We start from the raw sequence: 57,671 nt of genomic DNA on the forward strand, positions 1-57,671 counted from the left end.
GCCCCACAGCTTTTGTCCGGTCAGCAACGCGTCCGGCTCAAAGCAGCGTTTCGGCGCAACAATCAACCGGCACTGCCACTGCCGTTCGTCCTGGGTCAGCGTCAGTTGGTGATAACCCGCCGGCAACTCGCCCGGCAGGGTAAGGGTTTTACGCGCGCTGGCGCGCCCCTGTTGCCGGCCACCGTCTTCACGCAGCAGAGTCCAGAGATACTCGCCGCTGCCCGCAAGCGGCAACGCCACCGGCGCGCCCTGAAAGAACACCTTGACCTCCGGCAGCGGCGTCACCGCAGCCTCCAGCGGTGCGGCACTCCGCCCCATAGCCTCCAGCAGCTTGCGCTTGGTCTCCTCCGCGATCGCCTGCTGTTTCCCATGAGCGTTAATATAATCAGCGGCAATACCCGCCTGAGCGGCCGCCTGATCGATGCGCTTGCGATCCATTCGCTCTCCTTAACGCTTGGCTTGCCAGATACGCTGTTGGTAGTCGCGGATCGAACGATCCGAACTGAACATACCGACCCGCGCGGTGTTAAGAATAGTGCGGCGTGTCCATTCGTCCTGGTCACGATACAGCTCATCTACCTGCCGTTGAGCTTGGCAGTACGAAGCGAAGTCGGCCAGCACCAGATAAGGGTCACCGCCTTCCAGCAAGCTGTGCAGCATCATGTCGAAGGCATGCTTGTCGCCATGGCTGAATGCGCCGCTCGCCAACTCGTCGAGGATCGCCTTCAGGTGTTTGTCCTTCTTGCGGTAGCTGAGCGGGTCGTAGCCTTTGGCCAGCAGCGCCTTCACCTGATCGACGGTATTGCCGAAGATAAAGATGTTGTCTTCGCCCACCTGCTCGGCGATCTCCACATTGGCCCCGTCCAGCGTACCGACGGTCAGCGCGCCGTTCAGCGCCAGCTTCATGTTGCCGGTGCCGGACGCTTCTTTGCCGGCGGTAGAGATCTGCTCGGAGATATCCGCCGCCGGGATCATCAATTCAGCGACGGAAACGCGGTAATCAGGAATAAACGCCACTTTCAGCCGATCCTTCACCCGCGGATCGTTGTTGATCATCGCAGCTGCCTGATTGATCGCATAAATGATGTTCTTCGCCAGATAGTAGCCCGGTGCCGCCTTGGCACCGAACAGGAACACCCGCGGCACGATGTCCAGATTCGGGTTATCGCGCAGTTGGCGATACAGCGACAGGATGTGCAACAGGTTCAAATGCTGGCGTTTGTATTCGTGCAGGCGCTTGATCTGCACGTCGAAAATGGCGTCCGGGTTCAGCGTCAGCCCCATTACCCCGTGCACGTAGTTTGCCAAGGCGACTTTGTTATCGCGTTTGATTTGCTGGTAACGTTGGCGGAACGCCGCGTCATCGGCGTATTTTTCCAGCCCTTTCAGCGCGTCGAGATCGTTGGCCCACTCGACCTTCAGCGTCTCATCAATCAGCCCCGACAGCGCCGGGTTACACTGTTTCAGCCAGCGGCGCGGCGTGATGCCGTTGGTGACGTTGTGGAATTTGTTCGGCCACAGCTGGTGATATTCCGGGAACAGGTCTTTCACCACCAGGTCGGAGTGCAGCTGCGCTACGCCGTTGACCGCAAAGCCGCTGACCACGCACAGGTTGGCCATGCGCACCTGTTTGTCATGGTGTACCGCCAGCTTGGCCCACACCGCCTTGTCGCCCGGCCAGTGTTTATCCACCAGCTTTTTGAAGTTGGCGTTGATCTGCTTGATGATGGAGAAATGACGCGGCAGCAGGCTGCGTACCAGCTTCTCATCCCAACACTCCAGCGCCTCAGGCATCAGGGTGTGATTGGTATAGGCAAAGGTGTTGCTGGTGATCGCCCAGGCGGCATCCCATTCCAACTGATGCTCATCCAGCAGAATGCGCAGCATTTCCGGGATGGCGATGGTGGGGTGAGTGTCGTTGAGTTGAATCACTTCATACTTAGGCAGGTCTTCGATCTTGCGGCCGGCCTGATGGTGTTTGCGCAGGATATCCGCCACCGAACAGGCGCACTGGAAATATTGCTGCATCAGGCGCAGACGCTTGCCCGCCTGATGGTTGTCGTTCGGGTACAGTACCTTGGTCAGCTTGGCGGCTTCTACTCCCTGCTTCTCCGCCTGCAGGAATTTGCCGTCGTTGAAATCCCCCAGATCGAACGGGTGCTGATGGGTCGCCTGCCACAGACGCAGCGGTTGGGTCACGCCATTACGGAAGCCCAGCACCGGCAGATCCCAGGCTTCGCCACGCAGGGTAAACGCCGGGCGCCACAGTTCGCGGCCACCGGGCAGCTTTTCCAGTTTCCCGCCGATACCCACATCCACCGACAGCGCGGCATTGTGCTGGAACCACGGGTAGCTTTCGCGCTGCCAGTTATCCGGCGCTTCTTGCTGCTGACCTTCGCTGAACGACTGGCGGAACAGCCCGTATTGGTAGTTGAGGCCATAACCGGTGGCCGGTTGTTCCACCGTCGCCATCGAATCCAGGAAACAGGCCGCCAGACGCCCCAGCCCGCCGTTGCCCAGTGCCGGATCGGTTTCCTGCTCCAGCAGATCCGCCAGCTTGATATCCTGCTCCGCCAGCGCCTGTTCGACGGTGTCGTACCAGCCCAGGTTAATCAGGTTATTCGCCGTCAAGCGGCCAATCAGAAACTCCATCGAAATATAGTTCACATGGCGCAGCGGCTTGGTGCTTTTGCGCGGCGCAGGCTGCGCAGCAAGCTGCTCGGCCAGCGCGCGGCTTACCGCCTCCCACCATTGGTGCTGGGTCATCTGTTGTGCAGAACTGAGGCCAAATCGTTGCCACTGACGGGTCAGTGCCGCCAGAAAAGCATCCTTTTTAAGCATAGGCTGTGACATAAGGGAAACTCTCTATCCAGTAAGTGGGTCAAATTACCGTTATCGTGCCGGGGAGAAAGATTGAAGGCATCATCCCGCCCGGGGATTAGCTGGGGAGGAGGATTGGGGCGTAGCTAAAATTGTGATCTCAGGCACTTTTTGACTCCCTTGCATGATGCAAAAAAGCCCGCCGACGAACGCGACGAGCACTGAGAATAAGCAGAAAATCCCCGCCATGAAATTAGCATAGTTAATGCAGCTGATGAAGTTTTGTACATGCATCGACATGCTTTCCCTCAACGGCCTTACCCGACCGCCTCACAACACCGCAATTGCGCAATGATTTGCCTGCAAACGTAAAAAAGTGTGATCAATAGCAATTTAACTCCAAGCCGAAGATGAACCTTGTTGCAATACGTTTAACGTTGTCAGAAGTTAGGAGGGTGATTAATTACGAGCCATAAAATAATTAGTTTTACTCCGATCCCGGCAGGAGTCGCGATGAAATGAACCCCTTCGGGCAGGCCAACGGCTACGGGAGCCGCGATTTTCACTCTGGAATACTATGCTGATCCCATCAAAACTGAGCCGTCCGGTACGGCTGCAAAATACCGTGATCCGCGATCGCCTGCTGGCCAAATTAGCCGGCACGGCAAACTATCGCCTGACATTGGTTAATTGCCCTGCGGGATACGGAAAAACGACGCTGGTCGCACAATGGGCAGCCGGCAAATCAGATTTGGGCTGGTACTCGCTGGATGAAAGCGATAACCAACCCGAGCGCTTTGCCAGCTACCTGATCGCCGCCTTGCAACATGCCAGCGGCGGCCACTGCGTGAAGAGCGAAGCGTTGAGCCAAAAACATCAGTACGCCAGCCTGTCGGCGCTGTTCGCCCAGCTGTTCATTGAGCTGTCCGACTGGCATCAGCCGCTGTACCTGGTGATTGACGATTACCACCTGATCACCAATGACGTCATCCATGAGGCCATGCGCTTCTTCTTGCGCCACCAGCCGGAAAACCTGACGCTGATCCTGCTGTCCCGCACCCTGCCGCCGCTGGGCATCGCCAACCTGCGCGTGCGCGATCAACTGCTGGAGATGGGCACGCAGCAACTGGCGTTTACCCATCAGGAAGCCAAACAATTCTTCGACTGCCGCCTGGCCGCACCGATGGAACAGCATGACAGCAGCCGCCTGTGCGATGAAGTCGAAGGTTGGGCCACCGCGTTGCAGCTGATTGCGCTGTCTGCCCGGCAGTCCACCTCGTCTGCACAGCAATCCGCCAAACGTCTGGCCGGTCTGAACGCCAGCCACCTGTCCGATTATCTGGTGGATGAAGTGCTGGATCACGTCGATGCCGGGGCGCGCGCCTTCCTGTTGCGATGCTCGGTGCTGCGCTCAATGAACGATGCGCTGATCGTGCGCCTGACCGGCGAAGATAACGGCCAGCAACGGCTGGAAGAGCTGGAGCGCCAGGGGCTGTTTATCCATCGCATGGACGACACCGGCGAGTGGTTCTGCTTCCATCCGCTGTTCGCCACTTTCCTGCGCCAACGCTGCCAATGGGAGCTGGCTCTGGAGCTGCCGGGGCTGCACCGCGCCGCCGCCGAAGGCTGGCTGGCATTGGGCTACCCGGCGGAGGCGATTCACCACGCGCTGGCGGCCAGCGACGTCAGCATGCTGCGCGATATCCTGCTGCAACACGCCTGGTCGCTGTTCCATCACAGCGAGCTGGCCCTGCTGGAAGAGTGCCTGAATGCACTGCCGTATGAACGGTTGATCCAAAATCCCAAGCTGGCGCTGTTGCAGGCCTGGCTGGCGCAGAGCCAACACCGCTACATCGAAGTGAACACCCTGTTGGAACGCGCCGAACAGGCGATGCGCGATCAAAAAATCGACGTCGATCGGACCCTGCATGCCGAATTCGACGCCCTGCGCGCACAGGTGGCGATCAACGCCGGCAAGCCGGAAGAGGCCGAACGACTGGCCACCGAGGCGCTGAAGTTTCTGCCGCTTTCCAGTTATTACAGCCGCATCGTCGCCACCTCGGTAACCGGCGAAGTGCATCACTGCAAGGGCGAGCTGGCCCGTGCGTTGCCGATGATGCAGCAAACCGAGCAGATGGCGCGACGCCATCAGGCCTATCACTACGCGTTGTGGGCGCTGTTGCAACAGAGCGAAATTCTGATTGCCCAGGGTTTCCTGCAGGCCGCCTATGAGACGCAGGACAAGGCTTTTGAACTGGTGCGTGAACAGCATCTGGAACAGTTGCCGATGCATGAGTTCCTGCTGCGTATCCGTTCGCAGATCCTGTGGTCCTGGTCACGGCTGGACGAAGCGGAAGACGCGGCGCGTCAGGGTCTGAAAATTCTGGCCAACTTCCAGCCTCAGCAGCAGCTGCAATGCATCGCCATGCTGGCCAAATGCTCGCTGGCGCGTGGCGATCTGGATAACGCCCATGCGCACCTGCAGCGTTGCGAAGCGCTGTTGCACGGCTCTCAATACCATCGCGACTGGCTGACCAACGCCGACAAACCGCGGGTGATCCACTGGCAGATGACCGGCGACACCGCCGCTGCGACCCAATGGCTGCGCCAAACCGAAAAACCCGGCATGGCGGATAACCACTTTATGCAGGGCCAGTGGCGTAATATCGCCCGGGTGCAAATCATGCTCGGCCAGTACGAAGAAGCCGAGGTGGTGCTGGATGAACTGAACGAAAACGCCCGCCGCCTGCGGCTGGTGAGCGATCTGAACCGCAACCTGCTGCTCAGTAACCAGCTTTACTGGCAGATGGAACGTAAAGGCGATGCGCAAAGGGTGCTGATGGAGGCGCTGTCACTGGCCAGCCGCACCGGATTTATCAGCCACTTTGTCATCGAGGGCGAAGTGATGGCGCAGCAGCTGCGTCAGCTGATTCAGCTCAATACGCTGCCGGAGCTGGAGCACCATCGGGCTCAGCGCATTCTGCGCGACATCAACCAGCATCATCGGCATAAATTCGCGCATTTTGACGAGAACTTCGTCGATAAGCTGCTAACGCACCCGCAGGTGCCGGAACTGATCCGTACCAGCCCGCTGACGCAGCGCGAATGGCAGGTACTGGGGCTGATTTATTCCGGTTACAGCAACGACCAGATCGCCGGCGAGCTGGACGTGGCGGCCACCACCATCAAAACCCATATCCGCAACCTGTATCAGAAGCTGGGCGTGGCCCACCGTCAGGAAGCGGTGCAACAGGCGCAGCAACTGCTGAAGATGATGGGTTACGGCGCCTAAAAACCACAGCGTTGCTCTGGTCTTAATTGGCGCAGAGTTGGTTACAATGGCGGCATATTCTCATTACAAGGCAGTCAGAAGTCATGGAACAGTTTGAAGCGATCAACGTTGAACAGGCCTACGCGCGTTGGAAAGAAGACAGCGCCGCTCTGGTCGACATCCGCGATCCGCAGAGTTTTGAAGCCGGGCACACGCCGGGCGCGTTTCACCTCACCAACGCCAGCCTGCAAACATTCATGCAGCACAACGACTTTGACCGGCCGGTGATGGTGATGTGCTACCACGGCAACAGCAGCCGCAGCGCGGCGCAATACCTGCTGAATCAGGGGTTTGATGCGGTATACAGCATTGATGGCGGCTTTGAAGCCTGGGCACGTCAGTACCCGCAGGACGTTGAAACTTCAGCGTAAAAAATCAGGGCGCATCCTGCGCCCTCTTCCTTTGCTACTCCGCCGCCACCATCGGCCGTTTGACAAACAGGCCGTAGCTGAACGCCCCCAGCATCAGCAAACCCGCCCCCAGCAAGAACACGTTGGTGAACTGCCCGGTCAGGTCGAGGATCACCCCGGTGACAATCGGTGCCATCGCCGCACCGAGAAAACCGCCAAAGTTCTGAATCGCCCCCAACGAAGCCACCTGCTGTTTCGGTGCGATATCCGTCGCCAGCGTCCAGATCACACCGGAAGGCAGTTGCGAGAAGAAATACCCCAGCGACAGCAATAAAATGCACAGCGGCGTACTGTCGACAAAGGCGATCGGCGCCACGCAGCAGGCTGCCAGCACAGCACCGCAGACGATCGGGATCTTGCGTGCGGTGATCGCTTTCACCCCACGGCGGATCAAACGATCGGAAATCGCCCCGCCGCACAATACCCCCAGAATGCCGGCAAAGAACGGGATCGACGCGATCCAACCGGTCTGTTTCAGGCTAAAGCCCAGCGAATTCTCCAGATAGCTCGGCAGCCAGGTCAGGTAAACCCAGATGGTGAACATGATGGAAAAGTTGCCCAAAATCATGAACCAGGTCGTTTTATGGCGGAACAGCGAACCCCAGCTCCCACCCTGCTCCTGGCTGACGGCTTTTGCCGTCGTACGTTTTTCGGCGTGGATCATCGCCTCTTCCCGCGCCGTCGGATCGCGGTAAAACTTCAGCCAGGCCAGCATCAGCGGAATGCCCGCCAGACCAATGGCGATAAACATGCCGCGCCAGCCGAGCGTCAGCAACAGCACGGTGAGGATCGGCGGAGCGATGGCGTTGGCAATCTGCGAACCGGTGTTGATGATCGAAGTCGGCAGACCACGCTCTTTCTCCGAGAACCAGCGATGGGTGATCTTGATCCCCGACGTGAAAAACGGGGATTCCGATACGCCCAGCAGCATCCGCAGGCCATAGAACATCGAGTAGCTGTTGACGAACGCCGCCATCACGGTAAATGCCGACCACAATCCCAGCGCCCAGGAGAACATTTTCTTCGGCCCCAGTTTGTCCACCAGCCAGCCGGCGGGCAGGTTGGCGAGCGCGTAAGGCCACAAAAACGCCGACAGCAGCAGGCCCATTTCGGTCGAGGAAAAACCAAACTCCCGGGCAATAGTGGTATTGGCGATGCTCAGGTTGGCCCGATCGAGATAGTTCACCACCGCGGCAATCAACAGGATAAGGATAATGCCCCAACGCAAACGGGAGATCGGCGCCGCCGGTACGGCGGCCGATGAATGCAGCGCAGAAGTCGCCTCTTTCATGATTGCGGCTCCGTAAACAGGCAGAGGTGAATTTTAATCACGGCTTTGCGGATAAAAGACTCACCGTGGGTTTGGCAGCAAGGACGATGCAGATCGTGCGGGAAAAATACCGCAAAGGTGCCGGGCAGCAGCGAAACCGCCATTTCATTTTGCACCTGTTGGTAAAACACGATGTCGTGGTGGCGCCGCTCTTCCGCCACAGGTTCATCGCCCCGGCGGCGCGCCACGCCGATGGTTTCTTCCCCCTGCAACAGGTACTGCACGTCAACGTAGTCAAAGTGCGACTCAGGGCGCATTTGCTGCGCCGGCATGGTGCTCATCTCCTGCAGCAGACAAAACATCTTGCCGGGAATAATGTCGATTTTACCGGGTTGCAGCGTGGCAAAGTCGGTGCGTTCGATAAACGCGATAGCCTGGTGGATAATCGGATGAAACGCGTGTTTTTCCCGCGCCCAGTCCTGCAGATCGCAAATCATCATGATGGTGTTCCCCGTGTAGTGATAGTTTTAGCGGGTGTAGTAGGTACAGTGGTGTTGTTGAACGGCGGGAGGATGTCGCCATCTTCCCGCACGGCCTTAACCGGCAATTTTTTGCTGGTAGAACCCGGTGCCGCTGCGGATTTGATCCAGCAGCACGCTCAGCCCCCAGAATTTCTCCAGCACGTCGTCCTGGTTTACCCGGCACAGCTCGCTGTCGAAAGTGCCCAATCGCTGGTGATAGATCTTGGCGTTTTTCGGATAACCCAGCGTCTCCGTGACCGCCGCCAACGACAGGAAGGTCGCCAGTTCCTGCGCCAACTCAGGCCGCTGCGCGCCGTGGTGATACAGCCAGTGGTACAGCTCCGGGTGGAAATTGGTGAACACCCCGCTGAACCCTTTGGATCCGGCCTGCATCGCCGGCCAGGCGATAGCGGCGTTGGCATTGATGATATTCAGCGGCGTCCCTGCGGTTAATGCCACCCGACGCGTCACGGTCGGCAGACAGCAACTGACGTCCTTCAGCACGACAAAACGACCGCTGTCGGCGCAATAGCTCAGCTCTTCATCGCTCAGCAAACGGCGGTAAGGCGCCGGGCATTCGTACAGGCCAAGCGGCATGCTAACCGGCAACGCTGCCAGCAGGCTGTCCAGCGTGGCGAAAAATGCCGCGCTGCCCTGGCGTTGCGGGTCAAGATGGTTGGTCACCAGCACCAGCGCATCGATGCCGGTTTGCGCCATCGCCTGCAGCTCTTCAATTTGCTGCTCCAGCGCGTCGCTGATATGGCCGGAAGCGATAACCGGCACCCGGCCGTCCACCCGCTGCACTACAAAACGCGCCAGCTCAACCCGTTCCGCCAGGCTGAGGAACTGCATTTCGCTGGACTGACAGACGGCGAACAACGCATCGACGCCGCGCTGCAAATACCAGTCGATCAGGCGTGCCAGGCCAGGATAGTCAATGTCGTTGCGAGCGGTAAACGGCGTTAGCATTACCGGCACAATGCCCTCGATCTTTTTCATTTTTGCTCCTCACACCGCGCTGACGCGGCAGACAATGGTGTTGTTTGATTAGGGATCAGCGCTGGCTCAGACGAGCCACCACCTGTTGATGTTGCGGCATGTTGGACGCCCCTTCTCTTTCCACCGCCAATGACGCAAAGGCGGCGGCATAGGTTGCCGCCTGGGCAATCGTTTGCCCGGTGGCGATAGCCGCGGCGAAGGCGCCGTTGAACGCATCTCCCGCGCCGGTGGTATCGACGCTCAACGCCGGGAAAGCGGGAATGTGCTGGAACTGCGAACCTTCGAGGATCATCGCTCCACGCGCCCCCATGGTGATGATGACCCGTCGGGCACCCAGCCCGGCGATACGCTGCGCCGCCTCTTTGGCGCTGTTCAAATCCGTGACCTCCACGCCGGACAGCAGCGAGGCCTCGGTTTCATTCGGGGTAATCACATCGACATATTCCAGGCATTGCAGCGCGTCGGCGGAGTAAGGCGCAGGATTGAGGATCACCCGGATCCCCAACGCATTAGCCAGCTTCATCGCGTTCAACGTGGCGTTAAAGTTATTCTCCAGCTGCACCAGCAGAACCTCTGCGCCGGCCAGTTCCGGGGCAATTGCAGCCACTTCTTCGTCGGTGATGGTTTTATTGGCGCCGGAATAAATGGCGATCATGTTCTCGCCGTCCTGCTGCGAAACATAAATGATGGCATTGCCGGTCGGCTCGGTTTCCGACTGGTATAAAGTGAACGAGTGGATTTCCGACGCAGAGAGGTGGTCGAAAGCGAACTGACTGAACTGATCTTTGCCGACTTTGGACACGAAATGCACCAGAGCGCCGGCCCGGCTGGCGGCCATCGCCTGATTGGCCCCCTTGCCGCCAGGGCCGAGCGTACTGCCGAGCGCCAGCAGCGATTCGCCGCCTTTGGGAAAGCGCGCCACCCTGGCGACGATATCGACATTGAATGACCCCAGAATACAGACCTTGCCTCGCATGTTTTTTCCTCTCTCCGGCTCCTGCGCCTTCCTTTTCTGGCTTTCCAGGCGCCTTAACAGCACTTCGAACATGCCGTCGGTTTCGGTAATTAATTTGGCCTGCAGGCTGCGACGGATGACGATCGCGCCGCCGTGGCAGCGCTGCACTAACCCCAGTTGCGCCAGCACGTTTAAATCGCTGCGGATGGTTTCTTTGGTCACCGCAAAAGACGTGGCCAGGTACGCCACGCTAACGCGTTCATATTTATCCAGATAATCCAGGATGTTATTGCGTCGTTCTTCAAGAAACATAGTCACCTCAGCACCTGTTTTTGAGAGTAAGGGACCCCCAGTGGTTAAAAAGTGACTGTGATCATATGTTGCAGGGCTAAACGGAAGTAAACAAAAATCGCTGCAATATTCGCCGGCCCATGGCGGGAAAACAGCGGGATTGATGGGTCGCCACAGGGCCGTTAGTGGGTGTTTTTACTGGTTTTTCGCAGATCCCTTGCCTGCGTTCAAGATTTCAACGGTATAATCAGCCGTCAACGCCGTCGGCGGCAAACCGACGGTCCAACTTATCTTTACCCTATGAATTTCAAGCTGCGGCCAGGCGGCAAGGGTGTAAATCCCCTGGAGCTTACTCAGGTAAGTGACTGGGGTATGCACATGCAGCCAACAACGCCGTGGCTTGAAAGGTGACGGGTATATGAAACGGAATATCTATGGTTCGAGTCATCGCCGTATCCAACCCCCGTCTGGCTCAGGCCTTTGTCGACTACATGGCGACACAGGGCATTGAACTTAGCGTGCACAATACCGGCGAGGCTGCGGAAATATGGCTGGCTGACGACGGCCATCTGGAGCAGGTACAGCATGAGTTGCAGCAGTTCCTGGTCGATCCGCTCAACCGCCGCTATCAGGCCGCCAGTTGGGAAACCGGCAACACCGGCGCCGATCTGCACTACCCAGGCTACTCCTATCTGCAAACCCTGCGCAGCAAGGCCGGGCCGCTGACGCTGGGCGTGATGGTGCTGTGCATTGCGGTGTATATCCTGATGCAGGCGATGGGCGATGACACCGTGATGTACTGGCTCTCCTGGCCGCAGGACAGCAGCCAATACCCGCAGCTGTGGCGCTGGGTCAGCCACGCGTTTTTGCATTTTTCGCTGCTGCACATCACCTTTAACCTGCTGTGGTGGTGGTATCTCGGCGGCCCGCTGGAAAAACGCCTCGGCACCGGCAAGCTGTTCGTGCTGGCGGTGGTATCGGCCTTCTTCAGTGGTTGGGCGCAGTCACTGTTCAGCGGCGCGTTGTTCGGCGGCCTGTCCGGCGTGGTCTATGCGCTGATGGGCTACAGCTGGCTCAGCGGCGAACGGGCACCGGAACGCGGCCTGATGCTGCCGCGCGGCCTGATGGTATTTTCAGTACTCTGGCTGGTGGCGGGGTATTTCGATATTTTAGGAATGTCGATCGCTAACGCGGCACACGTGGCCGGTTTAGTGTTAGGGTTATTGATGGCATTTTGGGACACGCGTCATCGCGCGCACAACGAACAATAACAGCCAGGTACAAGCCAGGCGTTTTAGGGGATTATCGTGAAGCAAACACAGCGTCATGACGCAATTATCGAGCTGGTGCGCCTGCAGGGCTATGTCAGTACGGAAGAACTGGTCGAACATTTTGACGTCAGCCCGCAAACGATTCGCCGTGACTTGAATGACCTTGCCGATCAGAACAAAATTCAGCGCCACCACGGCGGCGCTGCATTGCCTTCCAGCTCGGTCAACGCCGCCTATAACGATCGCAAAGTGATGTGGTCGGAAGAGAAAGCGCGTATCGCCCAACGCGTCGCCAGCCAGATCCCCGACGGCGCCACGTTGTTTATCGATATCGGTACCACGCCGGAAGCGGTCGCTCACGCGCTGATGAACCACAAAAACCTGCGCGTGGTGACCAATAACCTGAACGTCGCCACCCTGCTGACCGCCAAGGAAGATTTCCGCCTGATCCTGGCCGGCGGTGAAGTGCGCACCCGCGATGGCGGCATCATGGGCGAGGCCACGCTGGACTTTATCTCCCAGTTCCGGCTCGATTACGGCATTCTCGGCATCAGCGGCATCGACATGGATGGTTCGCTGCTCGAATTCGACTACCATGAAGTGCGCACCAAACGCGCAATTATCGAAAACTCGCGCTGCGTGATGCTGGTGACCGACCATTCCAAATTCGGCCGTAATGCGATGGTCAACCTCGGCAATATGAACCTGATCGACTACCTGTTTACCGACCAGTTACCGCCGCCAAGCGTGATGAAAATCATCGAACAGTACGACGTGCAGCTCGAGCTGTGCTGATCTCCGCCCTTATCGTCTAACCCAAGGGGCGCAGCCTCTGCCGCGCCGTCACCCCCGCCGTTTTTACCCGGGTTCAGCCTGCTGAGCCCGGCGTTGCCTGCCGGAAATATCCCTTCTCTTTGTATAACTACTATCACCAAACTGTTACCTCTATCACGCCTAAATGTTTTTGTTTGGTTAAGTCTTGGCTTGTTTGTTGGTTTTTGATTACAATCATGAGCGAAAACGAACATGAAAGAGCTATTTCGAACATCTGGAGGAAGTTGACGTGGAAACCAAAGACTTGATCGTTATCGGTGGCGGCATCAACGGCGCCGGCATCGCGGCGGATGCTGCCGGGCGCGGGCTGTCCGTACTGCTACTGGAAGCGCAAGACTTGGCCTGCGCTACGTCTTCCGCCAGTTCCAAACTGATCCACGGCGGCCTGCGCTACCTGGAACACTACGAATTCCGCCTGGTGAGCGAAGCGCTGGCCGAGCGTGAAGTGTTGCTGAAGCTGGCGCCGCACATCGCGTTCCCCATGCGTTTCCGCCTGCCCCACCAGCCGCATCTGCGCCCGGCCTGGATGATCCGCATCGGCCTGTTCCTGTACGATCACCTGGGCAAACGCACCAGCCTGCCGGGCAGCAAGAGTTTGCGCTTTGGACCAGAATCGGTACTTAAGCCTGAGCTGAAGCGCGGTTTCGAATATTCCGACTGCTGGGTGGACGATGCCCGCCTGGTGGTGCTGAACGCACAGGAAGTGGAAAAACGCGGCGGTGAAGTACGCACCCGCACCAAAGTGACCCGTGCATGGCGTGAAAACGGCCTGTGGATGGTGGAAGCAGTTGACGTCGACAGCGGTAAAACCTTTACCTGGCGCGCCAAAGGCCTGGTCAACGCCACCGGCCCTTGGGTGAAACACTTCTTTGACGACGGCCTGAAGCTGAAATCCCCGTACGGCATCCGCCTGATCAAAGGCAGCCACATTGTGGTACCGCGCGCTCACAACCAGCCGCAGTCCTATATTCTGCAAAACGAAGACCACCGCATCGTATTCGTGATCCCGTGGAATGACGAATTCTCGATCATCGGCACCACCGACGTGGAATACCACGGCGATCCGAAAGACGTGAAGATCGACGATAACGAGATCGACTACCTGCTGAAAGTGTACAACGACCACTTCAAGAAGCAGTTGGGCCGTGACGACATCGTCTGGACCTACTCCGGTGTGCGTCCGCTGTGCGATGACGAATCCGATTCGCCGCAGGCGGTGACCCGCGACTACACGCTGGACGTGCATGACGAGCAGGGCAAAGCGCCGCTGCTGTCGGTGTTCGGCGGTAAACTGACCACCTATCGCAAGCTGGCTGAACATGCGATGGAAAAACTGGCGCATTACTACCCTGGCTGCGGCCCGGCGTGGACCAAAAACGGTTCGCTGCCTGGCGGCGACATCGGTGGCGATCGCGACAGCTATGCCGCCAAACTGCGCCGCGAACACGGCTGGTTGCCGGAATCCCTGGCGCGCCGCTACGCCCGCACCTACGGCAGCCACAGCGAGCTGATCCTGGCGAATGCCAACGGCCTCAGCAGCCTGGGCGAAGAGTTTGGCCACGGCCTGTATGAAGCCGAACTGCGCTATCTGGTAGAAAAAGAGTGGGTGGTCGAGCTGGAAGACGCCATCTGGCGCCGCACCAAGCTGGGTATGTGGCTGGATGATACGCAGCAGGCGCGGGTGAAAGCCTGGCTGGCGCAACACACGAAAACGAAAACGCTCTCTCTGGCTTCCTGAGCCATTGAAGGTGAAAAGGGCCGGATATCCGGCCCTTCAGATGAATGACAAACGTCCGAAAAACGTGGTTTTCGAACGTTTGGGGTAAAGCAGAAGATCTCATCCTTTGTTTCATTAGCAGTCAAAGTAAACCCTTTAGCTGCAAAGAACCTTATCAACATTCTCAAAGGGCCGGATATCCGGCCCTTTGGCATTACAGCTTGATCGGTTTGATGTGCCAGATTTCGTCCGCATACTCCTGAATGGTGCGGTCGGAAGAAAAATACCCCATGTTGGCGATATTCAATATCGCACGCCGCGTCCAGTCATCCTGATTGCGGTACACCTCATCCACCTTGTCCTGCGTATCCACATAGCTGCGGTAATCGGCCAGCAGTTGGTAGTGATCACCCAAATTCACCAGCGAATCAAACAGATTGCTGTAGCGCTTTGGCTCTTCCGGGCTGAATACGCCGGTAGCGATCTGGGTCAACGCCTGATGCAGTTCGGGATCTTGCTCATAGTACAGATGCGGGTTGTAGCCGTTGCGGCGCAGCTCTTCCACCTGCTCGGCGGTATTGCCGAAGATAAAGATGTTCTCTTCACCCACATGCTCCAACATCTCTACGTTGGCGCCGTCCAGCGTGCCGATGGTCAGCGCGCCGTTCAGAGCGAACTTCATGTTGCTGGTGCCCGACGCCTCGGTGCCCGCCAGCGAGATCTGCTCGGAAAGATCCGCCGCCGGAATGATCAACTGCGCCAGACTGACGCTGTAGTTCGGAATAAATACGACTTTCAACTGGGTGTGCACGCGCGGATCGTTATTGATCACCTTCGCCACATCGTTGATCAGGCGAATGATCTGCTTCGCCGCATAATAGGCCGAGGCCGCTTTGCCGGCGAAGATCACGACCCTCGGCACGCGCTCGGTCTCCGGATCCTGCAACAGGCGGTTATACAGCGTGATCACGTGCAGTACATTGAGCAATTGCCGTTTGTACTCATGAATGCGTTTGATCTGCACATCGAACAACGCGTCCGGGTTGACCACCACATTCAGGGTTTTGGCGATGTACTTCGCCAGCCGCTCCTTGTTCTGCCGTTTGGCAGCCTGCACCGCCTGCAGGAAGCTGGGGAAATCGATATTGGTTTTGATTTCGCTCAGTTGGCTGAGATCGGTGCGCCAGGTCTGGCCAATGCTGTCGTCAAGCACGGCGGAAAGCGGCCGGTTGGCCAGCCCCAGCCAGCGACGCGGCGTGACGCCGTTGGTTTTGTTGCAGAAACGATCGGGGAAAATGCGCGCAAAGTCGGCAAACAGCGACTGCACCATCAGCTCGGAATGCAGTGCGGAAACTCCGTTGACCTTATGGCTGGCCACCACCGCCAGCCACGCCATGCGCACCCGGCGGCCATTGGTCTCGTCAATGATCGACACCCGCGCCAACAGCTCGTTGTCGCCCGGCACCACTTCCTGCACGTGCTTGAGGAAGTGATCATTGATCTCGAAGATCAACTGCAAGTGACGCGGCAGGATCCGGCCGATCATGTCCAGCGGCCAGGTCTCCAGCGCTTCGCTCATCAGCGTGTGGTTGGTGTAGGAGAATACCTGCTCCACTACGGCCCAGGCGTCGAGCCAACTGAACTTGTGATCGTCGATCAGCCGATGCATCAGTTCGGGGATAGACAACACCGGGTGAGTGTCATTCAGGTGAATGGCAATCTTGTCCGCCAGATTGTCGAAGGTTTTATGCATCATCCAGTGGCGGTTGAGGATATCCTGCACCGTGGCCGACACCAGGAAATACTCCTGCCGTAACCGAAGCTCGCGCCCGGAATAGGTGGAGTCGTCCGGGTACAATACGCGCGATACGTTCTCCGAGTGGTTTTTATCCTCAACCGCCGCGAAATAATCACCCTGATTGAATTTACCGAGGTTGATTTCGTTACTGGCCTGGGCGCTCCACAGCCGCAGCGTGTTGGTGGCGTCGGTATCAAAACCGGGGATCACCTGATCGTAAGCGATGGCCAACACCTCTTCGGTTTCCAGCCAGCGCGTCTTGGCGCCTTCCTGCTGAATTCGCCCGCCGAAGCGCACCTTATATCGGGTGTTGTGGCGCGGGAACTCCCACGGATTGCCGTATTCCAGCCAGTAGTCCGGTGACTCCATTTGCTGGCCGTTAACGATGTTCTGCTTGAACATGCCGTATTCGTAGCGGATGCCGTAGCCGCGCCCCGGCAGCGCCAGCGTCGCCAGCGAATCGAGGAAACAGGCCGCCAGCCGCCCCAGACCACCGTTGCCCAGCCCCGGATCGTTCTCTTCCTCCAGCAATTCACCGAGGCTCAGCCCCATTTCATTCAACGCGTCATCGATATCCTGGTATATCCCCATCGACAACAGCGCGTTGGAGAGCGTGCGTCCGAGCAGAAACTCCATCGACAGGTAATAGACCTGCCGCACGTCCTGGGAAAGCTGGGCGCGGTTGGAGCGCAGCCAGCGTTCCACCATGCGGTCGCGCACCGCAAACAGCACGGCGTTCAGCCAGTCATGCTGGTTGGCGATAGCCGGATCCTTGCCGACAATAAACATCAACTTATAGGCGATGGAATGTTTCAGCGCTTCAACACTGACCGTGGGTGAGGTGTAACTAATCGGTGAAGTCATAGTGATCCCAAGTGAGTTGTTACAACAAGCGTTGATATACCCAAAATAATTGGCGCTGCATCAAGGCGGCAAGGGAACTTATCCCGATGAGCTTACTTCAGTAAGTGATTCGGGTAAGTGAGTGCAGCCAACACAGAGGCAGCGTCAAGTATGACGGGAATAAAGTGACAGATAAGCCTCTGCCGCTATCTGCCAGCCAAAATCCACGCTCATGGCGTGGCGCTGTACGTGACGCCAATGCTTCGGCCTGCTCCACAGCACCATGGCACGCCGGATGGCGTTGCCCAGTGCGCCAGCATCACAATCATCGAACACAAATCCGCTGGCGGTGCCGTCGGCCAGATTCTCCAGCGCGCAGTCCACCACCGTATCCGCCAGCCCGCCGGTGCGGCGCACCAGGGGCAGCGTGCCGTATTTCAAGCCGTAGAGTTGGGTCAGTCCGCAGGGTTCGAAGCGGCTCGGCACCATGATCACATCGGCGCCGCCGATAATCCGGTGGGAGAACGCCTCGTGATAACCAATCTGTACGCCGACCTGTTCCGGATAGTCGGCGGCGGCGGCCAGAAACGCCTGCTGCAACACCGCATCGCCGGCCCCTAACAGCGCCAGTTGGCCGCCCTGCTCCAGCAGCGCCGGCAACGCTTCCAACACCAGATCCAGACCTTTCTGGTTGGTCAGGCGGCTCACCACCGCAAACACCGGCAGCGACTCGTCCACCTTCAGGCCCATCGCTTTTTGCAGGTGCAGCTTGTTCTTGGTCTTGTTCTTCAGATCGTCAGCATCGTAGCGGGCGGTCAAGCGCGGATCGTGGGACGGATCCCAAATATTGTCGTCCACGCCGTTAAGAATACCGCTCAGCCGCCCCTGCCGCTGGCGTTCCTGCAACAACCCTTCCATGCCGCAACCGAACTCCGGCCGGGTGATTTCCCGCGCGTAGGTCGGGCTGACGGCGGTGATATGGTCGGCGTAATACAACCCGGCTTTCAGGAACGACATCTGGCCGTAAAACTCCAGGCCGTAAACGTTGTAAAACGAAGGCGGAAGCCACAGTTCAGCCACGTGATGGGCGGAGAACAGTCCCTGATAGGCCAGATTGTGCACGGTGAAAATCGAACGCGCCGGGTGGCCGTTGGCCGCCAGATAGGCACAGGCCAGGCCGGCGTGCCAGTCATGGGCGTGCACCACCTGCGGCCGCCAGTAGCGGTCCAATCCCTTGGCCAACTCACAGGCGATCCAGCCCAACAGGGCAAAACGCCGATGGTTGTCGGAATAGGCATTCATCGACTGGTCGTGATAGGGGCTGCCCGGCCGGTCATACAGCCAGGGGGCGTCAATCAGGTAGATGCCCACGCCATGATAGGTACCGTAGCGCAGGCCGACCCGGCCGGCGAACGAATCGATTTCCGCCACCAGAACGGAGTCCGGTATACCATTACGCACGTCAGGAAAAGCGGGCAAGAGCACCCGAACGTCGCCGCCCTCGGCAATTTGAGCCGCCGGTAATGCGCCAACCACGTCTGCGAGCCCCCCGGTTTTCAACAGAGGGAACATTTCAGAACATACGTGTAAAACCTGCATTATCACTCCTGAAGTCGGCAAAGAAGCAGGCTTGCCGCTGTTGTAAATTCCGCGTTTTGCAAGCCATCAGTCCATTCACAAGGCGGCGGTATCATCGTTCCGCCGACAACCTTAACTCACAACTTTGACAGCATTTCGCGCGTCACCAGCACAATGCCGCCTTCCGAGCGATAAAAGCGTTTGCTGTCCTCATCGGCGTTTTCGCCAATCACCATGCCCTCGGGAATGTGGCAGGCGCGGTCAATGATGCAGCGCCGCAGACGGCAAGAGCGACCGACGTTTACGTCCGGCAGCAATACGGTAGAGTCGATGGTACAAAACGAGTTCACCCGCACCCGCGGGAACAGCACCGAATGCACCACCACCGAACCTGAGACGATACAGCCGCCGGACACCAGCGAATTCATGGTCATGCCGTGGCTGCCGGATCGGTCCTGCACGAACTTGGCCGGCGGCAGCGGCTCCATATGGGTGCGGATCGGCCAGGCGCGGTCATACATGTCCAGTTCCGGCGTCACCGAGGCCAGATCGAGGTTGGCGCGCCAGTAGGCTTCCAGCGTGCCCACATCGCGCCAGTACGGCGGCAGATCAGGGTTGGAGGTGACGCAAGACAACGTGAACGGGTGCGCCCACGCCGCTTTCTGAGCGGTGATTTTCGGGATCAGATCCTTGCCGAAATCGTGGGTGGAGCCGGGGGTCGACATATCTTCTTCCAGCAGTTGGAACAGGTAGTCGGCGTTAAAGATGTAGATCCCCATGCTGGCCAGCGACATCTCCGGGTTACCCGGCATTGGCGGCGGATTGCTCGGTTTTTCCAGGAACTCGAGGATCAGATCGTTCTCATCGACTTCCATCACGCCGAATTCGCTGGCCTCATCGCGCGGTACCGGCAGGCAGGCCACCGTGCATTGCGCGCCCTTTTCGACGTGATCGATCAGCATGCGCGAGTAATCCATCTTGTAGATGTGATCGCCCGCCAGGATCACCACATACTCGGCATCGTAGCGGCGAATGATGTCCAGGTTCTGGTACACCGCATCCGCCGTGCCCTTGTACCAGTGCTCGGTACTGAGGCGTTGCTGGGCCGGCAGCAGATCGACAAATTCGTTCATCTCTTCATTGAGAAACGACCAGCCGCGCTGAATATGCTGCACCAGGGTATGGGACTGATACTGGGTGATCACGCCGATACGGCGGATGCCCGAATTCAGGCAGTTCGACAGGGCAAAATCAATGATGCGGAACTTACCGCCAAAGTGGACGGCAGGCTTGGCACGGGTTGAGGTTAAATCTTTCAAGCGCGAACCGCGGCCGCCGGCCAGAATCAGAGCAACGGACTTAATCGGCAGTTGGCGCGCCAACATCAGGGGGTCTTTATTTTCAAACCTAACCATAGCTGACTCCTTTTATTATTTCTGTACCAGCACGCAAATCGAGTGCGCAGCCTGGTTCCAGGCGGGTAAAACCGCCTGCGGTCCTTCCTGAGTAAAGGGGGCGACAACCTGCCAATCGCCCGCAGGCAACCTCATCTCCACCGTCTGCGGCGTGGCGTTAACCACCACCAGCCAGCGCTGCGACAGGCGGATCTGCAATTGCAAATCTCCCTGCTCCCATTCCTGCGCCGCAGGCGGGTGCCCTTGCGCGTTCAACCACTGCACGCTGCCGTCACCCTCCTGCCACCAGCGGTCTTGCTGCAGGGCGGGGATCTGCCGGCGCAGGTGAATCAGCGCTGCGGTATAAGCGGTGAGCGAGTCATCCGCCTTGGCCCAGTCGAGCCAGGTGATGGCGTTGTCCTGACAATAGGCATTGTTGTTCCCCTGCTGGCTGTGTCCATGCTCATCGCCGGCCAGCAGCATCGGCGTCCCCTGGGACAGCAACAACGTGGCAAGCAGTGCCTGCCGGCTGGCCCTGCGGCGTTGCACAATAGCGTCGTCGGCAATCGGGCCTTCAACACCGTGGTTATAGCTGAAATTATGGTCGCTGCCGTCACGGTTGCCTTCACCGTTAAGCTGGTTGTGCTTACGGTTAAAACTGACCAGATCCTGCAGGGTAAACCCGTCATGAGCGGTCAGCATGTTGATGCTGGCGTACGGCGCACGTCCGCGTTGGTTGAACACATCGCTGGAGCCGGCAAAGCGTTGGGCAAACTGGCCAAGCGGCAAATCGCCCTGCAGCCAAAAGCGGCGCATATCATCCCGGTAATGGTCATTCCACTCGGCGAAGCGCCCCGGAAAAGCGCCCACCTGATAACCGCCGGGGCCAATGTCCCACGGCTCGGCGATCAGCTTGCAGCGCGACAGCAGATCGTCCGCCAGCATCGCCTGGAACAGCGGCGCATCGCGATCGAACGCCGGGGTACGGCCCAGCACGCTGCCCAGATCGAAGCGAAAACCGTCGACATGACATTCGCTCACCCAGAAACGCAGGCACTCCATCACCCAGGCCACGCCCTGCGGTTTATCCAACCGCAGCGTGTTGCCACAGCCGGTGTCATTAACGTATCCCCCGTCGGGAGCAAGCCAGTAATACTCCGGGTTATCGATACCGCGCAGCGACAGTGTCGGCCCGTCCATGTCCAACTCGGCGCTGTGGTTGAACACCACGTCGAGGATCACCTCAATCCCGGCCTTGTGCAGCGCCTTCACCGCATCGCGAAATTCGCGCAGCGGCGTCATGTCGGTGCGCAGGCTGCAATAACGGTTATCCGGCGCATAGGGCGCCAGCACGTTATATCCCCAGTAGTTAATCAGCCCGAGACGCTGCAGACGCGGCTCGGAGCTATGCTGCTGTACCGGCAGCAGTTCCAGCGCCGTGATGCCGAGGCGCTTGAAATGGGCGATCATCACCGGATGCCCGAGCGCTGCGAAACTGCCGCGCAGCACCGGCGGGATATCCGGGTGCAGCAGAGTGAGGCCGCGCACGTGCGCTTCGTAAATCACCGTTTTACCCCACGGCGTGGCCGGCGGGCGGTCATCCTGCCAATCGTAGGCTTCGTCGATGACCACGCACTTCGGCATCACCTCTGCGCTGTCCTGCGGGTCCGGCCGGTCATAGCCACCATGCAGTTCCAGATCGTCCGCCACTGGCCCCTCGACCGCGCGGGCGGCGGGATCCAACAGCAGTTTGTTAGGGTTAAACCGCAGCCCCTGCGCGGGATCAAACGGACCGTGCACCCGGTAACCGTAGCGCTGGCCCGGTTTGCCGCCCGGCAGATAGCCGTGCCAGATATCGCCACTGCGCGCCGGCAGCGGCAGACGCACCTCGCGTTGTTGCCCGTCAAACAGGCACAGCTCCACGCCGGTGGCGTGGGCGGAAAACAGGGTAAAGTTGATGCCGTTACCGTCATAATGCGCCCCGAGAGGCGCGGCGATGCCGGGCGTCAGCTCAGTCATTGCGCCTCCCGCAGCAGGTAGATCGTCGCCAGTGGCGGTACGGTCACGCTAATCGAATGCTCGCGGCCGTGATTGCCGATCGGTTCCGACACCACGCGGCCCTGATTGCCGGTATTGCTGCCGTGATAATGGTGCGAGTCGGTATTAAGGATTTCCCGATACTCGCCGGGGCGGGAGATACCGATGCGGTAGTGGTGACGCGGCACCGGAGTAAAGTTGCTGACGGCGATCAGCTCGTTGCCCTGCGAGTCGTAACGGGCAAAGGCAAACACCGAGTTGTCGTGATCGTCCACCACCAGCCATTCGAAGCCGTCCGGGCGGTAGTCACGCTCATACAACGGTGCCTGCTGCTGATAGCAGTGGTTGAGATCGCGCACCAGCCGCTGCACGCCGTGATGCCAGCCGTCCAGACCCTCCAGCAGATGCCAGTCGAGGCTGGTATCGAAATTCCATTCGCGCCCCTGGGCAAACTCGCAGCCCATGAACAGCAGTTTTTTGCCGGGGTGCGCCCACATAAAACCGTAATAGGCGCGCAGGTTGGCGAACTTCTGCCAGGCATCGCCGGGCATGCGGTCGAGAATCGATTTTTTGCCGTGCACCACTTCATCATGAGAAATCGGCAGCACGAAGTTCTCGGTGTAGGCATACAACATGCCGAAGGTCATCTGATTGTGATGATATTTGCGGTGTACCGGATCGCACTGCATGTAGTCGAGCGTATCGTGCATCCAGCCCAGGTTCCATTTGTAGTGGAACCCCAACCCATTGGCATCCGGCGGTAGCGTGACCCCCGGGTAATCGGTGGATTCCTCCGCCAGCGTCACCGCGCCGGGCCGCTCCTTGCCGACGGTATGGTTGGTGTAGCGCAGGAAGGCGATGGCCTCCAGGTTTTCGTTGCCGCCGTAATAATTCGGCACCCACTCGCCTTCGGCGCGGCTGTAATCACGGTAGATCATCGAGGCCACAGCATCGACGCGCAGAGCGTCGATACCGTAACGTTCCATCCAGTAAAGGGCATTGCCCGCCAGATAGTTGCGTACCTCATTGCGGCCATAGTTGTAGATCAGCGTGTTCCAATCTTGATGGAAGCCCTCGCGGGGGTCGGCGTATTCATACAGCGCGGTGCCATCGAAATTCGCCAAACCATAGGCGTCGCTGGGGAAATGCCCCGGCACCCAGTCCAGGATCACATTGATGCCGGCCCGGTGCGCCGCCGCCACAAAGGCTTTGAAATCGGCGGGCGTGCCGAAACGTCGGGTCGGGGCGTAGAGCCCCAGCGGCTGATAACCCCAACTGCCGTCGAAGGGGTGCTCGTTAATCGGCAACAGCTCGATATGGGTAAATCCCATGTCTTTGACGTAATTGATCAACTGCACCGCCAGCTCGCCGTAGCTGAGCCAGAAATTATCGTCGGTGTGGCGCCGCCACGAACCCAGATGCACCTCGTAGATGGAGATTGGCCGATCCAAATCGTTGGCGCGTTGGCGCTCCGGGGTATTTTCCACCACCTCCGGCAGCGGCGTCACCAGGGATGCCGTATCCGGTCGCATCTGCGCTTCAAAGGCATAAGGGTCGGCTTTCAGTTGGGTGTTGCCATAGCAGTCGATGATTTCGTATTTGTACAGCTGCCCGGCTTTCACCCCAGGCAGGAACAGCTCCCAGATACCGTTTTCACGGCGCAGGCGCATTGGATGGCGGCGGCCGTCCCAGAAGTTGAACTCTCCCACCACCGAAACGCGCTGGGCATTGGGCGCCCAGACGGCAAAGCTGACGCCTTCTACCCCGTCGAGCGTCGCGAGATGCGCCCCCAGCCGCTCATACGGCCGCAGATGGGTGCCCTCCGCCAGCAGCCAGCCGTCGATATCCTGCAACAAGGTGCCAAAACGGTAGGGATCGTCGACGATCTGCTGGTGATTTTGCCAGCGGACCTCCAGTTGATAACGAAAGGGGGTTTTCCGACGCGGGACGGTAGCGCTGAAAAAACCACGGGCATCGTCGCAGGCCAGCTGCACCACCCGCTTGCCGGTTTGCTGCTCCAGCAACCAGACTTCGCTGGCGTCAGGCAACAGCGCACGCACTTGCAGGCCATTATCGACCGCATGCATACCCAGCAGAGAAAAGGGATCGGCAAAATTGCCGGAGAAAAGCTGATCAATCACGTCACGATCGGGAAGTACAGGCATAGACTTCTTCCTTAGATTAAGAGCATGATTTATAAGAGGCTGCGTCTACCCATCACCGTCCAGGTCGCCGCCTTGCAGGCCGCGATTTGACATCCATTGGGTAAATGATTAATCCATAGCCGTTTTGGTTATCATGCAATTCATTCGGTATCTAAAGCGTGATTGCGGTCGGTTATTGATCAATTTTCAGCTTGCCGACCTGAATTTCCGCTCTTTATGCTTATTTTTAGTCATCTTTTCAGCGTTGGTGAAAATGTATTCGCCAACACTTTAAGCATAGCCAATGTCTGTCAAAAACAGTGCCGTATTAGCATGGAAAATCATTCATTAAGAAAACTGCCAGCCCGCAGCGCCGTTGCGCTACTGCTTGCCGGGAGGAAGGCCGGTTATCGGTACGAGCATCTCCCCTGGCAGCAACTTCGTCCATAACGCGCCAAGACAAGGTGAAAAGCGGAAAATAAGGCTTTGGGGGGCTGAAAGAGGCCAGCCCCCGGGAAGTTCAGTTCAGGTTTACAGCAGGATGCGCAGCATACGGCGCAGCGGCTCTGCCGCGCCCCACAGCAGTTGGTCACCCACGGTGAACGCGGACAGATATTCCGGCCCCATATTCAGCTTGCGCAAGCGACCGACCGGCGTGTTCAGCGTCCCGGTAACCGCAGCCGGCGTCAACTCACGCATGGTCAGCTCACGGTCGTTCGGGATCACCCGCACCCAGTCATTGTGGGTCGCCAGCATCTGTTCGATTTCCGGCAGCGAAACGTCTTTTTTCAGCTTCAGGGTGAACGCCTGGCTATGGCAACGCAGCGCGCCAACGCGCACGCACAAACCGTCAACCGGGATCACGCTGGAGGTGTTCAGAATCTTGTTGGTTTCCGCCTGGCCTTTCCACTCTTCGCGGCTTTGGCCGTTATCGAGCTGTTTGTCGATCCACGGGATCAGGCTGCCGGCCAGCGGCACACCGAAGTTATCGGTCGGCAGTTTGCCGCTGCGGGTAGCCGCAGTGACTTTGCGTTCGATATCCAAAATGGCCGAAGCCGGGTCCTGCAGCTCTTTCGCCACATCGGCATGCAACATGCCCATTTGGGTCAGAAGTTCGCGCATGTGGCGCGCGCCGCCACCGGAGGCCGCCTGATAGGTGGATACGGAAGCCCACTCCACCAGATCGTTGGCGAACAGGCCGCCGAGCGACATCAGCATCAGGCTGACGGTGCAGTTACCGCCAACAAAGGTCTTGATACCTTTGTCCAGACCCTGCTGAATCACCGCATGGTTGACCGGATCCAGTATGATAATCGCGTCATCCCCCATCCGCAGAGAAGATGCCGCGTCAATCCAGTACCCTTGCCAGCCGCTTTCACGCAGCTTAGGGTAGATTTCATTGGTATAATCGCCGCCCTGGCAGGTAATAATAATGTCGAGCGCGCTCAGCGCGTCAACATCGTAAGCATCTTGCAGCGTGCCCTGCTGGCCGCCGAATGCCGGCGCCGCAGAACCGTGCTGCGAAGTGGAGAAAAAGACCGGGCGAATGGCGTCGAAGTCGCGCTCTTCCGTCATGCGCTGCATGAGTACGGAGCCGACCATTCCGCGCCAACCGATGAAACCAACGTTTTTCATAATAACTGTCCTGCTTTGGAGGATAACTGCTTAGAGTTGTGTGCAATATCTCTCCACCTTACAAAATGTCAGCGCAGGCGCAAAGTGAATTTATTCGATGGGTGAGCGATTCTCAGCAATCCTTCTTATATGCCCGCAGTCTTTCAAGCTGCAGCGTTGTTACCAGCACTTGAAAGCCCTCGGCTATGGCCTGTGCACCGTCGGGATGGGCGGCGTGTTTTTTTAATTCTGAGGTAATAATGACAGAGATGATTTCAGTCACGGTATTGCTGTTTTTAATCATGGATCCGCTGGGCAACCTGCCGATTTTCATGTCGGTGCTCAAGCACCTGGAACCGCGCCGCCGGCGGATGGTGTTGATTCGCGAGCTGTTGATCGCCTTGCTGTTGATGCTGATTTTCCTGTTTGCCGGCGAGAAAATCCTGGCGTTCCTCAACCTGCGTACCGAGACCGTGTCCATTTCCGGCGGGATTATCCTGTTCCTGATCGCCATCAAGATGATTTTCCCCTCTCAGGAAGGCAGCAGCAGCGGGCTTTCCGCCGGTGAAGAGCCTTTCCTGGTGCCGCTGGCGATCCCGTTGGTGGCAGGGCCTTCGATTTTGGCGGCACTGATGCTGCTCTCGCACCAGTATCCGAACCAGATTTCGCATCTGGTGGTGGCCCTGCTGATTGCCTGGGGTATTTCCGCCGCGATATTGCTGATGTCGAACCTGTTCCTGCGCCTGCTGGGCAGCAAAGGGGTCAGCGCGCTGGAAAGGCTGATGGGGTTGATTCTGGTGATGCTGTCGACCCAAATGTTCCTGGACGGCGTGCGGGCTTACATGAAGTTGTAGTGAACATACTGGCGCCTGGCGGCGCCGGTATCATGACGTAGCCGGTTATTGCGGGGCTGCGACGCTGCGAATGTAAGCCAAAGTATCGGCGATCACGCCGTCCAGCGGCTGGTTGATATCAATCGCCCGCACGTCCTGCTCCTGCGCACCCGGTTCTTCAAGCGTCGCGAACTGAGACACCAGCATCTGCGGCTTGAAGAAATGCCCCTTGCGCTGTTTCAAGCGCTCTTCAATCACCGCCTTATCCCCTTTCAGATAGATAAAATGCAGGTTGCTGTTACCCTCGCGCAGCCGGTCGCGGTAGCTTTTTTTCAGCGCCGAACACACCAGCAGCGACACGTCATTGGTGCGCTGCATAGCGAAAATGGCGTCGTTCAGTGCCGTCAGCCACGGGGCGCGATCGTTGTCGTCCAGCGCGTGCCCGGACGCCATTTTGTTGATATTGGCGCGCGGGTGCAGGTAGTCGCCGTCCAGCATCGCGCCGTGGGCCTGGTGGGCAACGTCGCTGGCGACGGCGGATTTACCGCTGCCTGAAACGCCCATCAAAATAAATACGTGGTGTTGCGGATTGCTCATAATTTCATGCCCTTATGGGGACTCACGCAGGTTTGTGCGGTGGATTGCGCCGCCCAATGCGCCCCAAACTCAAAATGATGCCCGGTGCCGCGCAGGGCACCCGATAGCCTCAAGGATATCCTATTAATTTCAAGCTGCCGCCAGGCGGCCGCAGCTTGAAAGGTAACCGCTAAATTATACGACCGTCGCCAACAGCAAGCAGCCTACCAGGCCGCAAACCGAGATAATGGTTTCCAGCACCGACCAGGATTTGAGGGTTTCCATAATGCTCAGGTTGAAATATTCCTTGAACAGCCAGAACCCCGGATCGTTGACGTGAGAGAAAATCACGCTGCCCGAACCGACCGCGATCACCATCAGCTCCGGGCTGACGCCGGTGGTGGCAATCAGCGGGGCGACGATGCCGCCGGCGGTGATCGCCGCCACGGTGGCGGAACCCAGTGCCAGACGTAGCGCCGCGGCGATGGACCACGCCATCAGAATTGGCGATACGTTACTGCCTTCCATCAAACCGGCGATGTATTTTTCTACGCCGCTGTCGACCAGCACCTGCTTGAACGCACCGCCGCCGCCGATGATCAACAGCATCATGGCGATAATTTTGATTGAATCGGTGATGGTGCCCATCACTTCATCCATGGTACGGCCACGATTAAGGCCAAAGGTGAAGATAGCGATCAACACCGCAATCAGCGTCGCCATCACCGGATCGCCGAAGAACTCGGCAAAACGCAGCAATGTATGGCCTTTCGGCAGCACCATTTCGGCCACGGCGCGCAGTGCCATCAGGATCACCGGCACCAGAGAAGTGGCAACGCTGATGCCAAAACTTGGCATTTCTTCTTCGCTGAAGATTTTCGGGTTATACAGGCCTTCAGGCACCGGCTTGTCGATGCCTTTCAGGAAGCGGGCGTAGACCGGGCCGGCCAGGATCACCGTAGGGATGGCCAGCAGCGTGCCATACAGCAGGGTTTTCCCCATGTCGGCATGGAAGATGGTGGCGATCGCCGTTGGGCCAGGGTGCGGCGGCAGGAAACCGTGGGTCACCGACAGCGCAGCCGCCATCGGCACGCCAACGTACAGCAGCGGAACGCGGGCGGAGGCGGCGATGCTGAATACCAGCGGCAGCAGCAGCACGAAGCCGACCTCATAGAACAGCGCGAAACCGACGGTAAAACCGGTCAGCACCACCGCCCATTGAATGTGTTTTTTGCCGAACTTGTCGATCAGCGTAGTGGCGATGCGCTGAGCGCCGCCGCAGTCCGCCAGCAACTTGCCGAGCATGGCGCCAAAGCCCATGATCAACGCCAGGCTGCCCAGCGTGCCGCCAACGCCGGCCTTGATGGAGCCGATCACTTTATCTACCGGCATGCCCTGTGCGATACCCACCGCCAGTGCGACTAAAACCAGAGAGATAAAGCCGTTCAGCTTAAAGCGAATCATCAGCAGCAGCAGCAACGCTACGCCGCCTGCAACAATCACTAATGGCATAATTTTTCTCCAACCCTTTTATCGCGACTCTCTTTACCCTAGACCGTAAAGCGTGCGCTTGTTGTATTTTCAGGCTCTTCCCCGGTGTCAGAAGGCGAGCTGTAGGTGGTACTGAGTCAAAGGTTCTGTCCCTGCTTGCAGGAGGCGATTTACTCGCCCCGCTCCGTGCGGCCGCAGCGTGCTGCGCCCCTAGGCTGTCACTGACCTCATTGTTACCGGTATCATGATACCGGTAACAACACGAATGACGGAATCGGGTAAACGACTAAAATTCGCGTTCTGGGATAGAGATCAAACTTACGGCAGTAACGAGCGGCAAGCGCACCGGTGGGAGGTGAAACGCGCCGAACGGCGCGGGTTCAAAATGCGGTGAGTTAAAAACGATCAAATACTGCCGCCGGGGATCACGGTAAAACCCACGTCTACCATACGCGGGGAAACGGTTTCACCCCGCAACCGCGCCAGCAGACGCTCGGCGCCGATTTGCCCCATCCTTTCACGCGGCGTCAGCACGCTCGCCAGTTTCGGCACCATCACCTGACCGATATCGTGGCCGTGGAAACCGGCAATCGCCATCTGATCGGGGATCGACAGCCCCTGACGCTGGCACTCAAAGGTGGCGCCAATCGCCAGGTCATCGTTGGTGCAGAAGATACTGTCAATCTGCGGATAGTCGCGCTGCGCCTGGCGTAGCAGTTCGCCGCCGGCGGAATAGGACGACGAACGCGCGGTCATGACGCTGTACGGTTCCAGACCGGACTCGCGCATTGCCTGCTCATAGCCCTGCTGTTTGATAATGGTGCGCTCATCCTGACGTGCGCCGAAATACACCACGTGACGGTGGCCGTGAGCGATGATTTGCTGAGTCATCTGGCGCGCGGCTTCGAAGTTATTGAAGCCCACCGCCAGATCAATGCACGGCGACACGCAGTCCATCAGCTCCACCACCGGGATGCCCGCCACCTCGATCATCTTAAGGGTACGCGGGGTATGGTGGCGTTCGGACAGGATCAAGCCGTCGATATTGTACGACAGCAGCGAGGTCAGGCGCTGCTCTTCACGCTCCGGCAAATAGCCGTAGTGCGCCAGCATGGTCTGGTAATTGTGCGCATCGGTCACGCTCTCGATACCGCGCAAGACTTCGGCAAACACCTGGTTGGTTAACGACGGCAGCAGTACGCCAATGGCGCGGCTGGTCGAGTTGGAAAGGATATCCGGCGCACGGTTGGGAATGTAACCCAGCTCATCAAGCGCGACGGCAATTTTTTGCTGCAAGGCGACAGAAACCTGATCGGGATTACGCAGATAACGGCTCACCGTCATCTTGGTCACGCCAACCTTGTCTGCAACATCCTGAAGTACCGGCCGTTTTTTCTTCATTATCAATGAACTGGCTAACCGTGAAAGGGCGTTCATTTTAGCAAAAAAAAACCGGGGCCGATATTGTTGGTTGCCGGATGGCCGAATGCAAAAAGGGCTCACCGCGTGAGCCCTTGATATTTACCGCTTAATCACACGGGCGGCAGATCGAACAGCAGGATTTCACTGTCTTCATCCGCCTGAATCGACAGCTCGGCTTCATCCCACACCGCGAAAGCATCGCTGGTGCCGGCCTGTTGACCGTTGATCACCACGTTGCCGCGGACTACCTGGATCCAAACGCGGCGCTGGGCCTCGATCTGATACGCCGACTGCTCGTCTTTGTTCAGCGCCCAGCGTGACAAAGTCATATCCTGGAACACCTTCAGCGAACCCTCGCGCGCATCCGGCGACAGCACTAACTGGCGGCCCTGCGGCGCATCGAACATACGTTGCTCATAACGCGGCTCCAGCCCGACCTGATCAGGAATAATCCAAATCTGGTACAGGTGCAGCGGGCGATCCTTATTGCCGTTGTATTCAGAGTGGCGCACCCCGGTGCCCGCACTCATGATCTGGAACTCACCGGCTTGAATCTGCTCTTTGTTGCCCATGCTGTCCTGATGCTCTACCGTGCCGCTCAGCACGTAGGTCAGGATCTCCATGTCTTTATGCGGATGAGTGCCAAAACCCTGCCCCGCGTCGATCACGTCTTCGTTGATCACCCGCAGCGCCGAGAACCCCATAAAATCGGCATCGTAGTAGTTGGCAAATGAGAAGGTATGCCAGCTATCCAGCCAACCATGATTGGCATGACCGCGATCTTCTGCTTTACGTAAATAAATCATATTCAACTCTCCTCAATGTTTTTTTACAGTCTAGTCCCGGCAGCAGAATAAGAAAGCGTAAAAAACTCACCCCTCTGTTCAAAAAATTAGATGGAGTGGCGAAGCTATTTTCAGCGGAGTTGTTGAAGGCGTGAAGGGGGTAAAAACAGGCAAAAAAAAAGCCAGCACCCGAGCTGGCTAAGTAACACTGGAAGCAATGTGAGCAATGTCGTGCCTTCGCAGGAAGAGTATCAAAAAGGCGATGCTCTCCCCGGAACGCATCGCAATAATAATCATTATCATTCGCACCTGTAAAGCGTTATTTTGCCCCATCCGAAATAATGTTGACTCGTTGGGATAAACGGATAAATTCAAAGGTTATTCAACCGGTAAGCAACAGGAGCAGCGTCATGAGTGAAATAGTGGTTCGTCACGTAGAAGCGGCAGATGCACAGGCCTTACATCAGCTTTACTCTCAACCACAACTTTACCGTGACACGCTACAACTCCCGCTAGCCTCAAAAGAACTGTGGCACAAGCGCCTCGCCAACCTCGAACCGGGCACCCACAACCTAGTGGCCTGTATCGACGGGCAGATCGTCGGCCAGCTTGCCGTGATGTTGAACCAGCGCCTTCGCCGTCGCCATGTGGCGACCTTCGGCATTGGCGTCGATGCGCGTTATCACGGCAAAGGCGTCGGCAGCAGCCTGATGAAGGCGATGATCGACCTTTGCGACAACTGGGCGGCCATCGAACGCATCGAACTGACGGTGTTTACCGACAATCAAGCCGCCATTGCGCTCTACCGCAAGTTCGGCTTTGAAATTGAAGGTACCAGCCGCGCTTATGCCATGCGCGATGGCGAGTTGGTGGATTCTCATCATATGGCTCGCTTTCGCAGCGAGCAGCGGGCAAAAGCACATCATGAGTGATAGCGAAAATGAATCAGGGCCGGTTAACCGGCCCTTAACCGTCAGCCGCCGCACTTTTGTGCAGACGCTGGCCTGCGTAACGGGTGCTATCGGCATCCTTTCTCCCACCACCTTCCTGGGGGCCGCCATGCCAACCTCTCCTGCCGTGCGGAGCGGCGCCCGCAACCTGATTACCGACGTTCCCGGCCTGAAGGTCGGCGTCGCCCAGAGCAGCCAGGTACGCACCGGCACCACGGTGATCCTGCCGGATAGCCCGGCGATCGCCGCCGTCGACGTGCGCGGTGGTGGCCCGGCAACCCGTGAAACCGACGCGCTGGGGGAAGATAACCTGGTGCAAACCGTCGATGCGCTGGTGCTGAGCGGTGGCTCGGTATACGGGCTGGCGGCGGCGGACGGCGTCGCGGCCTGGCTGGGGCAACAAGGCCGCGGCTACGCCCTGCGGCCTGCTCCCGGCGTGCCGGTTTCCCCCATAGTACCTACCGCCTGCCTGTATGATCTGAACAACGCGGGCGATAAAAACTGGCAGCTTGATCCGCCCTACCGCCAACTGGGGATAGAAGCGGCCGGCAAAGCGGGCCATGACTTCCCGCTCGGCACCGTAGGGGCAGGCTATGGCGCCATGACCGGCATGGGCAAGCTGAAAGGCGGCCTCGGCTCGGCTTCCATCGTGGCGGCTAACGGCGCAACCGTCGGCGCGCTGGTGGCGGTCAACAGCCTGGGTTCGGTGGTCGCACCCGGCACCCGTGCCTTCTGGGCCACGCCTTATGAAATCAACGGTGAATTCGGCAACGGCGGCGCGGCCGCGCTGGCGCAGTTGCATGGCCAGGGCGAAGACTGGATGCCCACAGAGCCGACAGGCGGCAGGAAAAACACCACCCTGGCCTGCATCGCCACCGATCTGGCGCTGACCCGGGTGGAGTTGAAACGCGTGGCGATCATGGCGCAGGACGGTATGGCGCGCGCCATCCGCCCATTGCACAGCCCGTTCGACGGCGACGTGGTGTTTGCCTTGTCCACCGGCAAGCGCGAGGTTCAGGGCAGCCGCGAGCTGGCGGTGCTGCAAATTGGCGCCTTGGCGGCAGACACGCTGGCGCGGGCGATCGCCCGTGGCGTCTACGCCGCCACCCCATGGCCCGGCAGCCAGGTCACCACCTGGAAAACCCTCGCCTGACCCGGCAAATAAAAAAGGTGCCTTGATAATTCAGGCACCTTTTTTATACCCAAAATAATTGGAGTTGCATCCAGGCGGCAAGGGGGCTTATCCCGATGAGCTTACTCAAGTAAGTGATTCGGGTAAGTGCGCGCAGCCAACACAGAGGCAGCTTCAAGTATGACGGGTATCTTTCCCGGCCCGATTAAATGCCGGCGGTCTCCTTGATATAACGGCGCGCCTTCACCGCATATTCAAACGGGTTGGCCAGCGCCGGATCCTGTTCGGCCTCCACCACCATCCAGCCCTTGTAGCCCCGCTCATCCAGCAGTTTAAACACTGGCAGGAAGTCGATCACACCATCACCCGGCACGGTGAAGGTGCCCTTCTTCACGCCGTCGAGGAAGCTCAGCTTATTGGCCTTCACTTCCGCCACCACCTCGTCACGCACGTCTTTCAAATGCACATGGTTAATCCGCGGCAGATACTTTTCCAGTATCGCCATCATCGCCTGCTGGCTGCCTTCCGAGTAGTAAGCGTGGCCGGTATCAAACAGCAGATAGACGTCGTCGTTCACCATGCTCATGTAGCGGTCAATCTCTGCGGTAGTCTGGATGCCGGTGCCCATATGGTGGTGCAGGCAAACCTGCATCCCCTTGTCGGCGGCAATTTTCGCCAGCTCATTGTAGCCATCGGCCACCCGCTGCCACTCTTCGTCGCTGAAATACGGCTTCTCTTCGAACACCCCTTTGGTGGTGCCCTGAATGCTCTTGCTCTGCTCGGAACAGCCGATCACCCTGGCACCCATCGCATGCAGGAAATTCATATGGTTGATAAATTCATCGATGGTTTTTTCTTTCTGGCCGTCGGCAAAAAAGGTGCTGAACCAGGCGTTGCAGATCTCGATGCCACGAATATCCAGCATCGGCTTCAACACCGCCGGATCGCGCGGGTACTTGCTCCCGACTTCGCTGCCGGTGAAGCCGGCCAGCGCCATTTCACTGACGCACTGCTGGAAAGTATTCTCTTTGCCCAATTCTGGCATATCGTCATTGGTCCAGCCGATCGGCGCAATGGCCAGTTTCACGTTGTCTTTGTTCATGTTCAGCCTCAATAATCGGATGACGCGCCGTCGGCGTTAACGCCGACGCGCCGAAAAGGTTATTTGCCCAGCAGCTCTTTCTCGATGCGCTCTCTGGTCGCCACTGCCTGGTTTTTCATTTTTTCCGGGTAGCCAAACAGCGAAGTGCAGATGATCGATTCGCCACCGACCTTAAAGTTGCGGTTGGCGAACTCCATATCGCGCAGGGTCTGGAACAGCGCGTCGAAATCCACCTCGCCTTCGCCAATACCCACGTGCTGGTGCACGGCAGCGTCCACCCCCGGCGGGTTGACGATATAGCGGCAGTGTTTGGTGTGGTTCATGGTGTCGGCGATCAGCACGTGGGAAAGATCGTCTCCGGCATATTTCAGCATGCTGGCCACGTCGCCCTGGCCTTTGTCGTAATAGAAGCTGTGTGGCACGCTGTAGAGGTACTTGACGTGGTCGCTACGCAGCGATTTCACCATGTCGGCGGTTTCGTTGCTCAGTTCGCAGAAATCCCACGGATGAGACTGGATTTCCATGCGGATGCCTTCGCGCTCAATGATCGGCAGCAGCTCCTCCATTGAGCGATACCAAAGCTCTTCGCAAATTTCCGGCTCATTAGGGTTGCCGGCCAGCTCGGTGTTGATCACCTGCACGCCCATTTCCACCGCAATCTCTATCATCCGGCGCCAGTTTTTGACTGCCGCTTGGCGACGATCCTCACCCGGGCCGGACCAGCGGTACACCACAATCAACGAGGAAATCTCCACACCGGTCGCTTTCAGCGCGTTCTTGTATTCCGCCATCACCTCACGGCCGGCTTTAGGATGCTTATAGAACGGATTGATCTGCGGGTGCGGCGACTGTTCGATATACCGATAGCCCCAGTCCGCTACCTGCTGAACCATTTTGGTGATGCCCAGGTCCCTGATGACATCAACATCAAAAGCGATCTTCATGGTCATTCCTCTTAAACGTGGGTACGGCGGTCAGCCCATTAGTGGTTGTAGAACGCCGGGCGCGGCGGCAGGGTCACCGGCACAATCTCGCCGCTGAGCTGCGCGGCCACGCAGGCGTCGGCAGTCACAGAGGCCGCATAACCGTCCCAGGCGGAAGGCCCGGTCAGTTTCCCGGCCAGCACGTCGTTGATAAAGCCTTGCAGCTCAACGTCATAGGCGTCAATAAAGCGGTCTTTCCAGTCGGTCAGGATCTCGGTAGACAGTTTGGCACCGCTGCGCATCTGCACCGACGAAGGCTCCGGCAGTTTGGCGATGCCGGTTTCACCCACCACTTCACACTGGATGTCATAGCCGTACTGGCAGTTAACGAAAATTTCGACGTCAATACGCGTGCCCTTGGCGGTTTCAAACAGCACAATCTGCGGATCTTTCAGGTGCGGGAACGCCTTGGGGCTTTTACGCGGGAACACCACCTGCACCGAGACGTAGTCGTCATCCAGCAGCCAGCGCAGCACGTCGATCTCGTGAATCAAGGTGTCGGTAATCGCCATATCGGTGGTATAAGCCTCACCGACGGTCGGGTTGCGGTGCGCACAATGCAGCATCAGCGGCTCGCCGATCTGGCCGCTGCTCAGCACCTGTTTTAAAGCGCGGTAGCCGCGATCGTAAGGGCGCATAAAACCCACCTGCACCAGGCGTTTGCCGTGCTTCGCTTCGGCTTCGACGATGTTTTTACAGCCCTGTGCGGTGACCGCCAGCGGCTTCTCGCAGAACACCGGCTTGCCGGCGGCGATGGCCGCCAGCACAAATTCTTCGTGGCTCGGGCCCCAGGAAGTGACCAGCACCGCCTGCACGTCCGCCGCCTTGATCAGATCGTGGCCGTTGTCATACACCTTGGCGTCCAGCTTCAGATCGCTCACAACCTTGGCGGCGTTGTCGCGGTTGATGTCGTTGACCGCCACGATGCGGCTGCCCTGCAACACTTTGCTGCAGCGGCGAATATGATCCCGACCGATTGCGCCGGTGCCAATAACCCCAATGTTCAATGTCATCTTCGTTATCCTCTTCAAATAGTTGCGGCAGACGCAAGGTCTGGGTAATCAGTAATCGCGGGCCTTATCGATGTTTTCCTGCAGCTTGCGGGCCACGGCGACAATTTTTTCGCTGTCGGCCACCTGAGCACCGCCCACGCGCCACCAACTGAGATATTTGTGCACCATGGTTTTTGGCAGCACTTTGATGTCCAGCAGGGTAGAGACCTTCTGCAGGCGCGCATCGGCCAGCGCGTCGATCAGTTGTTGTTCGGTAGTGACGCTGTAGGTTTTGCAGCCGTAGGCCGCCGCCAGCATGGCGAAATTGACCGGCACAAAATTGCCGTCGAGCTTGCCGCCCTGCGGGTTGCGGAAGCGGAATTCGGTGGTGTAGCTGTCCATACCGTGTTCCATCTGCAGGTTGTTGATGCAGCCGTTGGTCATGTTGTCGAACAGCACCACGTTGATTTTGCAGCCTTCCTGAATCGAGGTGACCAGTTCGGAATGCAGCATCATAAAGGCGCCGTCGCCGACCATCGCATACACCTCGCGCTGCGGTTCGGCCAGCTTGACCCCCAACGCCGCGTTAACCTCGTAGCCCATGCACGAATAGCCGTATTCCACGTGATAACCGTGCTCGCCGTGGTTGTGCCACACGCGCTGCAAATCGCCCGGCAGACTGCCGGCGGCGGCGACGATCACGCTGTCCTGCGGCAGGTGCTGATTCAACACGCCCAGCACTCGGCTTTGGGTCAGCAGCGAGTCGGTCTGTTCAATAAATTCGGCGAAGACACGGTCGCGATCGAGATGATCGTCAATTTCCGGCACAAAGCCTTCGCCCGTGTATTCCACCGCATAAACGCGGGCGGTTTCCTGCTGCTGCGCGCTGCACGCCTCGGCAATGGCATCGCCCCAACCGGCGCGGTAATCGGATTGCTCCAGCAGGGCGCTCAAGGCGACCAGCGCCGCACGAGCATCGGCCAGTACCTGCACGCCGTCGAGTTTACCGGCGTCAAAACCGCTGACGTTAATATTGAGGAAATCGACATCCGAATGTTGGAACAGCCATTTTGACGATGTGGTGAAGTCGGTGTAACGGGTACCTACGCCAATCACCAGATCGGCCTGTTTAGCCAGCGTATTGGCCGCCAGACAGCCGGTTTCGCCGATGCCGCCCAGGTTAAACGGATGGCTGGAAGGTACGGTGCCCTTGCCGGCCTGAGTTTCCACAAACGGAATGTGAAAACGTTCGGCAAATTCGCGCAGCGCCTGCCCGGCCTGCGAATACTTCACCCCGCCGCCGCACACCAGCAGCGGTTTACGTTTGGCGGTCAACAGCGCCAGCGCATCCGCCAGCATGCCTTCGGTCGCCGGGCGGCGATCGAGCCGATGTACGCGCTTTTGGAAAAAGTAGTCCGGGTAGTCATAGGCTTCGCCCTGCACGTCCTGTGGCAGGCACAGCGTGACCGCGCCGGTTTCCGCCGGATCGGTCAGCACGCGCATCGCGTTGATGCAGGCGCTCATCAGCTGTTCCGGCCGCACGATGCGATCCCAGTATTTGCTGACCGCGCGGAAAGCGTCATTGGTGCTGATGCTGAGATCGTAGGACTGTTCGATCTGCTGCAACACCGGGTCCGGCTGGCGCGACGCATAGACGTCGCCCGGCAACAGCAATAAAGGAATGCGGTTGGCGGTGGCGGTCGCGGCGGCGGTGATCATATTGGCGGCACCGGGGCCGACGGAAGAGCTGCAGGCGTAGATCTGCTGACGCAGCTTCTGCTTGGCGAAGCCGGTCGCCGCATGGGCCATGCCCTGCTCATTGCGCCCCTGGTGCACCACCAGTTCGCCGCTGTCTTGTTCCAGCGCCTGCCCCAGGCCGAGGACGTTGCCGTGACCGAAAATCGCAAAGATGCCCTTTACGAATTTGGTTTCCACGCCGTCGACCAGCAAATACTGGTTATCGAGGAACCGGACGAGTGCCTGTGCCATGGTTAATCTGATCTTGCCCATTTCTCCACCCTCTACATTATGCCCTATGGCTTTCCAGCGGTGCCGCTCACTAAACCGACAACGTGAAACGTGAAGCGATTATAAACAAATATATTTTCCATAAAATCACATTACAGAAGAAACATTTCATTTTGCGATAAAGATCGCATAATGATGAAAACCCCATTTCATCCATGCCTTTAGAATTCACCGACTTAGCCGCCCTTTCCGGCCGATGCGGCCCCATCCCAACCGCACCAAACCCGCCTGCGTACCCGATGCCACCGGCCTGTAACGCGTAAGCATCAACCCCCGTTGCAGCACGTTCTCCTCTCAGGCGGGGCGCGGTTTTCGCCCTCTGCATCCCCGCTTTCATCATGGTTTTAAATGCATCACATTTTTGGGGTGTAAATTTCATTCAATCTTGAAATTGAAATTTTTATTCCTCATACTCCAAAATATGCTTTGCAGTCGGGGTTTTGCTTAATACAGAAGGAAACGGGTATGGCTACACAAAAAAAACAACTTGATGTCATTTGTCTCGGGCGTATCGCCGTCGATTTCTATGCACAACAGATCGGCGCACGCCTGGAAGATGCCAGCACATTCTCCAAGTATCTCGGCGGCTCTTCCGGCAACGTAGCCTACGGCACCGCCATTCAGGGGTTGAAGTCCGGCATGCTGGCCCGCGTCGGCGATGAGCATATGGGCCGTTTCCTGCGCGAAGAGCTGCAACGCGTCGGCGCCGACACCCGGAGCCTGATCGTCGACCCAGAGCGCCTGACCGGCCTGGTGATCCTCGGCATCAAGGATCAGGAAACCTTCCCGCTGATTTTCTACCGTGAAAACTGTGCCGACATGGCGCTGACGCCGGACGATATCGACGAATCCTATATTGCGTCGTCACGCGCGCTGGCCATTACCGGCACCCACTTGTCGCACCAGAACACCCGCGCTGCGGTGCTGAAGGCGCTGGAGTACGCCCGCCGCCACGGCTTGCGCACCGCGCTGGATATCGACTACCGCCCGGTATTGTGGGGCCTGACCTCGTTGGGTGACGGTGAAACCCGCTTTGTGGAATCCGAGAAGGTGACCCGCGAACTGCAAGAGGTGCTGCACCACTTTGATTTAATCGTCGGTACCGAAGAAGAGTTTCATATTGCCGGCGGCAGCACCGACACACTGACCGCACTGAGCAACGTACGCAAAGCGACCCAGGCCACACTGGTCTGCAAACGCGGAGCTCAGGGCTGCTCGGTCTTCGAAGGCGAGATCGCCGCCGACTGGCAGCAGGTAAAACTGCATTCCGGCGTACGGGTTGAGGTACTGAACGTGCTGGGCGCCGGCGATGCCTTTATGTCCGGCCTGTTGCGCGGTTACCTGAACGATGAAGGCTGGGATCAGGCCTGCCGCTACGCCAACGCCTGCGGTGCGCTGGTGGTTTCGCGCCACGGCTGCGCGCCGGCGATGCCCACCAAACTGGAGCTGGATGACTATTTGCAACGCGAACGGGAAGTGAAACGCCCGGACCGCGACCCGCGGCTCAACCACCTGCACCGGGTGACGACCCGCAAAAAACAGTGGCCGGAACTGTGCGTGTTCGCCTTCGATCACCGCAAGCAGCTGGCGGATATGGCGCGCGAAGCCAACGTCAGTGAAGAGCGCATCCCCCAATTGAAAACCCTGCTGCTGGCGGCGGCGCAACGGGCCGCAGAAGATGCCGGGCTGCAGGGCAACAGCGGCATTCTGGCCGACACCACTTACGGCCAGGCGGCGCTGAACGAAATCACCGGCCAGGGCTGGTGGATTGGCCGGCCGGTCGAACTGCCCAGCTCGCGCCCGCTGCGGCTGGAGCACGGCAATATCGGCTCGCAACTGATCGACTGGCCGCAGGAACACGTAGTGAAATGCCTGGTGTTTTACCATCCGCATGACGCCGCCGAACTGCGCCGCGAACAGGATGAACTGATCGGCGACGTCTATCGCGGCTGCTGCAAATCCGGCCACGAGCTGCTGCTCGAGGTGATTTTGCCGGAAAGCAACGCCGACAAAGACGAGCGTTACTATCTGGACATGCTGCAACATTTCTACCGGCTGGGCGTGAAGCCGGACTGGTGGAAACTGCCGCCGCTGAGTGCCGAGAACTGGCGGCAGGTCGGCGCGTTGATCGAGGCTAACGATCCCTTCTGTCGCGGCGTCCTGATCCTGGGGCTGGATTCCCCGGAGGAAACGCTGAAGGCCGGCTTCGCCGCCGCTGCAGATGCGCCTTGGGTGAAAGGTTTTGCCGTTGGCCGCACCATTTTCGGCCAGCCTTCACGCCGCTGGTTGCAGGGCGAACTGGATGATGCCGGCTTAATCGAACAGGTGAAACAAAAATACCTGACGCTGATCGGTTTCTGGCGCAAATATCGCCCCGGCCACGACGCAAGCTAATCGACAAAGACTCCCCTTACAGCGATTTTCGCCGCTTTAAGGGGATTTTTTTGCCGCTTTTCTGTGAAGTAACGCAACGTGCAATCGAATAAATCGCTTTTAGATGAAATGAAATTTCCGCTCCATCTGTTAGAATGGGCTGTCAACAACTCAGGCGTCAGGCCGATACGCCTTAGCCCCCACTGCGAGCCGAATGGATGAACAACCCAACTCAACTTTCGCTGTTACAGGACGAGATTCGCCACCGTTATGAAACGCTAAGCAAGCGCTTGAAACAGGTGGCGCGTTACATTTTGGATAACAGTAACAGCATTGCTTTCGATACCGTTGCCTCCATCGCCGCCCAGGCCAGCGTTCCGCCTTCCACGCTGATCCGCTTCGCCAACGCGTTTGGCTTTAGCGGTTTCAACGAAATGAAACAGGTTTTTCGCCAGCACCTGATGGAAGAAACGGTCAACTACACCGAACGCGCCCGCCTGTTTCGCCAGACTTCGACCGACGGCAACGTCGCCCCGGAAAAACCGGCGGAAATTCTCAACGTGTTCACCATGGTCAACGCTCAGGCGCTGCAACAGCTGGCCATGCAAACCAGCTCAGAGCAGCTGGACCGTGCCGTTGAACTGCTGAACAACGCCGAGAACATCTACGTGATTGGCCTGCGCCGTTCTTTCAGCGTCGCCTCGTACCTTACCTATGCGTTGCGCCACCTTGAACGTCGGGCGTTTCTGATCGACGGGTTGGGCGGCATGTTCACCGAGCAATTGAGCATGGTGAAACCCAAGGACGTGGTGATTGCCATCAGCTACTCGCCGTATGCGCAAGAAGCGCTGGAGTTGGTGGAACTGGGTGCCAAACGCGGCGCGCAACAGATCGCCATCACCGACAGCCAGGTCAGCCCGCTGGCCGCCTTCAGCGACGTGTGCTTTGTGGTGCGCGAAGCGCAGGTGGACGGTTTCCGCTCGCAGGTCGCCTCAATGTGTCTGGCGCAAACCCTGGCGGTATCCTTAGCGCTGAATAATGCCAAAGACGAGTAGTTATGGTAATAAGGGAAGCGGCACGCAGGAAATCGGGCCGTTTTACCGATGAGAATGTACCCGGCGCAGCCGGGTACTGAAAGCTATTGCAATACCAGATAGCGGTACAATGCGCTTTCCAGATCCTGTTTCATGCTAACAAAAACCAGGATTTCGATGGTTTTGTCGTCACGGTCATAGATAACACGATACTCGCTGTCGGGATCCAGCCGCTCACGGAGCTGTACGCCGCAGCCTGATAACATCGCATTGAAACGATAGCGAGTGGGGTCTTCAGCTATCGCCGATAGAGATGATAACAGCAGATTATCCACAAATTCACCGGCATTAGCCTGGCCAATAGTCCCGCTTTTAAACGACTCGATATCTTTAAGACTCCATTCTGCCGCCGGTGAAACAATAATATCCCTATATTTCGGCACTCAGCACCTCTTTGTTATTTGCGTGCTTCACGCAATCTTCTCAGCGTTTCCTCAGGTGACATTCCACGCTGATTTTTAATGTCTTGTTTAGCCAGCATCACCAGTTTTAGCAGGGCATTAGCCTGTCGTTCGAGATTGCGTTCCCTAATCTCTGCTTCTCTCTCAGCTGCAGTTTGGACAAACAGCTCAGCGACGCCATTTTTGGTGACGAAAACACCGCCTTCAAATAGGTCGGGTGAACCCAACCCTTCTCGAGCAGCCTTTTGGGACATCGTAGTCGTCATAACGGATTCCTCTTTTACTTCTATTGCACAGGCGAAAGCTTCCGCTCAAAGGACGCCTCACCAGGCTTGCGAACAAATCACGGCAATTGCACTTCGCGGCTACTCGCTACTTTCGCTTCCGCGCACATAGCCTGTCATCACACCCAGCGACTCATGTTTAAAAAGGTTATCATTTGAACAGGCGGGGAGCAAATTGATACTAAATTTATACACACGCCAATTGACAGCTATGTGGCCGATAATGAGGAAAGCCCGTTTCACGGGCTTAATGTCATAACACAGACTTGACCTAGCGTGCCGGATAACCGTCGCTGTTAATCCAGGCGTGGTCTTTTTCCCAGGTGAATTTCCACAGCCGCACCGGCCCGGCCATCACGTTGAGATAGTAGCTGTCGTAACCGGCCAGCGTCGCCACCGGATGGTAACCGCGCGGTACCTTGACCACGTCACGGTTATACACCGGCATGCACTCATCCAGTTCGCGATCGTCGGTATAGACTCGCTGCAGGCAAAAACCCTGTTCAGGTTGAATGCGGTGATAGTAGGTTTCTTCCAGATAGGTTTCATCCGGCGAATCCTCCTGGTCGTGCTTGTGGCTGGGGTATGAACTGGTATTGCCTTCATCGGTGTACACTTCCACCACCAGCAGGCTGTCGGCGGGTTCGCTGTCCGGCAGAATGTTATGCACCAGACGCTGATTGCGCCCCTTGCCGCGCCGCTCGACGCCCACATCCGCCGGCGTAATCAGGCGCGACGGCAGATGCCCTTTGCCCGGTGCGCTGCACACCGCCAGCTCCAAATCGCTTTCCGCCCGCACGTTAATCTTGTCGTGATGCGGCACGTAGACCGCGTAAGGCGGCGTGCGCTCAAACGGGCTCATGCGTTTGCCGATATGCGGATATTCCGCCCGCAGGGTGGCGACGGAGGCAATGCCGGCGACCAGCACCAGGCACAGCTCTTTATCGCCGCTTTCCAATTGCAGCGTCTGGCCGGCTTCGAGGCGATAGACATCGAACCCGACAAAGCGCCAGTCGGCATTCTCTGGGGTGACGTGCTGGATGCGCCCCTCGGCGTTCGGCTGCTGACATTTGGCGAGCAATAAGGACATGATTATTCTCCCATTTCAGTATCAAAATACCCAAAATAATTGGAGTTGCATCACGACGGCAAGAGCCGCCTTCCCCAGGAGCTTACCTAATTAAGTGACTGGGGAGCCGATGCAGATGCGGCTTCAAGTATAAAGGGTATATACCCTATGGATTTCAAGTTGCAGCTAGGCGCCCAGCTCATTCATCCTCCGGAGCTTACTTAAGTAAGTGACTGAGGTGAATGAGTGCAGGTAACAACGCTGCGGCTTGAAAGACGACAGGTATAGGGGCCTTAGCCCAGCGTCGGCATGCTGTATTCCGACACCGTCTGCTGCCCGGTTGGCCAGCGCGCTGTGGCGGTTTTCATGCGGGTGTAGAAACGCACGCCGTCGGTGCCGTGCACGTTCAGGGCGCCGAATACCGAGCGCTTCCAGCCGCCGAAGCTGTGAAACGCCATCGGGACCGGTACCGGCACGTTAACCCCCACCATGCCGGCCTGCACTTCCTGCACGAACTGGCGTGCATAGTGGCCGTTACTGGTGAAGATGGCGCTGCCATTGCCAAACTCATGGCTGTTCACCGTATCGATGGCGGTCTGGTAATCCGGTACGCGGACAATACCCAGCACCGGTCCGAAGATCTCTTCACGGTAGATGCGCATGTCAGAAGTCACGTGGTCAAACAGAGTACCGCCAACGTAGTAACCCTCCGGATAGCCCGCTACCTGATAGTTGCGGCCATCGGCCACCAGCGTCGCGCCCTCTTCCACACCCAGATCGATATAACCCAACACTTTCTTCTGGTGCGCCGAAGACACCAGCGGCCCCATTTCGTTTTCTTCGCCGCCCTGCTGAATGCCAGGGCCAACGCGCAGTTGGGCAATCAGCGGTTTCAGCTTGGCGATCAGCTTGTCGGCCGTGTCGTCACCCACCACCACCGCCACCGGCAGTGCCATGCAACGCTCACCGGCAGAACCGAACGCGCCGCCCATCAGGGCATTTACGGTCGCGTCCAGATCGGCGTCCGGCATGATGATGGCCTGATTTTTCGCTGCGCCAAAGGCTTGTACCCGCTTGCCGTGGGCGCTGGCGGTCGTGTAGATGTGTTCCGCTACCGCAGACGAGCCGACAAAGCTCACCGCCTGAATGTGCGGATCGGTGCACAGCTGGGCGGCGTTTTCATTAGAACAGTGAACCACGTTGAATACGCCGTCCGGCAGGCCGGCTTCTTTCAGCAGCTCCGCCAGCCGCACCGAGGCCGAAGGCACCAGCGCCGGCGGCTTGAGGACGAAGGTATTGCCGCAGGCGAGCGCGATAGGGAACATCCACATCGGCACCATCGCCGGGAAGTTGAACGGGGTGATGCCCGCTACCACGCCCAGCGGCTGCATCAGCGAGAAGCTGTCGACACCGCTGCCGACGTCCGGCGAATATTCGCCTTTAATCAAATGCGGAATGCCGCAGGCAAACTCGACCACTTCCAGACCGCGGGTCAGTTCGCCCAGCGCATCGGAATAGACTTTGCCGTGTTCACTGACGATAAGCTGCGCCAGTTCTTCGCGATGCTGTTCAAGCAGCGCCTTAAAATTGAACATGATGCGCGCACGGCGCAGCGGTGTGGTGCGCGACCAGTCGGTAAACGCCTGATGGGCGACATCGATGGCCTGTTTCACCTCGGCGGCGGTGCTCTGCGTGACGCGACGTTCAACCTGGCCGGTAGCCGGGTTATGCACGTCGACGGTTTGATTGCTGCTGCTCAGGCACACCTGCCCGCCAATAAAGTTACCCACGGTTTTCATGTCTCACCCTCTTTTAAGTCCGCTGTCGCCTGGCCGCATGCGGGGCTGCCGCACGCCGTGGCGTTTGAATCACACTGCCAGCTCATGCCCGCAAGCAGGCTAAATCCTGACCGGATACAGCAAACTCTATTTCATTGAAAAAAAAGTTTCAAATAAATTATTTTAGAAATTTTGTTTTTAGTGCGGAAGGTCGCAGTTTTACCCTGTCGTCATACAGGGGCATTGCATTGCGGTAAAAAACGCGCCGCTGGCTTGCCGGGCGGCGGGCGGCAGTTACCACTGACTTTTATACAGAAAAATAGCGACGCCCGGCCAACGCAACGGCGCCGGGCGCGCGTAAATCTTTCGGTAACGTTGGCTGTCCGTTTGCGGTTTTTTTTGAACTGGATCTAAAAATCAATATTTCATTATTCACTAATTATGAAATAAATGTTCTTGTTTAAGGAAGAACTGCACAAATATCACCGCCTTGATGACAGGCACGGTTCACCCTTCTGCTCCCTTTTCCCTACAACGCAACATGCGGGCAGAAGCCAGGATAAAAATCGGAGCAATAAATGTCATATCAGCGTAAACGCAATACCGGCTACATCATGAAGATTTGCGGGGTCGCCGCTCTGGGCGGCCTGCTGTTCGGCTACGATACCGCCGTGATCTCCGGCGCGATCGAATCCCTGAAAACCTATTTCAACCTCAGCCCGGCCGAAACCGGCTGGGCGGTCTCCAACGTGGTGATCGGCTGCGTGGTTGGCGCCTTTGCCGCCGGGCCGCTGGCGGGGCGTTATGGCCGCAAGAAGGCGCTGATGCTGGCGGCGCTGCTGTTCACCGTCTCGGCCATAGGTTCCTCGTTGGCGCCGACCTTCACCTGGTTTGTCATTTACCGCATTATCGGCGGGCTGGCCGTGGGCATCGCTGCCACCGTCTCACCGATGTACATGTCTGAAGTGTCACCGAAAGACATGCGCGGCCGCGCACTCAGCATGCAACAGTTCGCCATCGTGTTCGGCCAGATCGTGATCTTTTACGTCAACTTCAAGATTGCCAGCATCGCCAGCGAAGCCTGGCTGGTGGAGATGGGCTGGCGCTGGATGTTCGCCTCCGGCGTGCTTCCCTGCATCCTGTTTTGCATTCTGGTGTTCATCATTCCGGAATCCCCGCGCTGGAGCGTGATGGTCGGCCGTGACGATCAGGCGCTGGCGATGCTGACCCGCGTCTCCAACGCCGAGCATGCCAAAAACGTACTGCGGGAAATCAAGGATTCGATACGGCAGGATCAACAATCCAACAAGCAAAAACTCAGCTACACCGATAAGCGCGTGCGTTTCATTCTGTTTGTCGGCTGCATGATCGCCATGCTGCAACAGGTCACCGGCGTTAACGTCATGATGTATTACGCGCCGGTGGTGCTGAAAACCGTCACCGAGAATGCGCAGGAAGCGCTGTTCCAGACCATCTGGATTGGCGTGATGCAGTTGGTCGGCTCGGTGATTGGCGCCATGCTGATGGATCGCATGGGCCGTATCCCGTTAATGCGCTGGGGCACGCTGGGGGTCATCGTCGGGCTGCTTATCACCTCTTATGCACTGTATACCGAGGCGACCGGCTATTTCGCGCTGTTCGGCATGCTGTTCTTCATGGTGTTTTTCGCGTTGTCCTGGGGCGTCGGCGCCTGGGTGCTGGTGTCGGAGATTTTCCCCAACCGCATGCGTTCGCAGGGCATGAGCATCGCCGTCGGCTGCATGTGGCTGGCCAACTTTGTGGTTTCGCAAAGCTTCCCGATGATCAACGACAATCCGTATCTGTTCTCCCAGTTCCACGGCGCCTTCCCGATGTGGATTTTTGCGGCGTGCTGCCTGTTCAGCTACTGGTTTGTCAGCCGTTATATCCCGGAAACCCGGGGCGTCTCCCTCGAGAAAATGGAAGACGTGGTGATGGCGAAACGCTATCGCCTGCCCTTGTCCGAAACACGGCCGGTGCCGTTGCAAGACGGCAAGCCCTAAGCTTTCTCAACCCCTTCAGGAGTCATGCATCATGACCATTGCGCCAGAGCGTTTTTGCATCAACCGCAAGATCGCGCCGAATCTCGATTTGGAATCCTTTTTCCGCCTGGTGAAAAAGTGCGGGCTCAGCAAAGTTGAGCTGCGCAACGATATGCCGAACGGCAAGGTGACCGACAGCCTGAGCAATGAGCAACTCACTGCGCTGGCGGCAAAATACGGCATTGAGATCATCACTATCAATGCCCTTGGCAGGTTTAACCTGCTGGACGACGAGGCCGCGCTGCTGAAAAATGCCAAGGCGCTGCTGTCGCAAGCCCAGGCCATCCATAGCAAGGCGCTGGTGCTGTGCCCGCATTGCAGCGCGGACGATCGCCGCAGCGAAGAGCAGAAAAAGACGGATACGTTGGCAGCCCTGAAGCTGCTGGCCCCGCTGTTTAAACAATATGGCGTGCAGGGCTATGTCGAACCGCTGGGCTTCGGCATCAGTTCACTGCGCTCGTCGCTGCTGACGCAGTCGCTGATCGGGGATTCCGGCGCGCCCTACAAAATCGTGCTGGATACCTTCCACCATTATTTAAGTGAGGTGGCGCAACCCGAGTTTGATGCGCAGATTGACATCGATGGCATTGGCCTGGTGCACCTTTCCGGGGTGGAAGACCCGCTAAGCAAAAGCGCGCTAAGCGACGAAGAACGCATCATGCTGAGTGACAAAGATCGGCTGGAGAGCAAAAAGCAGGTGCAGAATCTGGAGCGCCTCGGTTATACCGGCATTTACGCCTTCGAGCCGTTCTCTTCGCAACTGGATAGCTGGTCAGAGGCAGATATAGAACGTGAAATCCGCCAGAGCATCGCCCTGCTGCAAGGGTAGCAGAGAGCATAACGGCCTCTTCGGAGGCCGTTTTTTCAACGCTACTTCAGCTTGCTGACCACCAGTTGATGGCGGGCGTTATAGAATTTACGGTAGGCCAGATAGCAGGCAATAATGGTCGACAGGCTGGCGGTGGAAAGCAGCATAAAGGTGACCATGATCTGGTACTTGATCGCCTTGACCGGATCAATACCCGCGAAGATCAAACCGGACATCATACCCGGCAGGCTGACCAGCCCGACGGTTTTGGCGGAATCGACCGTCGGAATCAACGACGCGCGAATGCTGTCGCGGATCAACGCCGTCGAGGCAAACTTCGGCGACGCGCCCAAACTGAGCATCTCCTGAATCTTCTGCTGATCGCCTTTGAAACGCTGCCCCAGATTGTTGTAACACAACCCAACCGCCACCATGGCATTGCCGGCGATCATGCCGGAAATCGGGATCACCTGCATCGGCGTAAACTCTATCGAACCGGTCAGCACCAACACCACCAGCGTCAGTACCGCGCCCGTGGTAATGGCGATAAATGAGGTAATAAACGCATGCTCAATATATTTACTGCGCTTTTGCGCGTTATAAGCGGCGTTAAAACAAATAAACAGCACCATCAGCACCGTCAGAATGGCGTTGTTCACATCAAAAATGTATTTCAACACGTAGCCGACAATAATCAGCTGCACTACCGCACGGCAAATACTCCAGATAATGTCTTTTTCCAGCGCCAGCTTTTCTTTATGGCTGATCAAAATAGCGATAACCACCAGTATCATCGACAACCCTAAAGATTCATTGGTGATATTATGCTGGTTCATCGGCTTTCTCCTGTGCCCGTGCGCCGTGGGCGCTCAGGGTAATCACATCGTCCGCATGTTTGATTTCATCTTTATCGTGCGTGACCCACAACGCTGCTACGCCATGTTGCGATACCAGCTGATGAATAATCTCGTTGACGTTACGTTTATTCTCTTCATCCAGCGCGCTGGTAATTTCATCCAACAGCAGCACCTTGGGCATAAACTGCAGGTTGCGGATCAAGGAAATACGCTGTTTCTCCCCGCCCGATAATTCGTTAACGCTTTTTTTCAACTTATTTTCCGCCAGCCCGAAACGCGCCAGATCGGCCTTCATTTTTTGCTCGTCCGGTTTTTGCTTACGGATCAGATAAGGCAGCGCAATATTGTCATAGACCGTATCGCCAAACAGCGCCGGAGTCTGGAAGCAGTAAGAGACCTGTTGACGGTATGCTTCCGGCGACATATCGGTGATGGGCTTACCGTCAAAGATAATTTTTCCGCGGGTCGGATCGATCAGCGAAGACACAATTTTAAGCAAGGTGCTTTTTCCGCAGCCGGACGGCCCGGTAATCAGTTTGAATTCGCCCGGCTTTAGGCCGAAAGAGACGGAATCCAAAATAACCTGATCGTCTATTTGATAATGAATACCATCCAATAAAAGTATTTCTTTGCTTTCCTTCATAATATATCCGCATCGCCATAAAACGCGTTTCAATCAGCCGGCAAGTATACCCTATGGATTTCAAGTTGCAGCAGGCGGCCAGCTCGCTCATCCCCAGTCAGGGCAGGTGCACCCGGCGACGAACAACAGGGCTGAGGGGGTTGTAAGCCCTCAGCCTTATCATGATGCGCTGTGAAAGAAAGTCCAACATTTCAGACAGAAAAGGCATTACGCTTTTTGGGACGACGTACAAATATACCAGCGTAACGAATTATTGATGCTGCGGTGGGTACAACGCACTTTTCCCTCTTTTTCCAACGCCAATAACAGCGTGCGTGTGGTGTAAATATTCTCGCCGCATTGGTCTGCCAGCTCCCTTGTTTTAGGCCACTGTTCCGGCGGTGGCGGGTGGTGCCTCTCTGTTCCCGTCACGCGTTCCATACACAGTTTTCGTAACACGTTTAGCATATGCGATTTCCTGATTTCATAGGTTATCGGCGCCTTCGCCATCACGTCCTCCTGGGTTACTTTTACCTGTCCTTATCCGGCGGCAGCACGTCGGCCACGCGCAGGGTGTAAATCATGGTGGCCCCTGGCGGGATGGCGGGCGGGCTGCCCTTCTCGCCATACGCCAGCTCCGGTGGCACCACCAGAGTAATGGACCCGTGCTTGTCGAGTTTGCCGATAGCTGCGCGAAACAGCGGCGGGTATTGCGCCAGCGGTAGCGTGATAGTCGTACCGGCCGGCTCCATATCCTTAATCACCGTGCCGTCGGGCAAACTTTCACGCACCACGATGCTGACGTTGTCGCCTGCTCCTATCCGCCCACTGCCGGCGTAATCCACGCGGTAATAGAACCCGAGCGCGTCCTTATGAACCCCCGGCCTTGTGGCGAAATCGGCAAGATAGGCTTTACCGTCCTGCTGCAAGGTCTGCTGCCGTTGCCGATGAACCTGTTGCACAGCGCGGTCTGCAGCTTGCAGCGCGCCGTCGATGGCGGCGTTGTCCAACCGTGGTCGGCCGTTCAGCGTATCGGCGATGCCCGCCAGCAAACGCGGCCGATCGGCTTCAATACCCCGTTGTTGGTTTTGTTCCTGCAGGTGCAGGATGTCGCGCCCCAGCGAGACTCCGGCGGCGTAAGCCTGTTTATCCGCATCGCTGACCAGCGCCAGCGGCTGTTGCAACTGCGCCAACTGACGGCCGAGCTGCTGTAGCCGTCGTTCTTGTTCTCCGGCTATCCGTTGTTGCCGCGCCAACGATGCCGCCATGGCGATCAGATCCGGCGGCGGCGCGATGGCCCGTCGGATCCCCTTCAGCGCTGCCGTCAACGGCCGGATATCGACAACCTCAGGCACACTGACCGCCGGCTCGGCGACTTGAATCGTCAGCTGCCGCTCCAGCCGACGGACAGTGTCGGCCTGCTGCTGAATCACCTCGGCCTGTTGACGCAGGGTCTGATTCAGCGCCGTCAGCCGGGCGGTATCCCCTCGCGGCGCAGTGCTGGGTTTGGATTTGACGGTAGCCGGCGAGGTAACCGACGGCGCCTTTTCTGCCGCTGGAGCCGCTGGAGTCGCCACCTGCTGCTGCTCGGCAAATTTCAGCAACGCGGGAATGCCGTCATCCGTCGGCGTTTTGCCCGCCGCCAACACGCTGCCTGCCACCAGTAACAAAAGAAAGGCTGCGGCTCCTTCCGCGCACTTTTTCATGGCTACAGGCTCTCCACCCGGCTGGACAGATCGGACATCAGCTCATGTTCGACGTCGGCACAGAACTTTTCAGTTTTATATTTATAAAGCGCGTCTATAGCCTTACGGGTACTTTCATCGACATGACTGCGAATACCGGCATATCCGGAGGCGTTGGAAAGCAGTCCGTTAAAATAAGCAATCCGTTTCTGATAACTTTGCGGGTTAATATTTTTAAGTGAATTCACCCGCTGCTGACAAAGTACGATGCGCTGCTCGTCAGTCTTTTCGTTAGGATTATTCTGTGAGACTTTTTTCACGGCGATAACGCCCGCGCCATTCTTCCCCGCGCAGCCAGACAACATTAAACCGGTCATTATCATCACCGCCAAAGCGACGGCAGAGCGGCGAGTTGAATCATTAATTATGGTAATCATTCCGTTTATCATCCCTTAATTATCACTTAGGTCATTATTATGTCGTGGGGTCCAGCGAGCACTCACCGCTTTGGATTAATCCGAACGAGTTAAATAACAAAAAACGCACAATATCAGCGTGTGCCGATAATAATCCGGCACAGGTCGATATTGTTATTTTTTTGTTAACACCACGAAAGAAATTACTGCCGTCGTTATGCCTGAAAGCCGCGTTTCAAGCCGGCGATATCGTTTTACCTGTCTTTTAAAACAATGAGTTAACTTTTCACTGACGATTAACAGCCGCAATTCATCATCTGCTGCCTGATGGCGATATTATCAAAACAATATTGTGAATTGTAGTGTCAACGGCATATCTGGCGATCTAAAATCTCGCACATTGCCACTTATATAGTCATTTATTCTGGATAATAGTTGTATACGATCTATTGATTTTCAATTATATATATTTCTTTTTCCTTTTGGTTTTATATTCTGTATTTGACCTAAATTAATAAAAGCTATTTCCAACGACGCCTATTATTTGCAAGAATATTCTCACCAAGACGCCAGGGTGATATTCATATTTTCATTTTAATGGAATGCGTTTTTACGCCTTCCAAAAACTTTCGTTATTGCCGAGAAAATAACGGAGGGTGGCGTATTGCCCAGAGCAAAAGGATCTGGCTCCAACTTCGAGGCCGGCGACATGATGTTGCCAGCGTCGTGGGGGATTTAGATGTGCTTTTCTTTTTATTTAAATACTCTCTACAGGAACTTGAGAAATGAAACTGAATAAATTAATGCTGGCAACCATGATTGCTTTCGCTTCCGCATCTGTTGCTCACGCCGCATCTAACCAGGGCAGCGGTAAAGTGACTTTTACCGGTGAAATCATCGATGCGCCATGCAGCGTAGCGCCAGAATCCGTTGACCAGACGGTACCGATGGGTCAAATCAGCAGCCGTATCCTGGCCAAAGAAGGGAAATCCAGCTCTCAGCCATTCAGCATTGAGTTGAAAGACTGCTCTCTGACGACCATGAAGAACGTCCAGGTGACCTTCACCGGCACCCCGGATCCTGATAACAGCAAGCTGTTGGCACTGAGCGGCACCGCGACCGGCGCCGGCATCATGATCTACGACAACCTGCACTCCAAAGACGTTGAGCTGGGCACCGCGACTGACGGTCAGGGCCTGAACGAAGGCAACAACTCCCTGAAATTCGCCGCTTATCTGCAAGGCAGCAGCGCGTCTGGCGCCGTGGTCCCAGGCGAATTCACCAGCGTAGCGAACTTCACTCTGGCTTACCTGTAATCCCCTTGGGGGCGCCGTTTCGGCGTCCCCGCTTTTACCTGCACGGATATTAGGTAACGAGACAGACGGCTACAGGGAGACGCCAGCATGACAACCCGGATTTGGGGCGCACTGCTTATCGCGCTCAGCGTTTGCAGCGTAGAGGCGACAGCGAAAAATCAGGGCCACGGCACGGTCAGCCTGGGCGGCGAGATCGTCGAGACCCCCTGTGGGATTGCCGGCGAAAGCCTCGACCAATCCATTGATTTCGGGCTGATCGCCATGACCGACGCGGCATTGGGCGAACAGCCGGTGTTGATCGGCAGCCGCCGCAATTTTGAGATCAAGCTGGTGAACTGTGAACTGGCAAGCGTCGTGAAGCCCGACTTTATTTATCGCGCGGCCACCGTCACCTTCGACGGCACCGCAGACAGCCGGGATCCCGAGCTATTGGGCGTTTACGGCGAAGCGCAAGGCGTGGCCATTGAACTGCTGACCGCAGCCGGTACCCCTATCCCGCTGGGCACCACCACGGCGGATTACCAGATCGTCGCCGGCGACAATACGCTGCGCTTCGGTGCCCGATTACGTATTCACCCTGATAAGGCCCGAGCCGGCGGATTCAGCTCGTTGGCGAAATTCACCCTGTCTTATCTGTAACGCCGCGTTAGGCGGGTACCGGCATCAGGTACCGAATGACATCACGTATTACGTATTCAGGTCGTACAGGATGACCTGCTATTGGGCGCGGATTTGCCATGAGTGATTATTCTATGACGTCATTACTGACACGGAAAAAAAGACCCCTTACCGTCATTCTATCTTTCCTCTGGGCGCATTCGGCTTTTTCCGCCACGGAATTCAATACTGACGTATTGGATATCGGCGATCGCAGCAAAGTGGATTTATCGCGTTTTTCCGACGCCGATTACGTCATGCCCGGCACCTATCTGCTGGATATCAAGATCAACCAGAAAACCCTGCCGCAGCGCCGCATCCAGTATTATCCGTCAGCGGATAAAAAGGACCGCTCCCGCGCCTGTCTGCCGCCGGATCTGGTGGAAAAAATGGCGCTGAAAGAGGAAGCCGCCAAAAAAATCACCCTGTGGCACGACAACCAGTGTGCCGATATCAGCGGGATCAAAGGGGCGACCCTTTCCGATCGTATCGGCGGCGGCGTGTTGGCGATCACCATTCCGCAGGCATGGATGAAATATTCCGATCCGGACTGGACCCCACCTGAACAATGGGACGACGGTATTCCGGGGCTGCTGTTGGACTACAACCTCAGCGGCCAGGTCGGCAAGCAAAGCCACAATAACAACACCTCAGAAAATCTCAGCAGCTACGGTACGCTGGGTGCCAATATGGGCGCCTGGCGCCTTCGCGCCGATTATCAGGCCAATTACAATCAGCAGGCCGGCCAGCGTGACAGCGGTTTTGACTGGAACCAGATCTACGCCTATCGCGCACTGCCAATGCAGGCCGCCAAGCTTACCCTCGGCGAAATCTTTCTCGACTCGGGGGTGTTCGATTCGTACCGCTTCACCGGTCTCAATCTGGCCAGTGACGAGCGCATGCTGCCGCCAAACCTGCAGGGCTATGCGCCGGAAGTGCGCGGCATCGCCAAGAGCAACGCCAAAATCACCGTTTCCCAGGAAGGCCGCACGCTGTACGAAACCACGGTGCCCGCCGGGCCGTTCGCCATTCAGGATCTCAACAGTTCGGTACGTGGCCGGCTGGATGTGAAGGTAGAAGAACAAGACGGCAGCGTCTCCACCTTCCAGGTCGATACCGCCACCATCCCTTATCTGACCCGCCCTGGCTATGTGCGCTACAACGTCGCACTGGGTAAGCCCTCGGCTTACGATCACCGCACGCAGGGGCCGCTGTTCTCTGCCAGCGATTTCTCCTGGGGGCTGACCAGCGCCTGGTCGCTGTACGGCGGCGCGCTGCTCGGCGGCGATTACAACGCCTGGGCGCTCGGCCTGGGTCGTGATCTGAACGTGTTTGGCGCCATGTCGCTGGACGTCACGCAGTCTATCGCGCGCCTGCCCAATGAACCGACCGCCAGCGGCATGTCGTTCAAGGTCAACTACGCCAAACGCTTCGATGAGCTGAACAGCCAGATCACCTTCGCCGGTTACCGCTTCTCGCAGCGCAAGTTCATGAACATGTCGCAGTATCTGCAAGAGCGTTACAACGACTACGACGAACACTACAACGGGCGCCAAAAAGAGCTGTACACCATCACCGCCAGCAAAACCTTTATGGCGGAAGACAGCGCCAAAGCGATCACCGCCTACCTGACCTATTCCCACCAGACCTATTGGGACGCCAAGGCACAGGATCGCTACGGGCTGTCTGCCAGCAAATTGTTCAACGTCGGTAACGTCAGCAACATCACCGCCTCGCTGTCGGCCTACCGCACTACCTATCACGGCCGCACGGACGACAGCGTGATGCTGAACTTCAGCGTGCCGATTGGCGATCGTCGCCGTATCGGTTACTCGTTGCAAAGCAGCAACAGCGACGTCACGCAGATGGCGTCCTACAACGACTACACCGATCCGAACAATACCTGGCAGGTCAGCGGCGGCTTTAACCAAGCCGGCAAATCGCTGGCTCGCGGTTACTATACCCGCAACGCGTCGTTCGGCTCGCTCAACGCCAGCGCCTCTTACCAACAAGACAGCTACTCCTCTATCGGCGGCACTTTCCGCAGCGGCATTACCGCCACCCGACACGGCGTGGCCGCGCACCAGAACTCCAGCAACGGCGGCAGCCGGATGATGCTGGATACCGACGGCATCGCCGGGGTGCCGATCAACAACGGCCGTGCCTACAGCAACCACTTCGGCCTGGCGGTGATTTCCGATATCACCAGCTACTACAACACCGATACCCGAATTGACGTCAACCGACTTGCGGACGACGTCGAAGCGACCCGAGCGGTAGTGCAAGGCACGCTGACCGAAGGCGCCATCGGTTACCGCCACTTTGAGGTGGTGAAAGGCAGCAAGCTGCTGGCCACCATCAAGCTGGCCGACGGCAGCGAACCGCCGTTTGGCGCTACGGTGCTGAGCGAGCGAGGCCGCGAAGTGGCGGTGGTGAACGACGGAGGATCGGTCTACCTGACCGGCGTCCAGCCGCAAGAACAACTGGATGTCGCCTGGGAAGGCCAACGCCAGTGCCGCATCGTGATACCGGGCGCCGCCAAGCCGCTGGACCAGCTGCTGCTGCCGTGCGCCAAACTGTAATCCGCAACACAGAGAATTGATGACTATGAACAACTATCCGCTAGCAAAAGTGGCCGCACTGGGCCTGGTATTGGCCAGCGCGGCTCCGGCCGTCAACGCAGCGATCTCGCTGGATCGTACCCGCGCCATCTACCTCAGCGACGCGAAATCCATCAGCCTGAATATCGTCAACGAAAATAAGGAGCTGCCTTTTCTGGCGCAATCCTGGCTGGAAAACGAACAGCATCAGAAAATCACCTCGCCGCTGGTGGTACTGCCGCCGTTGCAGCGGGTAGAAGCCGGCGAACGCAGCGTAGTGCGCATCACCAAGACTCCGGAGGCCGACCGCCTGCCGCAGGATCGCGAATCGGTGTTCTATTTCAACTTGCGCGAAATCCCGCCGAAGAGCAGCAAAACCAACGTGATGCAGCTGGCGCTGCAGACCCAGATCAAGCTGTTTTACCGGCCGAAAGCCATCGTCGCGCCAAAAGGCGAGGTGTGGCAGGAGAAGCTGGTGTTCCGTAAAAACGCCGGCGGGTTCACCATCGAAAACCCCACGCCGTTTTATATCACCCTGACCGGCATGACCCGCCAACCGCAGAAACAGGGCGGCGGCGCGCTCGGTGACTTCCAGCCGGTGATGCTGAAACCGAAATCCAGCGAAAGCGTGAAGCTGCGCGACAGCGGCCTGAACAGCTTTGTCGTCACCTACATCAATGACTACGGCGGCCACCCCGAGCTGCGCTTCGCCTGCAACGGCAGCGTCTGCCATGTCGTGCCCGATACCAAAAAATAAGGAGATACCGCATGGCTGAATTCACCGGCGGCCGCCTGCGGCCCTTGCTGTTCGGCGCATTGCTGTTTAGCGGCGGCGCGGCGGCGGCAACGCCGCTTGACGTGATTGAAGGCACTACCGGCACCGTCAGCTTTTTCGGCGGCCTGCTCAGTTCCCCTTGCAGCCTGACGCCGGACAGCCAGGATCAGGCCATCGATTTGGGCGAGGTTAACGCGCGTGACTTCCAGAATGCCGGCGATCGGAGCGCGCCGGTGCGCTTTCGTCTCTCCTTCCGCAACTGCCTGTTGGGGGCCAAAGCGCTGGCGGATAACCCCGCCGGCCAACGTAACGGCGATGCCGGGCAGCTCTATTTACAGGGTGAGCAGGCCGCGACGCTGGTGTTTCTCGGCGACAGCGATGTGAATAATCCGGACTTGCTGAAACTCAACGGCGGCGTGCAAGGCATCGGCCTGCGTTTGCAGGACCAACAGGGCCGCGCTCTGTCGCTCAATCAGCAAAGCCGGCCCTACATTCTGCAGCCCGGCAGCAACACGCTGTGGTTCAGCGCCAGCGTGGAGTCAACGCAGCGGGCGGTGATGGCGGCCGGGTTTTCCGGCGTGGCGCACATTCAGGTGATTTACCTGTGAGGTTCACAAACGCAATGAAAAACCAATACGTTAACTATTACCTGCCGCTGGCGTTCGCGCTGGCGGTGCCTGCCGTCTGGGCAAATGGCTACGTGACGCCGGACGGCGGGGCAAAACAATTTTATATCGACCTGAATGAAACCAACA

The 57,671-nt window shown here is 57.7% G+C and carries 48 protein-coding genes (2 of these 48 cut by a window edge); 18 read left to right on the plus strand and 30 right to left on the minus strand.

Annotated elements, in window-relative coordinates; genetic code table 11:
* Together malQ and malP are read right to left on the minus strand one after the other, a co-directional pair.
* Positions 1-438 carry the start of a 4-alpha-glucanotransferase gene (gene malQ, locus JEM67_RS25905; RefSeq protein WP_199638573.1) on the minus strand. Its footprint begins 1,653 nt before the window's first position, so 438 of the gene's 2,091 nt are visible here — the first part of the coding sequence; its start codon is at positions 436-438; its stop codon lies beyond the left edge, outside the window.
* Positions 439-447: 9 nt separating this feature from the next.
* Entirely contained in the window at positions 448-2,853 is a 2,406-nt protein-coding gene (malP, locus tag JEM67_RS25910) for a maltodextrin phosphorylase (protein ID WP_199638575.1), read from the minus strand.
* Between the two features lie 544 nt (positions 2,854-3,397).
* On the opposite strand from malP, the gene malT reads away from it, so the two are divergent.
* The gene (gene malT, locus JEM67_RS25915; RefSeq protein WP_199638577.1) at positions 3,398-6,112 is read left to right on the plus strand and encodes an HTH-type transcriptional regulator MalT; all 2,715 of its coding nucleotides are present in this window, start codon (positions 3,398-3,400) and stop codon (positions 6,110-6,112) included.
* Positions 6,113-6,195: 83 nt separating this feature from the next.
* A complete protein-coding gene (gene glpE / locus JEM67_RS25920) occupies positions 6,196-6,522 on the plus strand; it encodes a thiosulfate sulfurtransferase GlpE (protein ID WP_004951393.1) in 327 nt (108 codons plus the stop codon).
* 34 nt (positions 6,523-6,556) lie between these two features.
* Here glpE and JEM67_RS25925 read toward each other — a convergent pair whose 3' ends face one another.
* From JEM67_RS25925 to rbsK, 4 genes are all read right to left on the minus strand, one after another.
* The gene (locus JEM67_RS25925) at positions 6,557-7,852 is read right to left on the minus strand and encodes an MFS transporter (protein WP_199638578.1); all 1,296 of its coding nucleotides are present in this window, start codon (positions 7,850-7,852) and stop codon (positions 6,557-6,559) included.
* The gene (locus JEM67_RS25930; protein ID WP_199638580.1) at positions 7,849-8,331 is read right to left on the minus strand and encodes a YhcH/YjgK/YiaL family protein; all 483 of its coding nucleotides are present in this window, start codon (positions 8,329-8,331) and stop codon (positions 7,849-7,851) included. The genes JEM67_RS25925 and JEM67_RS25930 overlap by 4 nt, the downstream gene beginning before the upstream one ends.
* A gap of 96 nt (positions 8,332-8,427) precedes the next feature.
* Entirely contained in the window at positions 8,428-9,351 is a 924-nt protein-coding gene (locus JEM67_RS25935) for a dihydrodipicolinate synthase family protein (protein ID WP_199638582.1), read from the minus strand.
* A 55-nt stretch (positions 9,352-9,406) separates the two neighbouring features.
* Positions 9,407-10,618 carry a ribokinase gene (rbsK, locus tag JEM67_RS25940; RefSeq protein WP_199638731.1) on the minus strand — a complete coding sequence of 404 codons (1,212 nt, stop codon included), beginning with the start codon at positions 10,616-10,618 and terminating at the stop codon, positions 9,407-9,409.
* Positions 10,619-11,031: 413 nt separating this feature from the next.
* Here rbsK and glpG point away from each other — a divergent pair, with 413 nt between their 5' ends.
* The 3 genes from glpG to glpD all read left to right on the plus strand — a co-directional run bounded on the left by glpG (position 11,032) and on the right by glpD (position 14,440).
* Positions 11,032-11,868 carry a rhomboid family intramembrane serine protease GlpG gene (glpG, locus tag JEM67_RS25945; RefSeq protein WP_199638584.1) on the plus strand — a complete coding sequence of 279 codons (837 nt, stop codon included), beginning with the start codon at positions 11,032-11,034 and terminating at the stop codon, positions 11,866-11,868.
* 36 nt (positions 11,869-11,904) lie between these two features.
* A complete protein-coding gene (locus JEM67_RS25950; RefSeq protein ID WP_004930797.1) occupies positions 11,905-12,663 on the plus strand; it encodes a DeoR/GlpR family transcriptional regulator in 759 nt (252 codons plus the stop codon).
* A 268-nt stretch (positions 12,664-12,931) separates the two neighbouring features.
* Positions 12,932-14,440: a glycerol-3-phosphate dehydrogenase gene (gene glpD / locus JEM67_RS25955; protein WP_199638586.1), complete on the plus strand. Its 1,509-nt coding sequence runs from the start codon at positions 12,932-12,934 to the stop codon at positions 14,438-14,440.
* A 193-nt stretch (positions 14,441-14,633) separates the two neighbouring features.
* Here the strand turns inward: glpD and glgP are convergent, their stop codons facing one another.
* From glgP to asd, 6 genes are all read right to left on the minus strand, one after another.
* Complete coding sequence (gene glgP / locus JEM67_RS25960; RefSeq protein WP_199638591.1) at positions 14,634-17,081, minus strand: glycogen phosphorylase; 2,448 nt, start codon at positions 17,079-17,081, stop codon at positions 14,634-14,636.
* A 144-nt stretch (positions 17,082-17,225) separates the two neighbouring features.
* Positions 17,226-18,659, minus strand: a complete 1,434-nt coding sequence (gene glgA / locus JEM67_RS25965) for a glycogen synthase GlgA (RefSeq protein WP_199638593.1) — start codon at positions 18,657-18,659, stop codon at positions 17,226-17,228.
* Between the two features lie 116 nt (positions 18,660-18,775).
* Entirely contained in the window at positions 18,776-20,053 is a 1,278-nt protein-coding gene (gene glgC, locus JEM67_RS25970; protein WP_004951423.1) for a glucose-1-phosphate adenylyltransferase, read from the minus strand.
* A gap of 15 nt (positions 20,054-20,068) precedes the next feature.
* Positions 20,069-22,051, minus strand: coding sequence for a glycogen debranching protein GlgX (glgX, locus tag JEM67_RS25975; protein WP_199638595.1), 1,983 nt, complete (start codon positions 22,049-22,051; stop codon positions 20,069-20,071).
* A complete protein-coding gene (gene glgB / locus JEM67_RS25980) occupies positions 22,048-24,234 on the minus strand; it encodes a 1,4-alpha-glucan branching enzyme (protein WP_199638597.1) in 2,187 nt (728 codons plus the stop codon). Before glgB ends, glgX begins: the two co-directional genes overlap by 4 nt.
* A gap of 510 nt (positions 24,235-24,744) precedes the next feature.
* Positions 24,745-25,848, minus strand: coding sequence for an aspartate-semialdehyde dehydrogenase (asd, locus tag JEM67_RS25985; RefSeq protein ID WP_065506727.1), 1,104 nt, complete (start codon positions 25,846-25,848; stop codon positions 24,745-24,747).
* Positions 25,849-26,087: 239 nt separating this feature from the next.
* On the opposite strand from asd, the gene JEM67_RS25990 reads away from it, so the two are divergent.
* The gene (locus JEM67_RS25990; protein ID WP_013814870.1) at positions 26,088-26,681 is read left to right on the plus strand and encodes a YhgN family NAAT transporter; all 594 of its coding nucleotides are present in this window, start codon (positions 26,088-26,090) and stop codon (positions 26,679-26,681) included.
* A gap of 45 nt (positions 26,682-26,726) precedes the next feature.
* On the opposite strand, the gene gntK is transcribed toward JEM67_RS25990, so the two are convergent.
* The 4 genes from gntK to JEM67_RS26010 form a co-directional block, all read right to left on the minus strand.
* Complete coding sequence (gene gntK / locus JEM67_RS25995) at positions 26,727-27,257, minus strand: gluconokinase (protein ID WP_199638599.1); 531 nt, start codon at positions 27,255-27,257, stop codon at positions 26,727-26,729.
* A gap of 174 nt (positions 27,258-27,431) precedes the next feature.
* Entirely contained in the window at positions 27,432-28,748 is a 1,317-nt protein-coding gene (gene gntT, locus JEM67_RS26000) for a gluconate transporter (protein WP_199638601.1), read from the minus strand.
* 384 nt (positions 28,749-29,132) lie between these two features.
* Positions 29,133-30,128 carry a gluconate operon transcriptional repressor GntR gene (gene gntR / locus JEM67_RS26005; protein WP_013814872.1) on the minus strand — a complete coding sequence of 332 codons (996 nt, stop codon included), beginning with the start codon at positions 30,126-30,128 and terminating at the stop codon, positions 29,133-29,135.
* A gap of 131 nt (positions 30,129-30,259) precedes the next feature.
* Entirely contained in the window at positions 30,260-30,955 is a 696-nt protein-coding gene (locus JEM67_RS26010; protein ID WP_013814873.1) for a pirin family protein, read from the minus strand.
* A gap of 389 nt (positions 30,956-31,344) precedes the next feature.
* Between JEM67_RS26010 and JEM67_RS26015 the strand changes: the two genes are divergently transcribed.
* Both JEM67_RS26015 and JEM67_RS26020 read left to right on the plus strand, forming a co-directional pair.
* Positions 31,345-31,866: a GNAT family N-acetyltransferase gene (locus JEM67_RS26015; RefSeq protein ID WP_199638603.1), complete on the plus strand. Its 522-nt coding sequence runs from the start codon at positions 31,345-31,347 to the stop codon at positions 31,864-31,866.
* Entirely contained in the window at positions 31,859-33,037 is a 1,179-nt protein-coding gene (locus JEM67_RS26020; protein ID WP_199638605.1) for a P1 family peptidase, read from the plus strand. The genes JEM67_RS26015 and JEM67_RS26020 overlap by 8 nt, the downstream gene beginning before the upstream one ends.
* 184 nt (positions 33,038-33,221) lie before the next feature.
* Here the strand turns inward: JEM67_RS26020 and iolE are convergent, their stop codons facing one another.
* The 5 genes from iolE to JEM67_RS26045 are packed head-to-tail and all read right to left on the minus strand — an operon-like array spanning position 33,222 to position 38,500.
* Positions 33,222-34,118 carry a myo-inosose-2 dehydratase gene (gene iolE / locus JEM67_RS26025; protein WP_199638607.1) on the minus strand — a complete coding sequence of 299 codons (897 nt, stop codon included), beginning with the start codon at positions 34,116-34,118 and terminating at the stop codon, positions 33,222-33,224.
* Positions 34,119-34,177: 59 nt separating this feature from the next.
* Positions 34,178-35,062: a sugar phosphate isomerase/epimerase family protein gene (locus JEM67_RS26030; protein ID WP_199638609.1), complete on the minus strand. Its 885-nt coding sequence runs from the start codon at positions 35,060-35,062 to the stop codon at positions 34,178-34,180.
* A gap of 38 nt (positions 35,063-35,100) precedes the next feature.
* Entirely contained in the window at positions 35,101-36,114 is a 1,014-nt protein-coding gene (locus JEM67_RS26035) for a Gfo/Idh/MocA family protein (protein WP_199638611.1), read from the minus strand.
* A 48-nt stretch (positions 36,115-36,162) separates the two neighbouring features.
* A complete protein-coding gene (gene iolD / locus JEM67_RS26040) occupies positions 36,163-38,103 on the minus strand; it encodes a 3D-(3,5/4)-trihydroxycyclohexane-1,2-dione acylhydrolase (decyclizing) (RefSeq protein ID WP_199638613.1) in 1,941 nt (646 codons plus the stop codon).
* Between the two features lie 49 nt (positions 38,104-38,152).
* Positions 38,153-38,500, minus strand: a complete 348-nt coding sequence (locus JEM67_RS26045; protein WP_199638615.1) for a hypothetical protein — start codon at positions 38,498-38,500, stop codon at positions 38,153-38,155.
* A gap of 86 nt (positions 38,501-38,586) precedes the next feature.
* On the opposite strand from JEM67_RS26045, the gene JEM67_RS26050 reads away from it, so the two are divergent.
* Both JEM67_RS26050 and JEM67_RS26055 read left to right on the plus strand, forming a co-directional pair.
* Positions 38,587-40,515 carry a bifunctional 5-dehydro-2-deoxygluconokinase/5-dehydro-2-deoxyphosphogluconate aldolase gene (locus JEM67_RS26050; protein ID WP_199638617.1) on the plus strand — a complete coding sequence of 643 codons (1,929 nt, stop codon included), beginning with the start codon at positions 38,587-38,589 and terminating at the stop codon, positions 40,513-40,515.
* A gap of 197 nt (positions 40,516-40,712) precedes the next feature.
* Positions 40,713-41,549 carry a MurR/RpiR family transcriptional regulator gene (locus JEM67_RS26055; RefSeq protein WP_004951463.1) on the plus strand — a complete coding sequence of 279 codons (837 nt, stop codon included), beginning with the start codon at positions 40,713-40,715 and terminating at the stop codon, positions 41,547-41,549.
* Between the two features lie 83 nt (positions 41,550-41,632).
* Here the strand turns inward: JEM67_RS26055 and JEM67_RS26060 are convergent, their stop codons facing one another.
* From JEM67_RS26060 to JEM67_RS26075, 4 genes are all read right to left on the minus strand, one after another.
* A complete protein-coding gene (locus JEM67_RS26060; protein ID WP_199638619.1) occupies positions 41,633-41,971 on the minus strand; it encodes a type II toxin-antitoxin system RelE/ParE family toxin in 339 nt (112 codons plus the stop codon).
* A 14-nt stretch (positions 41,972-41,985) separates the two neighbouring features.
* Positions 41,986-42,255, minus strand: a complete 270-nt coding sequence (locus JEM67_RS26065; protein WP_062868958.1) for a hypothetical protein — start codon at positions 42,253-42,255, stop codon at positions 41,986-41,988.
* 289 nt (positions 42,256-42,544) lie between these two features.
* Positions 42,545-43,363: a 5-deoxy-glucuronate isomerase gene (iolB, locus tag JEM67_RS26070; protein WP_199638621.1), complete on the minus strand. Its 819-nt coding sequence runs from the start codon at positions 43,361-43,363 to the stop codon at positions 42,545-42,547.
* Between the two features lie 272 nt (positions 43,364-43,635).
* Complete coding sequence (locus JEM67_RS26075) at positions 43,636-45,141, minus strand: CoA-acylating methylmalonate-semialdehyde dehydrogenase (RefSeq protein ID WP_199638623.1); 1,506 nt, start codon at positions 45,139-45,141, stop codon at positions 43,636-43,638.
* A 557-nt stretch (positions 45,142-45,698) separates the two neighbouring features.
* Here JEM67_RS26075 and JEM67_RS26080 point away from each other — a divergent pair.
* Together JEM67_RS26080 and JEM67_RS26085 are read left to right on the plus strand one after the other, a co-directional pair.
* Positions 45,699-47,141, plus strand: a complete 1,443-nt coding sequence (locus tag JEM67_RS26080) for a sugar porter family MFS transporter (RefSeq protein WP_199638625.1) — start codon at positions 45,699-45,701, stop codon at positions 47,139-47,141.
* Between the two features lie 31 nt (positions 47,142-47,172).
* A complete protein-coding gene (locus JEM67_RS26085) occupies positions 47,173-48,009 on the plus strand; it encodes a TIM barrel protein (protein ID WP_199638627.1) in 837 nt (278 codons plus the stop codon).
* 41 nt (positions 48,010-48,050) lie between these two features.
* Here JEM67_RS26085 and fetB read toward each other — a convergent pair whose 3' ends face one another.
* The 5 genes from fetB to JEM67_RS26110 form a co-directional block, all read right to left on the minus strand.
* A complete protein-coding gene (gene fetB / locus JEM67_RS26090; RefSeq protein ID WP_006328625.1) occupies positions 48,051-48,824 on the minus strand; it encodes an iron efflux ABC transporter permease subunit FetB in 774 nt (257 codons plus the stop codon).
* Complete coding sequence (gene fetA, locus JEM67_RS26095; RefSeq protein WP_013814887.1) at positions 48,811-49,488, minus strand: iron efflux ABC transporter ATP-binding subunit FetA; 678 nt, start codon at positions 49,486-49,488, stop codon at positions 48,811-48,813. The genes fetB and fetA overlap by 14 nt, the downstream gene beginning before the upstream one ends.
* A 207-nt stretch (positions 49,489-49,695) precedes the next feature.
* Positions 49,696-49,977 carry a FaeA/PapI family transcriptional regulator gene (locus tag JEM67_RS26100; RefSeq protein ID WP_199638629.1) on the minus strand — a complete coding sequence of 94 codons (282 nt, stop codon included), beginning with the start codon at positions 49,975-49,977 and terminating at the stop codon, positions 49,696-49,698.
* Between the two features lie 20 nt (positions 49,978-49,997).
* Positions 49,998-51,173: an FKBP-type peptidyl-prolyl cis-trans isomerase N-terminal domain-containing protein gene (locus JEM67_RS26105; protein ID WP_199638631.1), complete on the minus strand. Its 1,176-nt coding sequence runs from the start codon at positions 51,171-51,173 to the stop codon at positions 49,998-50,000.
* A gap of 2 nt (positions 51,174-51,175) precedes the next feature.
* Positions 51,176-51,589: a hypothetical protein gene (locus JEM67_RS26110; RefSeq protein WP_199638633.1), complete on the minus strand. Its 414-nt coding sequence runs from the start codon at positions 51,587-51,589 to the stop codon at positions 51,176-51,178.
* Positions 51,590-52,353: 764 nt separating this feature from the next.
* Between JEM67_RS26110 and JEM67_RS26115 the strand changes: the two genes are divergently transcribed.
* From JEM67_RS26115 to JEM67_RS26140, 6 genes are all read left to right on the plus strand, one after another.
* A complete protein-coding gene (locus JEM67_RS26115; RefSeq protein ID WP_013814891.1) occupies positions 52,354-52,884 on the plus strand; it encodes a fimbrial protein in 531 nt (176 codons plus the stop codon).
* Positions 52,885-52,971: 87 nt separating this feature from the next.
* Positions 52,972-53,523, plus strand: coding sequence for a fimbrial protein (locus tag JEM67_RS26120; protein ID WP_013814892.1), 552 nt, complete (start codon positions 52,972-52,974; stop codon positions 53,521-53,523).
* Between the two features lie 98 nt (positions 53,524-53,621).
* Complete coding sequence (locus JEM67_RS26125; RefSeq protein ID WP_199638641.1) at positions 53,622-56,123, plus strand: fimbria/pilus outer membrane usher protein; 2,502 nt, start codon at positions 53,622-53,624, stop codon at positions 56,121-56,123.
* 25 nt (positions 56,124-56,148) lie between these two features.
* On the plus strand, positions 56,149-56,898 hold the full coding sequence (locus JEM67_RS26130; RefSeq protein WP_370576188.1) for a fimbrial biogenesis chaperone: 750 nt from the start codon (positions 56,149-56,151) through the stop codon (positions 56,896-56,898).
* A gap of 11 nt (positions 56,899-56,909) precedes the next feature.
* On the plus strand, positions 56,910-57,524 hold the full coding sequence (locus JEM67_RS26135; protein ID WP_013814895.1) for a fimbrial protein: 615 nt from the start codon (positions 56,910-56,912) through the stop codon (positions 57,522-57,524).
* Between the two features lie 14 nt (positions 57,525-57,538).
* Positions 57,539-57,671: the beginning of a fimbrial protein gene (locus JEM67_RS26140; RefSeq protein ID WP_199638645.1), read on the plus strand. It continues 872 nt past the right edge of the window; the window shows 133 of its 1,005 coding nt (coding positions 1-133); the start codon lies at positions 57,539-57,541; the stop codon falls past the right edge of the window.

Origin of the sequence: Serratia sp. PAMC26656 (assembly GCF_016469055.2) — a bacterium.
Taxonomy (GTDB): domain Bacteria; phylum Pseudomonadota; class Gammaproteobacteria; order Enterobacterales; family Enterobacteriaceae; genus Serratia; species Serratia plymuthica.

Bases quoted from the DNA above. Each gene is read 5' to 3' on its own strand.
- malP (WP_199638575.1), bottom strand. From the start codon at position 2,853: ATGTCACAGCCTATGCTTAAAAAGGATGCTTTTCTGGCGGCACTGACC.
- malT (WP_199638577.1), top strand. From the start codon at position 3,398: ATGCTGATCCCATCAAAACTGAGCCGTCCGGTACGGCTGCAAAATACC.
- glpE (WP_004951393.1), top strand. From the start codon at position 6,196: ATGGAACAGTTTGAAGCGATCAACGTTGAACAGGCCTACGCGCGTTGG.
- JEM67_RS25925 (WP_199638578.1), bottom strand. From the start codon at position 7,852: ATGAAAGAGGCGACTTCTGCGCTGCATTCATCGGCCGCCGTACCGGCG.
- JEM67_RS25930 (WP_199638580.1), bottom strand. From the start codon at position 8,331: ATGATGATTTGCGATCTGCAGGACTGGGCGCGGGAAAAACACGCGTTT.
- JEM67_RS25935 (WP_199638582.1), bottom strand. From the start codon at position 9,351: ATGAAAAAGATCGAGGGCATTGTGCCGGTAATGCTAACGCCGTTTACC.
- rbsK (WP_199638731.1), bottom strand. From the start codon at position 10,618: ATGTTTCTTGAAGAACGACGCAATAACATCCTGGATTATCTGGATAAA.
- glpG (WP_199638584.1), top strand. From the start codon at position 11,032: ATGGTTCGAGTCATCGCCGTATCCAACCCCCGTCTGGCTCAGGCCTTT.
- glgP (WP_199638591.1), bottom strand. From the start codon at position 17,081: ATGACTTCACCGATTAGTTACACCTCACCCACGGTCAGTGTTGAAGCG.
- glgA (WP_199638593.1), bottom strand. From the start codon at position 18,659: ATGCAGGTTTTACACGTATGTTCTGAAATGTTCCCTCTGTTGAAAACC.
- glgC (WP_004951423.1), bottom strand. From the start codon at position 20,053: ATGGTTAGGTTTGAAAATAAAGACCCCCTGATGTTGGCGCGCCAACTG.
- glgX (WP_199638595.1), bottom strand. From the start codon at position 22,051: ATGACTGAGCTGACGCCCGGCATCGCCGCGCCTCTCGGGGCGCATTAT.
- glgB (WP_199638597.1), bottom strand. From the start codon at position 24,234: ATGCCTGTACTTCCCGATCGTGACGTGATTGATCAGCTTTTCTCCGGC.
- asd (WP_065506727.1), bottom strand. From the start codon at position 25,848: ATGAAAAACGTTGGTTTCATCGGTTGGCGCGGAATGGTCGGCTCCGTA.
- JEM67_RS25990 (WP_013814870.1), top strand. From the start codon at position 26,088: ATGACAGAGATGATTTCAGTCACGGTATTGCTGTTTTTAATCATGGAT.
- gntK (WP_199638599.1), bottom strand. From the start codon at position 27,257: ATGAGCAATCCGCAACACCACGTATTTATTTTGATGGGCGTTTCAGGC.
- gntT (WP_199638601.1), bottom strand. From the start codon at position 28,748: ATGCCATTAGTGATTGTTGCAGGCGGCGTAGCGTTGCTGCTGCTGCTG.
- gntR (WP_013814872.1), bottom strand. From the start codon at position 30,128: ATGAAGAAAAAACGGCCGGTACTTCAGGATGTTGCAGACAAGGTTGGC.
- JEM67_RS26010 (WP_013814873.1), bottom strand. From the start codon at position 30,955: ATGATTTATTTACGTAAAGCAGAAGATCGCGGTCATGCCAATCATGGT.
- JEM67_RS26015 (WP_199638603.1), top strand. From the start codon at position 31,345: ATGAGTGAAATAGTGGTTCGTCACGTAGAAGCGGCAGATGCACAGGCC.
- JEM67_RS26020 (WP_199638605.1), top strand. From the start codon at position 31,859: ATGAGTGATAGCGAAAATGAATCAGGGCCGGTTAACCGGCCCTTAACC.
- iolE (WP_199638607.1), bottom strand. From the start codon at position 34,118: ATGAACAAAGACAACGTGAAACTGGCCATTGCGCCGATCGGCTGGACC.
- JEM67_RS26030 (WP_199638609.1), bottom strand. From the start codon at position 35,062: ATGAAGATCGCTTTTGATGTTGATGTCATCAGGGACCTGGGCATCACC.
- JEM67_RS26035 (WP_199638611.1), bottom strand. From the start codon at position 36,114: ATGACATTGAACATTGGGGTTATTGGCACCGGCGCAATCGGTCGGGAT.
- iolD (WP_199638613.1), bottom strand. From the start codon at position 38,103: ATGGGCAAGATCAGATTAACCATGGCACAGGCACTCGTCCGGTTCCTC.
- JEM67_RS26045 (WP_199638615.1), bottom strand. From the start codon at position 38,500: ATGAAATTTACACCCCAAAAATGTGATGCATTTAAAACCATGATGAAA.
- JEM67_RS26050 (WP_199638617.1), top strand. From the start codon at position 38,587: ATGGCTACACAAAAAAAACAACTTGATGTCATTTGTCTCGGGCGTATC.
- JEM67_RS26055 (WP_004951463.1), top strand. From the start codon at position 40,713: ATGAACAACCCAACTCAACTTTCGCTGTTACAGGACGAGATTCGCCAC.
- JEM67_RS26065 (WP_062868958.1), bottom strand. From the start codon at position 42,255: ATGACGACTACGATGTCCCAAAAGGCTGCTCGAGAAGGGTTGGGTTCA.
- iolB (WP_199638621.1), bottom strand. From the start codon at position 43,363: ATGTCCTTATTGCTCGCCAAATGTCAGCAGCCGAACGCCGAGGGGCGC.
- JEM67_RS26075 (WP_199638623.1), bottom strand. From the start codon at position 45,141: ATGAAAACCGTGGGTAACTTTATTGGCGGGCAGGTGTGCCTGAGCAGC.
- JEM67_RS26080 (WP_199638625.1), top strand. From the start codon at position 45,699: ATGTCATATCAGCGTAAACGCAATACCGGCTACATCATGAAGATTTGC.
- JEM67_RS26085 (WP_199638627.1), top strand. From the start codon at position 47,173: ATGACCATTGCGCCAGAGCGTTTTTGCATCAACCGCAAGATCGCGCCG.
- fetB (WP_006328625.1), bottom strand. From the start codon at position 48,824: ATGAACCAGCATAATATCACCAATGAATCTTTAGGGTTGTCGATGATA.
- fetA (WP_013814887.1), bottom strand. From the start codon at position 49,488: ATGAAGGAAAGCAAAGAAATACTTTTATTGGATGGTATTCATTATCAA.
- JEM67_RS26100 (WP_199638629.1), bottom strand. From the start codon at position 49,977: ATGGCGAAGGCGCCGATAACCTATGAAATCAGGAAATCGCATATGCTA.
- JEM67_RS26105 (WP_199638631.1), bottom strand. From the start codon at position 51,173: ATGAAAAAGTGCGCGGAAGGAGCCGCAGCCTTTCTTTTGTTACTGGTG.
- JEM67_RS26110 (WP_199638633.1), bottom strand. From the start codon at position 51,589: ATGATTACCATAATTAATGATTCAACTCGCCGCTCTGCCGTCGCTTTG.
- JEM67_RS26115 (WP_013814891.1), top strand. From the start codon at position 52,354: ATGAAACTGAATAAATTAATGCTGGCAACCATGATTGCTTTCGCTTCC.
- JEM67_RS26120 (WP_013814892.1), top strand. From the start codon at position 52,972: ATGACAACCCGGATTTGGGGCGCACTGCTTATCGCGCTCAGCGTTTGC.
- JEM67_RS26125 (WP_199638641.1), top strand. From the start codon at position 53,622: ATGAGTGATTATTCTATGACGTCATTACTGACACGGAAAAAAAGACCC.
- JEM67_RS26130 (WP_370576188.1), top strand. From the start codon at position 56,149: ATGAACAACTATCCGCTAGCAAAAGTGGCCGCACTGGGCCTGGTATTG.
- JEM67_RS26135 (WP_013814895.1), top strand. From the start codon at position 56,910: ATGGCTGAATTCACCGGCGGCCGCCTGCGGCCCTTGCTGTTCGGCGCA.